The sequence below is a fragment of the Chengkuizengella axinellae genome (assembly GCF_030730905.1).
Taxonomy (GTDB): Bacteria; Bacillota; Bacilli; order Paenibacillales; family KCTC-33759; genus Chengkuizengella; species Chengkuizengella axinellae.
Genome location: NZ_JAVAMP010000002.1, coordinates 519,044 through 576,714, shown reverse-complemented (window position 1 = coordinate 576,714; position 57,671 = coordinate 519,044). Strand labels below are relative to the sequence as shown.

The 57,671-nt window shown below is 32.8% G+C and carries 52 protein-coding genes and 1 pseudogene (2 of these 53 running past the window's edge); 15 read left to right on the top strand and 38 right to left on the bottom strand.

Going from position 1 to position 57,671, the window contains the following annotated elements:
- From Q5Y73_RS08375 to Q5Y73_RS08335, 9 genes are all read right to left on the bottom strand, one after another.
- Positions 1–51, bottom strand: the 5' portion of a protein-coding gene (locus tag Q5Y73_RS08375; RefSeq protein ID WP_305991409.1) for an ABC transporter ATP-binding protein. 831 nt of this gene lie to the left of the window's left edge; 51 of the gene's 882 nt are visible here — the first part of the coding sequence; the start codon lies at positions 49–51; its stop codon lies beyond the left edge, outside the window.
- Complete coding sequence (locus Q5Y73_RS08370) at positions 38–436, bottom strand: GntR family transcriptional regulator (RefSeq protein ID WP_305991408.1); 399 nt, start codon at positions 434–436, stop codon at positions 38–40. The genes Q5Y73_RS08375 and Q5Y73_RS08370 overlap by 14 nt, the downstream gene beginning before the upstream one ends.
- 284 nt (positions 437–720) lie before the next feature.
- Positions 721–1,371 carry an MOSC domain-containing protein gene (locus Q5Y73_RS08365; RefSeq protein WP_305991407.1) on the bottom strand — a complete coding sequence of 217 codons (651 nt, stop codon included), beginning with the start codon at positions 1,369–1,371 and terminating at the stop codon, positions 721–723.
- A gap of 148 nt (positions 1,372–1,519) precedes the next feature.
- The gene (locus Q5Y73_RS08360; RefSeq protein ID WP_305991406.1) at positions 1,520–3,082 is read right to left on the bottom strand and encodes a glycosyl hydrolase family 18 protein; all 1,563 of its coding nucleotides are present in this window, start codon (positions 3,080–3,082) and stop codon (positions 1,520–1,522) included.
- Positions 3,083–3,355: 273 nt separating this feature from the next.
- Positions 3,356–6,670, bottom strand: coding sequence for a glycosyl hydrolase family 18 protein (locus tag Q5Y73_RS08355; RefSeq protein ID WP_305991405.1), 3,315 nt, complete (start codon positions 6,668–6,670; stop codon positions 3,356–3,358).
- A 218-nt stretch (positions 6,671–6,888) separates the two neighbouring features.
- The gene (locus tag Q5Y73_RS08350) at positions 6,889–7,779 is read right to left on the bottom strand and encodes a PhzF family phenazine biosynthesis protein (protein WP_305991404.1); all 891 of its coding nucleotides are present in this window, start codon (positions 7,777–7,779) and stop codon (positions 6,889–6,891) included.
- Between the two features lie 26 nt (positions 7,780–7,805).
- Positions 7,806–8,552 (bottom strand): SDR family NAD(P)-dependent oxidoreductase, encoded by a 747-nt coding sequence (locus tag Q5Y73_RS08345; RefSeq protein WP_305991403.1) that lies wholly within the window; start codon positions 8,550–8,552, stop codon positions 7,806–7,808.
- 34 nt (positions 8,553–8,586) lie between these two features.
- Positions 8,587–9,354, bottom strand: coding sequence for a nucleotidyltransferase domain-containing protein (locus tag Q5Y73_RS08340; RefSeq protein ID WP_305991402.1), 768 nt, complete (start codon positions 9,352–9,354; stop codon positions 8,587–8,589).
- A gap of 301 nt (positions 9,355–9,655) precedes the next feature.
- Positions 9,656–10,639, bottom strand: a complete 984-nt coding sequence (locus Q5Y73_RS08335) for an alpha/beta fold hydrolase (RefSeq protein WP_305991401.1) — start codon at positions 10,637–10,639, stop codon at positions 9,656–9,658.
- A gap of 190 nt (positions 10,640–10,829) precedes the next feature.
- On the opposite strand from Q5Y73_RS08335, the gene Q5Y73_RS08330 reads away from it, so the two are divergent.
- Positions 10,830–11,507, top strand: a complete 678-nt coding sequence (locus tag Q5Y73_RS08330) for a Type 1 glutamine amidotransferase-like domain-containing protein (RefSeq protein ID WP_305991400.1) — start codon at positions 10,830–10,832, stop codon at positions 11,505–11,507.
- Here Q5Y73_RS08330 and Q5Y73_RS08325 read toward each other — a convergent pair.
- The 3 genes from Q5Y73_RS08325 to Q5Y73_RS08315 all read right to left on the bottom strand — a co-directional run bounded on the left by Q5Y73_RS08325 (position 11,483) and on the right by Q5Y73_RS08315 (position 13,372).
- Complete coding sequence (locus tag Q5Y73_RS08325) at positions 11,483–12,160, bottom strand: carboxylesterase family protein (protein ID WP_305991399.1); 678 nt, start codon at positions 12,158–12,160, stop codon at positions 11,483–11,485. The genes Q5Y73_RS08330 and Q5Y73_RS08325 overlap by 25 nt on opposite strands.
- A gap of 72 nt (positions 12,161–12,232) precedes the next feature.
- Entirely contained in the window at positions 12,233–12,769 is a 537-nt protein-coding gene (locus Q5Y73_RS08320) for a DUF1572 family protein (RefSeq protein WP_305991398.1), read from the bottom strand.
- Between the two features lie 24 nt (positions 12,770–12,793).
- On the bottom strand, positions 12,794–13,372 hold the full coding sequence (locus Q5Y73_RS08315) for a TetR/AcrR family transcriptional regulator (RefSeq protein ID WP_305991397.1): 579 nt from the start codon (positions 13,370–13,372) through the stop codon (positions 12,794–12,796).
- Between the two features lie 187 nt (positions 13,373–13,559).
- Between Q5Y73_RS08315 and Q5Y73_RS08310 the strand changes: the two genes are divergently transcribed.
- The gene (locus Q5Y73_RS08310) at positions 13,560–14,792 is read left to right on the top strand and encodes an MFS transporter (protein ID WP_305991396.1); all 1,233 of its coding nucleotides are present in this window, start codon (positions 13,560–13,562) and stop codon (positions 14,790–14,792) included.
- 88 nt (positions 14,793–14,880) lie between these two features.
- Here Q5Y73_RS08310 and Q5Y73_RS08305 read toward each other — a convergent pair whose 3' ends face one another.
- Positions 14,881–15,603 carry an MBL fold metallo-hydrolase gene (locus Q5Y73_RS08305; protein WP_305991395.1) on the bottom strand — a complete coding sequence of 241 codons (723 nt, stop codon included), beginning with the start codon at positions 15,601–15,603 and terminating at the stop codon, positions 14,881–14,883.
- A 544-nt stretch (positions 15,604–16,147) separates the two neighbouring features.
- On the opposite strand from Q5Y73_RS08305, the gene Q5Y73_RS08300 reads away from it, so the two are divergent.
- On the top strand, positions 16,148–16,360 hold the full coding sequence (locus Q5Y73_RS08300; RefSeq protein WP_305991394.1) for a DUF4083 family protein: 213 nt from the start codon (positions 16,148–16,150) through the stop codon (positions 16,358–16,360).
- Between the two features lie 61 nt (positions 16,361–16,421).
- Here Q5Y73_RS08300 and Q5Y73_RS08295 read toward each other — a convergent pair whose 3' ends face one another.
- From Q5Y73_RS08295 to Q5Y73_RS08240, 12 genes are all read right to left on the bottom strand, one after another.
- The gene (locus Q5Y73_RS08295; RefSeq protein WP_305991393.1) at positions 16,422–17,912 is read right to left on the bottom strand and encodes a DUF6382 domain-containing protein; all 1,491 of its coding nucleotides are present in this window, start codon (positions 17,910–17,912) and stop codon (positions 16,422–16,424) included.
- A 20-nt stretch (positions 17,913–17,932) separates the two neighbouring features.
- Positions 17,933–18,445: an A24 family peptidase gene (locus tag Q5Y73_RS08290; protein WP_305991392.1), complete on the bottom strand. Its 513-nt coding sequence runs from the start codon at positions 18,443–18,445 to the stop codon at positions 17,933–17,935.
- Between the two features lie 6 nt (positions 18,446–18,451).
- Complete coding sequence (locus Q5Y73_RS08285; RefSeq protein ID WP_305991391.1) at positions 18,452–18,976, bottom strand: TadE/TadG family type IV pilus assembly protein; 525 nt, start codon at positions 18,974–18,976, stop codon at positions 18,452–18,454.
- Between the two features lie 77 nt (positions 18,977–19,053).
- Positions 19,054–21,237 carry a hypothetical protein gene (locus Q5Y73_RS08280; protein WP_305991390.1) on the bottom strand — a complete coding sequence of 728 codons (2,184 nt, stop codon included), beginning with the start codon at positions 21,235–21,237 and terminating at the stop codon, positions 19,054–19,056.
- Positions 21,230–22,222, bottom strand: coding sequence for a TadE family protein (locus Q5Y73_RS08275; RefSeq protein ID WP_305991389.1), 993 nt, complete (start codon positions 22,220–22,222; stop codon positions 21,230–21,232). The genes Q5Y73_RS08280 and Q5Y73_RS08275 overlap by 8 nt, the downstream gene beginning before the upstream one ends.
- Positions 22,223–22,227: 5 nt before the next feature.
- Complete coding sequence (locus Q5Y73_RS08270; protein ID WP_305991388.1) at positions 22,228–22,443, bottom strand: Flp1 family type IVb pilin; 216 nt, start codon at positions 22,441–22,443, stop codon at positions 22,228–22,230.
- 9 nt (positions 22,444–22,452) lie between these two features.
- The gene (locus Q5Y73_RS08265) at positions 22,453–23,256 is read right to left on the bottom strand and encodes a type II secretion system F family protein (protein ID WP_305991387.1); all 804 of its coding nucleotides are present in this window, start codon (positions 23,254–23,256) and stop codon (positions 22,453–22,455) included.
- Between the two features lie 2 nt (positions 23,257–23,258).
- The gene (locus Q5Y73_RS08260) at positions 23,259–23,999 is read right to left on the bottom strand and encodes a type II secretion system F family protein (protein WP_305991386.1); all 741 of its coding nucleotides are present in this window, start codon (positions 23,997–23,999) and stop codon (positions 23,259–23,261) included.
- A gap of 13 nt (positions 24,000–24,012) precedes the next feature.
- Positions 24,013–25,227, bottom strand: coding sequence for a TadA family conjugal transfer-associated ATPase (locus Q5Y73_RS08255; protein ID WP_305991385.1), 1,215 nt, complete (start codon positions 25,225–25,227; stop codon positions 24,013–24,015).
- Positions 25,228–25,255: 28 nt separating this feature from the next.
- Positions 25,256–26,350 carry an AAA family ATPase gene (locus tag Q5Y73_RS08250; protein WP_305991384.1) on the bottom strand — a complete coding sequence of 365 codons (1,095 nt, stop codon included), beginning with the start codon at positions 26,348–26,350 and terminating at the stop codon, positions 25,256–25,258.
- A 106-nt stretch (positions 26,351–26,456) separates the two neighbouring features.
- Positions 26,457–28,109 (bottom strand): serine/threonine-protein kinase, encoded by a 1,653-nt coding sequence (locus Q5Y73_RS08245; protein ID WP_305991383.1) that lies wholly within the window; start codon positions 28,107–28,109, stop codon positions 26,457–26,459.
- Positions 28,110–28,317: 208 nt separating this feature from the next.
- Positions 28,318–28,941, bottom strand: a complete 624-nt coding sequence (locus tag Q5Y73_RS08240; RefSeq protein ID WP_305991382.1) for a hypothetical protein — start codon at positions 28,939–28,941, stop codon at positions 28,318–28,320.
- A 324-nt stretch (positions 28,942–29,265) separates the two neighbouring features.
- Here Q5Y73_RS08240 and Q5Y73_RS08235 point away from each other — a divergent pair, with 324 nt between their 5' ends.
- Entirely contained in the window at positions 29,266–30,339 is a 1,074-nt protein-coding gene (locus tag Q5Y73_RS08235) for a hypothetical protein (protein ID WP_305991381.1), read from the top strand.
- A 2-nt stretch (positions 30,340–30,341) separates the two neighbouring features.
- Here Q5Y73_RS08235 and Q5Y73_RS08230 read toward each other — a convergent pair whose 3' ends face one another.
- From Q5Y73_RS08230 to Q5Y73_RS08205, 6 genes are all read right to left on the bottom strand, one after another.
- A complete protein-coding gene (locus Q5Y73_RS08230) occupies positions 30,342–30,560 on the bottom strand; it encodes a DUF2905 domain-containing protein (RefSeq protein ID WP_305991380.1) in 219 nt (72 codons plus the stop codon).
- A 77-nt stretch (positions 30,561–30,637) separates the two neighbouring features.
- Complete coding sequence (locus Q5Y73_RS08225; RefSeq protein ID WP_371320181.1) at positions 30,638–31,624, bottom strand: YpdA family putative bacillithiol disulfide reductase; 987 nt, start codon at positions 31,622–31,624, stop codon at positions 30,638–30,640.
- 115 nt (positions 31,625–31,739) lie between these two features.
- Entirely contained in the window at positions 31,740–32,504 is a 765-nt protein-coding gene (locus Q5Y73_RS08220; RefSeq protein WP_305991378.1) for an ABC transporter ATP-binding protein, read from the bottom strand.
- A gap of 27 nt (positions 32,505–32,531) precedes the next feature.
- A complete protein-coding gene (locus tag Q5Y73_RS08215; RefSeq protein WP_305991377.1) occupies positions 32,532–32,858 on the bottom strand; it encodes a cyclic-phosphate processing receiver domain-containing protein in 327 nt (108 codons plus the stop codon).
- Positions 32,855–33,697, bottom strand: coding sequence for a deoxyribonuclease IV (locus Q5Y73_RS08210; protein WP_305991376.1), 843 nt, complete (start codon positions 33,695–33,697; stop codon positions 32,855–32,857). The genes Q5Y73_RS08215 and Q5Y73_RS08210 overlap by 4 nt, the downstream gene beginning before the upstream one ends.
- A gap of 130 nt (positions 33,698–33,827) precedes the next feature.
- Entirely contained in the window at positions 33,828–34,187 is a 360-nt protein-coding gene (locus Q5Y73_RS08205; protein ID WP_305991375.1) for a hypothetical protein, read from the bottom strand.
- Between the two features lie 219 nt (positions 34,188–34,406).
- Between Q5Y73_RS08205 and Q5Y73_RS08200 the strand changes: the two genes are divergently transcribed.
- From Q5Y73_RS08200 to Q5Y73_RS08155, 11 genes and pseudogenes are all read left to right on the top strand, one after another.
- Positions 34,407–36,485, top strand: a complete 2,079-nt coding sequence (locus Q5Y73_RS08200; protein ID WP_305991374.1) for a right-handed parallel beta-helix repeat-containing protein — start codon at positions 34,407–34,409, stop codon at positions 36,483–36,485.
- Positions 36,486–36,718: 233 nt separating this feature from the next.
- Entirely contained in the window at positions 36,719–38,806 is a 2,088-nt protein-coding gene (locus tag Q5Y73_RS08195; protein ID WP_305991373.1) for a right-handed parallel beta-helix repeat-containing protein, read from the top strand.
- A gap of 257 nt (positions 38,807–39,063) precedes the next feature.
- Positions 39,064–39,792: a right-handed parallel beta-helix repeat-containing protein gene (locus tag Q5Y73_RS08190; RefSeq protein ID WP_305991372.1), complete on the top strand. Its 729-nt coding sequence runs from the start codon at positions 39,064–39,066 to the stop codon at positions 39,790–39,792.
- Positions 39,793–39,797: 5 nt separating this feature from the next.
- Positions 39,798–39,935 (top strand): annotated as a pseudogene (locus Q5Y73_RS24805) (hypothetical protein); the annotation flags it as partial.
- A 60-nt stretch (positions 39,936–39,995) separates the two neighbouring features.
- The gene (locus Q5Y73_RS08185) at positions 39,996–40,130 is read left to right on the top strand and encodes a hypothetical protein (RefSeq protein WP_305991371.1); all 135 of its coding nucleotides are present in this window, start codon (positions 39,996–39,998) and stop codon (positions 40,128–40,130) included.
- 68 nt (positions 40,131–40,198) lie between these two features.
- A complete protein-coding gene (locus Q5Y73_RS08180) occupies positions 40,199–40,960 on the top strand; it encodes a right-handed parallel beta-helix repeat-containing protein (protein ID WP_371320173.1) in 762 nt (253 codons plus the stop codon).
- A gap of 419 nt (positions 40,961–41,379) precedes the next feature.
- Entirely contained in the window at positions 41,380–43,461 is a 2,082-nt protein-coding gene (locus Q5Y73_RS08175) for a pectinesterase family protein (RefSeq protein ID WP_305991370.1), read from the top strand.
- Between the two features lie 130 nt (positions 43,462–43,591).
- The gene (locus Q5Y73_RS08170; RefSeq protein WP_305991369.1) at positions 43,592–44,758 is read left to right on the top strand and encodes a right-handed parallel beta-helix repeat-containing protein; all 1,167 of its coding nucleotides are present in this window, start codon (positions 43,592–43,594) and stop codon (positions 44,756–44,758) included.
- On the top strand, positions 44,697–45,665 hold the full coding sequence (locus Q5Y73_RS08165) for a right-handed parallel beta-helix repeat-containing protein (protein ID WP_305991368.1): 969 nt from the start codon (positions 44,697–44,699) through the stop codon (positions 45,663–45,665). Before Q5Y73_RS08170 ends, Q5Y73_RS08165 begins: the two co-directional genes overlap by 62 nt.
- Before the next feature lie 238 nt (positions 45,666–45,903).
- Complete coding sequence (locus Q5Y73_RS08160) at positions 45,904–47,973, top strand: right-handed parallel beta-helix repeat-containing protein (RefSeq protein ID WP_305991367.1); 2,070 nt, start codon at positions 45,904–45,906, stop codon at positions 47,971–47,973.
- A gap of 155 nt (positions 47,974–48,128) precedes the next feature.
- The gene (locus Q5Y73_RS08155) at positions 48,129–48,701 is read left to right on the top strand and encodes a thymidine kinase (protein WP_305991366.1); all 573 of its coding nucleotides are present in this window, start codon (positions 48,129–48,131) and stop codon (positions 48,699–48,701) included.
- Positions 48,702–48,900: 199 nt separating this feature from the next.
- Here the strand turns inward: Q5Y73_RS08155 and Q5Y73_RS08150 are convergent, their stop codons facing one another.
- From Q5Y73_RS08150 to iolB, 7 genes are all read right to left on the bottom strand, one after another.
- Positions 48,901–50,217: a ribonuclease H-like domain-containing protein gene (locus tag Q5Y73_RS08150; protein ID WP_305991365.1), complete on the bottom strand. Its 1,317-nt coding sequence runs from the start codon at positions 50,215–50,217 to the stop codon at positions 48,901–48,903.
- A gap of 47 nt (positions 50,218–50,264) precedes the next feature.
- The gene (locus Q5Y73_RS08145; protein ID WP_305991364.1) at positions 50,265–52,568 is read right to left on the bottom strand and encodes a DEAD/DEAH box helicase; all 2,304 of its coding nucleotides are present in this window, start codon (positions 52,566–52,568) and stop codon (positions 50,265–50,267) included.
- A 138-nt stretch (positions 52,569–52,706) separates the two neighbouring features.
- Positions 52,707–53,663 carry an endonuclease/exonuclease/phosphatase family protein gene (locus tag Q5Y73_RS08140; RefSeq protein ID WP_305991363.1) on the bottom strand — a complete coding sequence of 319 codons (957 nt, stop codon included), beginning with the start codon at positions 53,661–53,663 and terminating at the stop codon, positions 52,707–52,709.
- A gap of 219 nt (positions 53,664–53,882) precedes the next feature.
- Positions 53,883–54,899 (bottom strand): LacI family DNA-binding transcriptional regulator, encoded by a 1,017-nt coding sequence (locus Q5Y73_RS08135; RefSeq protein WP_305991362.1) that lies wholly within the window; start codon positions 54,897–54,899, stop codon positions 53,883–53,885.
- A 143-nt stretch (positions 54,900–55,042) separates the two neighbouring features.
- Positions 55,043–56,506 (bottom strand): CoA-acylating methylmalonate-semialdehyde dehydrogenase, encoded by a 1,464-nt coding sequence (locus Q5Y73_RS08130; protein WP_305991361.1) that lies wholly within the window; start codon positions 56,504–56,506, stop codon positions 55,043–55,045.
- A 53-nt stretch (positions 56,507–56,559) separates the two neighbouring features.
- Positions 56,560–57,567, bottom strand: coding sequence for a 5-dehydro-2-deoxygluconokinase (iolC, locus tag Q5Y73_RS08125; protein ID WP_305991360.1), 1,008 nt, complete (start codon positions 57,565–57,567; stop codon positions 56,560–56,562).
- 1 nt (position 57,568) lies between these two features.
- On the bottom strand, positions 57,569–57,671 hold the final stretch of the coding sequence (gene iolB, locus Q5Y73_RS08120; protein WP_305991359.1) for a 5-deoxy-glucuronate isomerase. It continues 728 nt past the right edge of the window; the window shows 103 of its 831 coding nt (coding positions 729–831); the start codon falls outside the window, past its right edge; the stop codon is at positions 57,569–57,571.

Sequence of the window (57,671 nt, the reverse complement as noted above, 5' to 3'; positions counted from 1 at the left end):
TAAAATCTTGTGATTTTGGATCGTTTTACTCACATTTTCAACCCTCAGCATCTGTTTCGCCCCCTAGCTCTTTGTACTGCTCATCAAGCCACTGCAATATTTGTTCTTTAGTGATGTTATAATATCTTGCTTCAATCAATATTTGCTTCAGTGCTGTCTGTAACTCCTCCGCCTTTTTAGAATCAAAATTAGAAACAGGTTGATCAGAAATGAAAGTCCCTTTCCCTCTAAGTGTCACAATGACCTCTTGCCGCTCCAGCTCCTGATATGCTTTACTTACTGTGTTAGGATTAACTAACAATGTAGATGATAATTCTCTAACTGAAGGCAGTTTTTCATTCACTTGAAGAATTCCTTTCACTTTAAGCTCTTTAATCTGCTTAATAATTTGTTCATAAATGGGAGTCTGACTTTTCTGATCAATATGTATTAACATATGAATCCCTCCCTGTATTGTATTAAGTGTACTACTTGATGTAGTACACTTAATACAATACAACATTATGTGAATGGAGTCAATTTAACTGAATAATTAAACTTAAACTTTGATATGTACAAGTAACATCTCATTTATTCTTGGAAAAAGGGATGAAATGATGGTATTAAAGCGGGGTACACTTAGATCTTAAGCAAAGCTGAAAACCAATAAAAAATAAGCCACATTAAAATCTGTGACTTAGTTTTTTCAACTTTGTTGACCCTTATTTTTAATCTTTTCAACTAATTACTTGTTTTTAAAATTTCATCATATCTTTTTTGAAAACTTTCTCTTAATGAAGCTTTTAATTCTTTCACCCCTATTACTTTTTTCAACAACTCAACATCTTTTTGATTTGTATAATGGAGTTTATTCACATCAGATATAGAAACCTCTTGAGGATGTCGTTCAATAAGCACTAAAGGCTGACCTGGTTCTATATATCCTTCTTTCAACACTCGAAAATAAAATCCCGTATAGCCACTCTCACTAACCATTTTTGCAAATTTGTCATGTTTCATATTCTTAGCAAGTACCCTACAAGGTTGTCTGGGCAAACTAACTTGCAATCTCGTTTCTCCAAGTTCAAAAATATCTCCAATACATACTTCTTCCTCAGATATTCCTTTAACAGTTAAATTTTCACCAAAAGAAGGGATGTCCACTTTACGATTCAATTCATTTTCCCAGTGCTTGTAATGATCATATGTATACACACATAATACTTGATCTGGACCACCATGATACTTCAAATCCGCTTGTTCATCCCCTTGAATAATGGTGGAGGATACATATACTTTTCCAGTGACAGGTGTTTTTTTTATCGCGGAATCCAAACCTTCTTCTATCGTTTCAGATTTCCCTATATTGATTGAAAAAACTTCATAGTTCATGAACATTTCCACTCCTTTATTTTTGATTCAAAAAAATATTAAATCTATCTTAACAAGGGAGGGAATGTTTTACAACGCATAGCTAAAAAAATATACATGTGACCTGGTTATTAGGCCATCATGTATATCTTTTTTCTAGTAGGACATATTATTTTTGTAACCCTTTTTCAATAGCTGTCCATAAACCGTCATTTGTCAATCCAACTTCCCAAACGGAAACTCCAGCTAAACCATATTGATCAACCAAATCTACTTTGTCAGTTATACTTTTACTGTCTTCATACCAAACAATATGTTCGTCACCATTAGTATCCGTGTATGTTAAATACGGAGAATTTGCAGCATCATCCCAATACATCTGTGTAGAGTTATTTGTGTTTATGATTTTCGAAAGCTCGCTCCATAAAATAGATTTGTTTTTTGATGAATTATTTAAATTCCAATCATAACCATATGAATTAATACCTATGAGGATTTTATCTGAATCTATTTCGGATACTGCATATTTCAATACATTTTCAACCCAATCCAACCCAGAAACTGGACCAGGCTCACCCCAAGGACCATTCTGATCATAGGTCATTAATTGTATATAATCTACAACTTCTCCTAACGCAGTGTAATCAAAGGCTCCACTCCAAGGAGCATTTGGATTGTCAGTAGTTTTTGCTGAGACAGAAACAATAACTTCATATCCTTTTGGTTGTAATTGATCAGCTAACTCTTGTACGAATAGTGTATAAGCTTCTCTATCTTCAGGATGCATATCTTCAAAATCCAAATTTATACCATCATAGTTATAATCTTTTAATAACTGTTCTATATTATTAATCGTCTTTTCACTTAATTGTTTATCATTAAGTATAAGACTAGCTAAATCTGCATCAAATACATGACCATTGTTTACAGTCGCATAAGTTTTTATATGATTATCATTTGCAAAATCAATAGCTTCACTCACATCTAAACCATCGATTTCTCCTGAGTTGGTAATGGAATAAGTTGTTGTAGCAATGGAGTCAATTGAATCTTCAAATTCTACTAACGAATCATATGATGACATGTCTTGTGCATTATATTTTGTATAAAACGCCAATACTTTATCATCTAAGGTAGATAATAATCCTTGATCTTCTAATACATTAAAAACAGAATAAGCAGAATCCACTAAAAATCCACGATTAGCGGACGTAGTATAATCATCATAGCTTTCAATGAAATCCCAGTCTAATGACGCAGCAACATAATCCTCTGCCCATTCACTTACTTCACCTTTAACATTTTGATTTTTTTCAATTTCTTCATCAGCCAGTACTTCATATCCAATAGTTAGCATTTTTGCAAACTGTTCATATGTAACAGTTTCATCGGGTGCAAACATATCTTCTCCAATCCCATTGATAATTCCATATTCAGCTGCAGTCTCAATATATTTATAAGACCATCTATTTACAGATACATCTGAAAAAGTAGGTGTCTCAAATATGTTTGATATGTCTAAATCAAAAATTAATGTTATAATTTTTGCTGCCTGCTCACGTGTCATTTCGTCTTCTAAATGAGGTAAACCATCCTCATATCCATTAAAGATTCTCTCATCTTTTAATTCTTCAAACTTTTGTTCAGTTGTCTTGGCCTCAACTGTAGTTGATGTTGTTATCATTGTAAATACCATGGCTGATGTAAGTAATACTGATATGCTTTTCTTCATGGTAAACGCTCCTTCTAGTTGTTGTATGCTATTTTAATAAGTGATAATTACGTTTGTTTAATCTACTTCTATTTTAATATAAGAAAATGAACATAATATTAAATAGTAATAAATAATATGAAATACACTCTCTCTAACCTCTAAAAAAAATACAATTAATATGATATCAACTATTATTTTATATTTCTACCAGTAAATGTTTCCACGCTGAAATATATCTTATTCTCTTTTACGAAACAACAAAATAGCCTTTCGGCTATTTTTTGTTTATATTTATTTAGTTTCTAGTCCATTTTCAATGGCTTTCCAAAAGTCTTCCACTCCATAGTCAATTTCCCATACGGATACACCTGCTAATTCATAGAGATTCACCAGACCTACTTTTTCACTTGTACTTCTGTCATCATCGTACCAAACTTCATGTGGATTTCCAGCTTCATCTGTATATAAATAATAAGGTGTTTTTGAATCTACATATTTATCTCTCCTTGCAATTATTCCACCCATTTCAAATCTACTAGTCACTTCTTTACGTGATATAGATTCATGATCTTCCATAGTACCATTTAAATCCCAATCAACACCATAACCAGGAATTCCAAGCAATATTTTTTCAGATGGAATTTGGGTAACTGCATAATTCAAAACATTTTGCAGCCAATCATAACCTGCTATTGGTCCAGGTTGTCCCCATACACCATGTTGATCATAGCTCATTAATTGAATATAATCTGCTGATTCTCCTAGCGCAGCGTAATCGAATGCTCCACTCCAAGCTGCTCCTGGATTATCCCATGTTTTTGCAGTAACTGATACAATAACCTCGAAACCCTGGGGTTGTAGCCGATCTGACAATTCCTTTACAAATTGTGAGTAGTTAGCTCTATCTTCCGCAAACATATTTTCAAAATCTAAGTTTACTCCTGTATAATTATAATTTTTTACGATTTCTTCTAAATTATTTATTATTTTTATTCTCAAATCTCTATTCCCTAAAACATGACTTGCAATTTCTGAATTAAATCCACTACCATGGACGTTGGAAACAGTCGCAAATGTGTTAATATTGTTTTGGCTTGAGAAATCCAAAGCCTCTGTTGGATAATGACCTCTTATATCTCCTGTGTAAGTTATTTCAAACATTGCAGTTGATATAGCATTCATATAACTGTGATAGTCCTTTAAAGCCTCTAAAGAAGTTTTATCTCCATCAAAGTAATAAGTGTAATAAGCTAATACAATTGGGGCAGTTTTTACTTCAAATAAAGACATTGCAACTTCATTTTCATATCTTACAATAACTGCATATTCACCTTCTGAATCATCTTCTGAAAGGACGAATCTAGATGTATAGTAACCAGCTTCATTTGTTACCACTTCAACTCTATTTATTTCTACATTATTTTGTTGTAATGAAATCGATACTACCGCTTCACTAATTGGTGCACGCCCTTCATTATCTGTTAATACTTTACCAGAAATGATAACAGGTTCTTCTTGTTGATATTTTGGTTGATTTGTAGAAACAGATAGGTCTATCGCAATAGGTTCTGGCATTTTCGGCTCTACCACTTCAAATGTTGAACTGTAGATTTTTAACTCATAACTTACCTCTACAGCATACTCTCCTATTGGTTCATTCTCTAAAAGCTCAAATGTAGCAGCATAGAGCCCTTCACTATCTGTTACTGCTTCTCCAGAAAATACTTGTTCATTATTTGTTTCTATTATAATGGAGACTAAAGCATCATTTATTGGTGTTTGTTGTTCATCCATTGCGAACACATTACCTGTAATTACAACAGTACCACCTTGTTCATACTCTTGTTGATTTGTTGTAACTGTTAAATCTTTTTCGACTTCTGGTTCAATCACTTCAAACGTAATTGAGACAACTTTTGACTCATAACTAGCTTCTACAATATATTCTCCTTCTGTAGCATCTGAAAGATCAAATGCGGAATCATAGCGCCCCTCACTATCTGTTAATGCTTCACTCGAAAATACTTGGTTATCATTTGTTTCTATCGTTATTAAAACTGCAACTTCATTAATAGGTGAAGGTTCTTCTTCATCTGTGAATAAATCTCCGATAATTGAGACCAAATCCCCCTGCTCATAAACTTGTTTTTCAGTAGAAACTGTTAAATCTACTCCAACAGGTTCTGGCATTTCCGGTTCAGGTAATTCAGGTATCTCATTATCTTCTCCTGATCTATCTACTTCAAAAGTAGACAATTCGCTCTCTGACTCATAACTTACTTCTACAATATATTCTCCTTCTGTAGCCTCTTCTAAAAGATCATAAGTGGAAGTAAAGATTCCAGACTCATCTGTTATCACTTCTTCTGCGAATATTTGTAGATCATTGATTTTTATTGTGATCAAAACTACAGCTTCCCTTAAAGGTACAGGACCTTCTTCCTTTGTTAACACACTACCCGATATGTCTACTCTTTCATTCTGTATATAATTTTGTTTATCTGTGGATACGGATAATTGTGTTCCTATTGGTTCTGGTATCTCGGGTATTTCTTGTGCTCCTACTTCAAACTGAGAATGATCTATACTATTCTCGTATCTTGCTACTACTACATATTCACCAAATGAAGCATCATCTGAAATCTCAAAATCAGATCTATAAAGTCCTGCTTCATCTGTTATAACTTCATCCGTAAATACTTGCTCATCACTTGTTTCTATCGTAATAAATACAACAGCTTCGCTAACAGGTTTAGATTCTTCTTCTCTTGTAAACACATTACCTAAAATAACTGCTGTTTCTCCATGCCCGTAGATTGATTTTTCCGCAGAAACTGTTAACTGAGTTTCTATAGGTTCCTGTCTTTCTTCATCATTTTCTTGTGAATTATCTGCTCCACTACTTGGAGGTCTATTAGTCTCACCGTCATGTGGTGGTTTTTGATTTCCAAAAGGTGTAATAACTTCTTCTTCAACAACTTCAGCTTCATTTTCTAAGCTTGTATCTGTATTTATGACTTCACTGATCTTTCTCTCAGTCTCATATGCTGAATCTACTAAAAAATATCGATCAGCAGCTGTTTTATAATTTTCTGTTTCTTTTACTAATCCCAATTTTAGTGCTGCTGAAACATATTTTTTTGCCCAATCACTGATATTATCATCATCATTAATCAAACTATCTTCTGGTATTTCTTTATTAGTTGCTAGAGAGTATCCTATCATTATCATTTTAATAAACTGTTCGTATGTAACTTGATCCGCAGGTGCAAACTTACGATCTCCTATTCCATCTACTATACCGTGCTGTACCGCTGTTTCAATATGTGCATACGACCATCTATCTTTTGCTACATCTGTAAATATTGGTTCTATTGAATTTTTTGAACTATCTAAATTGAATAGAAGGACGATTATTTTAGCTGCTTGTTCTCTTGTCATATCATCTTCTAAATGAGGCAACCCATCATCATATCCACTAAAAACCTTTTTTTCTTTTAATGATTCGAATTTTTCTTCCGTAGTAAGCGCAGATGCTACATTAAAATAAGGCAACAACATAAAAACCATGGATGCTGCAAGTAATATTGATAAGTATTTCTTCATGGTCTACCCCTTTAAATATATTTTATTATAGAAAATGATATAGTGAAATCTAAATCATGTTATATGTAAATTAATTTATTTTAAGATTTTATCATCCAAATTTATAATTTTCTACCAGTAAATCATTCCAAACTACAAAATGAATAGAAACATGAGTTCAATCATTTATATAAAAAAAAAGACCTCTACATAGGGGTCTTTCTACAACAAACAAAATGTTATAGCTTTACTTTAAATTCCTTTACATAAACAGCCGTTCCAAATATACCAACTTCAAAAGAATCTGATTTTTTTTCTACTTCCACTGAAACTCTTCCATCTCTATCAATTTCCTGTCCTTGTTCAACTAAAATAGAGATTTTGCTTGATTCTAGGTCTTGATTTATATATTTGGCAAAATAAGCTCCCATAACACCAGAGGCTGTACCGGTTACTGCATCTTCTGTAGTTCCAGAAAATGGGGAAGAAAAATGTCTTCCATGCATATCAGCCAACTCATCATAGGTTTCTAAACAAAACAGATGAATAGACACTTTTGGCATTTCAGTTAATACTTTTGGAAAAAGTTGATTGTTAGGTTTCATTTTTTCAAAAGATGTGAGTCTCTTAATAGGAACTATTAACGTCCATATACCTGTACTTCCATAAACGATAGGAAATTGGAGGTCAATATCATGTTTAGTCAACCCTATAGCTTCTGCAAGTTTGTTCACTTGAGATTTAAACGGTAAAAAATGAGCTGTAGTTTGTTTCATATAGATACTGATCTGATTATTATCTTCATAAACTCGAACAGGTAAAATTCCAACATTGGTTTCTATAGTTATAGCATCTTTTTTAATATTCCGATTTGCTCGAAGAGCATAGATACTAGCAATTGTTGCATGTCCACATAAATCCATTTCATGTCCTGGGGTAAAATATTTTAATCGTATGTCAGCTTCATCAGATTTCAAAACGAAAACAGTTTCGTTAAAGCCTACATTTTTTGCAATTCTCTGCATTTGATGTTCAGTTAAATGATCTGCATCTACAACAACACCTGCTGGATTTCCTTTATTAGGAATATCACTAAAAGCATCTATATGTAGAACATTAATCTCAGTCATGATGTCTTACCCTCCTGTATGTTTTGTTATCTCATATAACATCCATTGTTAATATCAAACACAGAACCAGAGTAGTTCCTTGCAGCATCTGATAAAAGAAAAGCTACTGTATTTGCAACATCTTGAGGCTGCAATCTATCATTTAACAGTTCCTTTTCTCTATATTCATTCACTCGCCATTCTGGTATATCTTCCATCATTCTTGTTTCTACTAAGCCAGGGGTCACCGCATTCACTCTAATATTAGGAGAAAAGTTAAGTGCACAGCTTTTTGTCAATCCAATTAGAGCAGCTTTTGATAATCCATATATCGCATCCGTACTACCCTCTTGACCAGCGACAGACGATATATTCACAATACATCCTTTGTCTTTTCGTTGCAACAGTAATTCACCAAAAAATTGAGAAAAATAAGTCGCACCTTTTATATTCACATTGATCACTTTGTCCATTTGATCAGGGGTATAATCCAGCAGATCTTTTCCTAAATAAATTCCAGCATTGTTAACTAACCCATCAATAGAAGAAAATTTCATATTTAAAAGTGAAAAAAATTGTTTAACATCCTTGTAATCCGAAACATCTACTGGAAAAACAAAAAGTGGATCGTCATAAAATCTATATTTTAATTTTTCAAGTTTTTTTAATTGTTTGTTATTAAGATCACATGCAATAACCTTTGCTCCTTGCTCCAAACATTTCGTTGTAATCGCTTCACCTAAACCACCTGCTGCACCCGTCACTATGACTGTTTTATTCGATAATTCGTTCATGCTCATCACCTTATGTAAGTTATTTAATCATCATTTACCAGACTTCTTGAAGAGTCTCTAAAAATATTTTATCTAATACATCGTCATTATTCCATACTACTTTAGAAACATTTTGAGTATATTTTTCATAATATTGAATGGATTGTTCGATAAATAGGTGAATTTCATTGATTCTAGGCTCTGTATCCAGTTCTTCCCCAGCTTTTTTACGATCAAGCAGGTAATGTATTTGAGTTTGCAATTCTCCTTTCGGAATAAGTGATTGTACAAGCGTTTCAAAATTGAGCGGTGGGATTGTTTGTTTTAACTCCATCCATTTACAAGCTAACAAAGGCCTTAGAACATAAAAATATTTCTTGATTTTCACTTCGTTCCCTTGAAGGTAATCTCTAAAATTGCCTTTTGCCATATTTAAATAATGATATAAACATGATTTTGGAGAAAAAGATAATGGACTTAAATCTCTGATTTTTTGTGCTGTAGTAAAAGGCTCTGAATACACAATATCGGACTGCAGCCACTCTAGTAAAGGAGGATTCGATTTTTTGAATAGCTTTAATGCTTTTCTTAAATCCCAACCATTTATATCTAATAAATCATTGATTGGCAGTTCAATTACGTCTCTTTCTTCTTTAATTGACAAGTACCATTCAGTGGGATGGATATAAATAAATCGTACATCATAGTCACTGTCCTGTGATGGAAATCCCCAGGCTCTACTTCCAGATTCACACGCATATAAAATTTTCACTAGATGTTCCTTTTCAATCTTTTTGAGTTCCTCTACAATTTTATTTCTCAACGTGACCGACTCCTTTTACATATAGCCCTTATATTATCGTTGATCATATTCTCTTTTTAAAAGGGAATACAGTTTAACATCTTCATATTTCCTTCCAATTTATAATTGTTCTCTTATCGTTCCTTCATAAGTCATTCAACCTTTTGCATAACTCTTTCTGAACCTATATTATCCACATTGCATCTTATGTATAAAAATTGCACTTGCCTTTTTGACGAGTGCTAATGTGCGAATCAGTATGTTGTTTTCTATTTAAATTTAATAAGAAATTCTACTCTGTTTAGTAAATGTTGTCAACCTTTTATTGAACCGCTGACCTACATACTTGTAAAAACTTCTCAGGCTCTTCAAAGTTTGGGGCATGAGCAGATTTTTCGAACCAAATTAGATCCTTTATTGGTGCATCCAATTGATGATAAAATTCCTCAACAAGTTCAAAAGAGGTTTGGTAGTCAAAACGCCCAACACAAAAGTATACCGGAACTTTTAACTCCTCTATCTGTTTAAACAAATTGGTCTCCATGAGTTCACCCCATAAGTTGTTCACTGAAAATCCCTCACCATTTTTCATAAATCGCAACCAATCTAGAAAAGAATATTCTCTAAAAGAAATTGATTTCAATACTAACTTAAGTGCTGATCCTTCATACATTGACCCTCCAAACTTATTTAACCATTTCCTTTGCACAAAAGTATCCTTTATATTTGCATATGGGGGATAACCTATTTTATTCAACTCCTTTACTGCCTGTTTGTTATTCGTTTCTTTCGCTTTATCGAGAGTAAAACCATACGATATTTCTTCATTTTTCTTCATATTCACAACTTGCCCAACACCTATATATGCATGTATTTTTTCTGGATACTTCTTTGCAATAAGAGATCCAATGACACTTCCCCATGAATGTCCTACTAAGTACAATTTTTCTTTACCCAAACGTTCAAGTAATATTTCTATAATCTCATGAGCATCTGAAACAAATTGGTTGATGTTCATGCTTTCTACTGGAATATCTCTAGAAAAAGATTTTCCAGCACCTCTTTGGTCCCAATTGATAACTACAAAGTCATCCTCTAGCTTACTCTGTAATTTTGGAGCAAAGCCGATTTGCGCTGTCCCAGGTCCTCCATGAAGAAAAAGTAGGATTGGATTGTTTTTGTTTTTTCCACGTGCAAGTATACATTGATCAACTCCACCAATTTTTATCATTTCAATAGAAGCTATACTATTCTGCAGAACATTTTTATTCGAATCTTTAAAGTTAGATGTCCTTGATTTAAACATAAATACCCTCCTAATAAAACTAATCCACTTCATTTACTATGTTTAGACGCAGTTGAAGTCCAACACCCTTCATTTTTACATTTTTATTGTCAAAAAATATTAATTTGTTATAATACTCCAATAACAAAAACTCATATCAATGTCTATCCAAGATGTTAATTCTGATGTTATAAAGAAAAGAGAGTGTTTTATGGACAAACATTTATTTTTATTTGGAGGAGGACCTCCATTCACTAAAAGAATGGCAAGGAAATTTGTACAAGAAACAACAAAAAAGGATGCCCCGATCTCTCTGTTAGTTGTTGAACGAGAGGGTTGGGAGCAATACATAACAAACTATACAGATAGTTTATTCCAATTAGGGGTAAAAGATATCCAAATCGCACCTCTTCCTTCTACCCCAATTAATAAGGTTTTAAAATGTATAGAAAACAGTTCTGGAATTGTCATTGGCGGTGGAGATACGAATTTATATGCAGATTACATCGTCGATACACCTATCGCTGATGTGATTAAGCAAAAATACGAGGATAGTATTCCTGTAGCTGGTTTTTCCGCTGGAGCATTAATCAGTCCAGAGGAATGTATTCTATCTGCTAAAGATAATGTTTTGAAAGAATTTCAGCATAGAAAAGGTTTAGGGTTAGTCTCAGACATTTTATTAGCCGTACATTTTACTCAATGGAAGGATCAAAACCATCTAAGAGAAGCAGTAAAGAAGTTTAATACTCATGTCAATTATGGCATAGACGAAAAAACGTGTGTATATTTACTAAATGGATCACTTGCAGACACAGAAGGGTACGGAGTTTATTCTATTATTAATGATCGTGTGGTAAAAGTTCATGCAAACTCTTCATTCAATTGATTTAATAACCAATCGTATATTTCTTCATTTTCATACGTTCTCGTCCATGAATCATGACCCAGGTGAGGGTATATTGTAAATTTCACCTTACCTCCAACATGGTGCAGCAACTTAACCATCTCTTCCGAGTGATGGATGGGAACTGCATCATCCTTGGCGCCATGAAACACCCAAACTGGTGTGTTTTTTAATTGAGGCATACCGCTTCGAAATTTTGCCAAAGGTAAAGACACACCACAAATTGGGATTAATGCCGCAAACAATGACGGGTATTTATCTGCTAAACACCAAGTTCCATATCCACCCATGCTGATACCTGTTAAATATATTCTAGAAACGTCTATATCATAGTTTTTAACTATGTCCTGGATCAACTGATACAAGATTTCCAACTCCCTATCCCATATCGAATCTTCTGGACATTGTGGTGAAACCGTAATAAAAGGGAAATCTTCTTTCTCACTTACAATTTTGGGAATTCCATGTTTCTTTACAATCTCAAGATTCTCTCCTCTTTCTCCAACGCCATGAAGAAAGAGAATAAGTGGCCAATTTTTATTAGAATTATCATATTCTCTAGGTAAAGACAACAAATAATTCAATGAAGATTTATGAGTTGAAGTTGTGGTGAATTTACATTTTAATAATTTCAAAAATAGACCTCCATTCATTTGTAGGCAATATTCACTATTTATCATGAATTCTTCAAGTAATTCCATTAAACCTTAATTTTTATTTCTATTCATCATTTGTTTATTAAATTCCTTTGATTGTCCTCTAGGTATGCTTAATGAGTTCCATGAATCTGAAAGTTGTTTTGATATGTATACAATCTGACCTATATGATAGGAGTAATGTGAAATTTGTCTTTGAATCGCCTGCAATACACTAAGAGATTGACTTCGTATCGTGATCGTTTTATTTAAATCACTTTCATTTAAGTCGCGAATCGCGTCAAAAACAAATGCCCAACCTTCGTTCCAGACCGATAATAATTCTTCCTTAGTATCTATCTTCCCTTCAAACTCCTGATCACGATCTCTCCCAGTACTCTCTCCATCTGATGCTAAAAAATTCTCCCACCTTGATTTCATATTCCCATTCAAATGTTTTACAATAATCGCAATACTGTTCGAATCTTCATTTTCCGAAAAATTGATTTGTTCTTCTTTTACTTGCGTAATTGATTTTTCACCCAATAATTTCATTCCTTCAAAATTGTGAAGAACGGTTTCTAAATAAAGTTTTCCAATGCTGCTCATATTTATCATCCTCCTAAATCATTACTATCTTAAATCTAATCCCGATAAAACTAACCGATGAAACATCTCATCTACATCAACAGCAGATACTTGTATATGTTCTTCCCCATTCATCCACCAATGAATAAGACTCATCAAGGTATTTACTACAAAATCTACCGCTATGTCTTGAGGAATTAAGGATGAATTAGAATAGTTAGATATTAATATTTCTTCTTGAACTAAATCTGAAATTACTCGTTTGATATGATGTAGAACAAACATTCCGCTTGGTGCAACCGTTGCCTTCCACAAATGTTTACTCTCTTGTACATGTTTTAAAAAACTTAAACTAAATTTAAATCGAAACACTTCCGTTTTTTTAGTTTCACTTTTATCGATTTGCTCTTTTAGTAATTCACTTAATATATTTACATTTTCAGCAAGCAGCTCTTCCTTATCCACAAAATGAGAATAAAAGGTTGATCGACCGATATTCGCTCGATCAATTAAATCTTGGACAGTGATCGCTTCGTAACCTTTCTCTACCATAAGATCTTGAAGCGCCTCGTGCAACAAGTTTCTCGTCCTTTGAACTCTTCTGTCTTTTTTTTGTTCTTTCACGAAGAATCCTCCCATTTTAATGATCATTTTAAATGAATCTATTTCTTTATGAACAATACAAGCTATATTGATTATTGTTATATCTCTTTATGTACATTATAGTCGATATTGAATACATTGTTCAATATCAAATAACACCCCAACATATATTTTTATGTTATAAAAAATGAACATTGGAGGTTAAAACGTGCATGACTTATTAAAAAATAAAGTCCTTATGATCCTTATTTTATCTGACATCATTCAACAAACTGCCATTTGGATTCGAAACATAGCCTTGCTGTTTTTTATTATGGAAAAAACAAACGATAGTCCTATCTACGTTTCTTTATTAACGGTTATAGAATATACACCAATCTTTCTATTCTCATTTATTGGTGGTACATTAGCAGATCGATGGAACCCAAAAAAAGCAATGATTTATGGTGATTTAGCCAGTGCAATTTCTTTACTCGTCATCATATTTTTTGTAACAGGCGGAAACTGGCAGGCTATATTTTTTGCCACACTTGTTTCTAGTGTTGTTAGTCAAATCTCACAGCCCTCTACATCCATCATGATAAAAAAACATATACCAGAGAAGTTGATCGCGCCAGCAATCGGAATTACACAAAGTCTAGTTGCTTTATTCCTTATTATCGGACCAGTCATCGGAACGTTAATCTATAGTTGGTTGGGCATTCAAGCTTCTCTAATTAGTATCATGATTGCATTTTTAATTTCTGCTTTTTCATTACTCTTCCTTCCCAACTTTAAAAAGGATGCAGCACATAAACAACATTCTAACTTAATAAATGAAATGCAGGATGGTTTCCACTATGTAATACACTCCAAAAACTTGGTTATTATTGCAATTACTTTTGGGATTATCGGCTTAAGTGCAGGCATTGTACATCCATTAGATGTTTTCATCATTATAGAAAGGTTAGGTTTAGAGAAGGAGAATTTGCAGTGGTTTTACATTCTTGCTGGCATAGGCATGTTATTGGGAAGCATCTCCGCTTCTATTCTGGCCAATAAAATGAATATAAAAATGGTAATTGTTGGAGCGCTTTGTTTTTTATCCGTAACACTTATAATCGAAGTTTTATCAGTATGGATTGCACTTACTAGTACTATGAGGTTTTTAACAGGTTTTCTTTTAGCATTATGGCAAACTACGCTAGGAATGCTTGTCATCAAAATGGTTGATGAAAAATTCATTGGTAGAGCAAATGGAATTTTGACACCACTATTTATAGGCGGTATGTTGATAGGTTCAGCGCTAGCAGGACCTTTAATGGTAGCAACATCATTAATCAATGCATTTCTTATAGCTGGATCGATAACGCTAATAAGTGCATTGATAAGCACAAAACTAACATTCAAAAGCTCTGAAAAGTTAACTAAAACTAAAAAAAATCATATGCATTTTCACTAGTCTTGACAAAAAAGTGCCACCATTGATTCTTCTTTAAATACAATGATGGCACTCCATAACTATTTATATATATTTAAGAATGAATATATTAATCACTAATTAATTCAATCTTATCTCCCGGTTTCAACACTTCTTTATTTTCAGCCTTAAACATTCTAATCGTGTCTTCATTATAAAAACCATCTTCCCCCGTGCTGATTGGAATTACTTTTTTTGCGTTTAATTTTTTTGCCACTTTTACTGCTTCCTCTGGTCCCATATTGTATACTCCATCAATTGGCAGCAAAGCATAGGTAAGGTTTAAGTCAGATAGCTCTTTCATCTCATCAATCATAGATGTGTCTCCAGCATGATATAAAAGAACATCCCCAATTTCTAATATGTAGCCAAAGGATTCCTCTTTCTCATGGAATTCATTATAGGCGGCTACAGCGTGAATTTTTATACCCTCCACTTCAATAGAATGTCCAGGGAATCCACTCTTAATTTCATTTTCCTTAAAATTATAATCGGGATCAATATATATTGTGCTTTTTTTAGTCTCTACTTTCTCTATATCAGAATGATCATAGTGAAAATGAGTAACTAGAATAATATCTGCTGGTTGATCATAATTATCTCCTGCCCAAGGATCAATATAAACAACCTTACCTTCAGCTGTTATTATTTTTACACTAGAATGTCCCAAATATTCAAGTGTTGCAAGAGTTTTACTTGAATTTACCGTTATGTTGCATCCCGTTAACATGGTGAGGATACTAGAGATCACCAATAATAATGACATCGATTTCATTAATTCAACAAACTTCACCATAAATCTCCTTTCACACAAAAGTAAACTTTTAAATTAATCACGTTCTCATGCTGTAATTCTCCCTTTTCTTCAAAGGGGAAATAACAGATAACAGCATATTTTCACCTGATAAGGTCATCTAACTTTCAGCGAGAGTTATAATAACTGCCACTGAAAGCAAGATTCTCTTTATTACTTTTAGTTATGTCAAGTTGATTTATTTAAGAGGGAAACTTTCAACAAAACAATTTGTAAATAAATAGAAAAAGAATGTTAATTTGTATATTTATTATATTTTTATAAAATATCTTAGATCTAGATTAACATATATTGACCAAATTTGTAACGCTTACAATATAAAAAGTTAAAAAAAATTCAAATTTATATTCATTATAAAAAAAATTGTATTTGAACTAAATCTTCATAATTATGAATTAAAAGTACTTGTTATACAACCAAACCAAACAAACTAGAATTAGTTTTTCCCACTATTTCAATCTTTCTATTAAAATTCTAAATATGTTATTGTACTCCTAGCGAACATGAAAAGGAGATTTGATTTATGATATTAACAGTTACAGCATCAGCAGATGTAGGTTTAATAACATTTTTACCTTTATTATTGTATTTACTAATCATTCTATTTGTCGTTTCTTTTGTTCTTTTTATTCGAAAATTACTTGTTAATTCATCTGCAAAAGTAGTACATAACGCTGAAATTAGTAAAAAGCTTGACAGAATCATTGAATTACTTGAAAAACAAAATAATAACTAACTAGCTTATAAAGTTTTTTTATAAGCTTTTATTTTATAGAGAATACTTGGTAAAATTATTTTTACACCACAAAATTACGCAATGATTGTTCATGACAAAATATAATGTCTATATTAATCAAACGGATACAATCTTGATGTTTTATTACATAGGGTTTATACGGGATTAACTTTTCATCATTTAAATAACTACCATTTTTTGAACCTAAATCTTTTACTTCGTACTCCTCCATATTGTTTCTCATAATTTCTATATGTGCTCTAGATACACCTACTTTATCGACCACATAATGAACAATCGAATCGTCACGTCCTATGATAAAAGAGTCATTTTTAACTTTCACTTTTATGTTTTCTTTTTCATTATTTTGAGATTTTTTCACCTCTAAATAAACCTCATTTTGTTGTGCCTCATTAAATTCAATGACATTACATGGACTTAAAATAACAGTTTGATCCATAGGCGTTAAAATTGTCGTATGCTCTGGCAACTCCTTAAAATAGATATCATCATTCGTATGATTAGTCTGCATTGAATCTATAGTTTTATTAAAAATATAGTTTTCATTTTCAAGAGTTGTGGAAGATTCTTTGCTTTCATCTATATTTCCCAAGTATGATTGATCGACTTGATGACGAACGTAAAATGGTAAAAGGTTAATAATAACTAAAAAAACAGTTACTCCTATCGCTGTAAATAACACAAAAGGAAGTAAAATAGAAAGATATATTCTCCAACTTATAGCAATGATTAAAGTTGAAATTGCCATTATTATTGCTCTATTCTTCCCTTCCAACAATTCTACGATCTTATGAATGAATTTACTTTTGTGCATTGATTGATCTAAGAATCCACCTGTATGTTGTGAAGAGTGCTCTTGATTAAATACTATATTTTCATTTGAGGACTCAATATTCATTTCATTTATATCTTCAAATTCAAAATTATTATCTTTTTCTATGTTAAAATCGAATATATATAAAACTTCTTCTCTAAGCCTATCCAATGAAACATTCCTTTCATTAAATAATATAAGCAGTTTTTGTAATTCATTTCCGCTCATCTCTTGAACATATTCCAATAAATTTAAAACTACTTGTTTTATTTGTTCAATTACAGACGTTTTATTTAACGTTCCCTTTATAGGTAGATATGTCAAATAAATTTCATTAACATTCCTTCCTACAAAAATAAAATCAGGATGAATAATATAATTTTGTTCATTTAACAACAATGATTTATGATTATGTATTATTGTAATAAATTGTAATATGATTTTATAAAATTGTTCAGATGAAATTTGGTTCATTCTTAACTCTTGAGATAACATTCTCTTATTCGAATAATCAAATAGAAGTTGAACATTCATATTATATTCATTTAATTTCATAGGTAACAATTGACTTGCTGCATTGTTTTCTATCATTTTCATTTGCAAATTAGAGAGCATATCTCTATTAAAATCAGACTTTGACAATGCAATGTAATATCCGTCTTGTTCTATATAATTGTACTTAAAATCTAAGATTGTACCATCAGTTATTCCCGTCATCACTTTCTAATTCACACCTTTCACAATAACAACTGATAACCTACAACAACAACTGCAGGTAAAACTGCAAGCATAAAAGGAAATCGAAAATATTGTTCTGATTTTATCGTTTTTAACATATTTACATTGCGAAGAATAACAAAACTAAATACCCCAAACCATATAGCTTTAAGTCGAAACCAATTCTCTTTTTTAAATATTAATACCCCTAAACCAATCAACCCAGAAAATAATATAGAATAGACAAGAATAAATATTGATATTTTCAAACCTACCAAAGCTCCAACAGCTCCAAAAAACTTCACATCTCCAGCAGCAACGGCTCCCAGAAAATATAATAAAAGCAAAAATAAGAGCATAGCTAAAAAACCTATAATCGAAAACCACATTCCACTAAAACCATCCACAAGAATATGAAATAACCATCCCACAACCATCATCGAAATTGTGATAGCATTAGGAATTTTATGTGTATTGAAGTCAGTATAAAAGGCAATGAAAACAAAAAACAATAAAATATAAAATTGGTTCAAATGAAATCAGCCTCCGATCCATACTCTTTCAAGTGATTTTTTTTGAATCTTAATTTCACGTTTCATAAATGGCAGTAGTAGTTTTAAAGTGTAACTAGCTTCTATGCCAAAAAATACGTTTTGTTTATTCTGTAAATTTGGTAAGGTTACTTTAACAATCTTAATCTGACTTTCATTTAACATGTCTTTATCAATAAATAAATGTAAGTAGGGTAAAAAAAGTACATTTAACACTTCATCTTTTACTGTATTGATATTGTCTTTTTGCAAAGCAGCTATAAACTCCATTCCTTCAGGGATCATATTTGTTATATCATCTTTTATATTTTGAACAGATGGTTCGTTTTGAAGTACATATATAGGATATACATGTGTTGCAGCCTGTTTGGTCGCTTCGTTCACAGCTTGATGCAGTGCCATTTCCGCTAATACAATTTGTAAAAAAGAAATGAAAGCCAATACAGCAGTTATAAATATAGGTAAAATAATACTGGCTTCCAGCACCAAACTACCTCTTTTATTTCTTAACATTAGTTCCTCACTTCCCAAAAATTACAATTCTCTAACTATTAACCATGTCCACTATAAATGCTCTATCATTTCTACTTCTAATAAGAAAGGGATATCGTTTTATTCATAATGACTTGATTTCCTCTCACCTCATGACGAAGTAACTCCATTACATTAGGAATAAACCATAATCTCATCGATGTTTCCACGGATGCTTCAATAGCTACAGGTTTCAGCACTAAGTTTTGACCTGTATTCAATTCTATCAAAGCTAACATTCGACTCATCATATTGGAATCATTGCTATGTAAAAATAGAAATACTCTTAAATAATCCTTATAATCCAAATGAATTACTTTTGATAGTTTATCTGATAGATTCACCTCTTCACCCGCTACTAATTTCTGCATGTCATTATAAGCTTCTTTCGATCCTTCAGCTATTGCCCACAAAAATGACAATAAAGGAGAACCCAATCGTACAATAGATTGTTCTGGATCACTTAAAGCTTCCATCGTCCTAATTGCTAAACGAAGTAAGAACATTTCTGAAAAAGCTGATGTCTGATTCAATTCACAGTTGTTAAAGCCATATAATATATATTCAACTTCTTGATTATGCAAGCTGTGACGCTGGGGATCAGATAACTCAGTTGATTTTTCTAATGTCCTATAATTAAATTTTGAAAGAGCGTATTCGTTAACAAAAGCTTCATCTCTAACACTTAACAAAGAGGCTGAGATATTATCTATTATGGACATTGCTTGCTTACCAACGTTATCAGCATCTGTTAAGTTCATTGGTTTATTTAACATTTTACTTTGACTTTTTTCATTAAAAAGATCATATTTATTTTTAAAATCTCCTAATTGTATATATAAAGGTTGTTCAGTTCCATTACAGGAGTGAGATAAACTAATCACTTGCTTTAATTGGTTCTCTGTTTTTTGACGTTGAGTTTCTTTTTGATCATGTAAATTTTTATTGATATTCATACGTTGACTCTCTATTCCATTCTGTTTGTTATAAAAATTAACCCCATGTTGAAACATCTGCTCATTTGCATCGACTAAATTTTGATGACGTTTTATATAATCTGTACCTGTTAAAAGCTCTACTGGGTCAAACTGTGATTTCATACCACTGAACAAACTAATGATTGTTCCAATTTCACTTTCCATTTTTCTAAAATAAGTTAAATCATAAATAACAATATATTCTTCTCCAAGGATATTATTTTTTTCTGTCTTCTCGGTAATTTTGTCATTCACATCCAGTGCTTTTTTCAAATAACTATTAATGGCATTCTGTACTGTTAGAAGCTGATTGTAATCATCCTCCATTTTTAAATCTGTAATGAGCACAGTTTCTGAATATTTAATGATTTTATCGATCAGACCCTCAAGGTCAGAGATGTTCTTTTTTAGTTCCTTAATCGATTGATTATATTTATTTATTCTCGATAGTAAATTTGTCTTCTCCTGAGCTGTTGCGCTTTGTTCCAGTTTCTCTTCAAGGTTGTCTATTTTATTCCTATAATTGTTAATATCTTGTTTCATCTCATTCAAATCTTGTCTAATCGTATCCATTTGTTTGATTCCAATTCCTTCTGCAAGCGTATTTATTTTTGTATATTGCTGATCATAATAATGATAATAACTTCTAACTGTTCCTGAAATACCTAACATCAACTGTATTTGTGACCACGTTAAATCCAAGTATTTTTCTCTTTCTTGAATTAATTTCTCTATGTCTTTTGAAAGCTTAGAAAAGCTGGAAGTGTTTTTTAAATCACCTGCTAATCCATTACTCTGAAATGGGTCTATAACACTTAATACAAATTCAATCGGAGCTCTATATTTCATTTCCTCTAAAATTTGTTGTTCAAATATATTTTCATTTGCTAGTGTATGGATACTAGATACTTGTACTGCATCCTCATTTAAAACAAGAGTACTTAAATTTGTAATGTAATCATTGTTGTTTTGCAGTAGATTTTGCACATATACATCTTGGAAAATTTGTTGTGCATTCTCTTCGCTAGTTATTGCGTATAAACCATAAGATTGCAAGCTAGAATCGTAACTAGACAAAGCAGATCTAATCGATGAGCGCATTAGTTTTTCAGCCTGTAAGTCTGCTAATTTTATTCTTGCAAAATCGATCAATACAGTATTAAACAAAAATACAACAGAAAATATGATCATAAAATAAATCGAAATAGAACCTTGAGTAGATTTCAATACATATCTAAATTCTCTCACCCCCGTTATGCTAATCATGAATAACTACTACAATTCCATTACGCTCTAACTCTTGAATAAAAGCACTTGACGGACCAACCTTACCAGTTTGATCATCTTTTCTAAAAAAATGCCAGACAACCCCCTTCACTGTTTCACCTTGATTTAAAAGCTCTATATCTTTTAACATCTGGGAACGAAGCTGACTTTCATTAAAAGTCAAAAAAGCTTGCTGCGCAATTCCGCTGTTGTCCATGGCATCTATCTTTCTTTTACCAAAGGTTGTCTCAAATTCTTCTTTTGCTCCATTTACTAGTTTACGCAAAAACACAGCTGCATCATCATGTCTTGCGAAGGAGGGTGGTGACTCAAAGTCAAAAAATTGATAGAAAGCATTTTTAACTTGTTCTTGACTCACTTTTCTTAGCTTCAGTTCCTGTATAAACGACCGCAATAAATCAATATTTCGAATAAATTCAACAGGTTCAGTTATGGAGGATTCTACCTTTTCATTAACATGATCATGGATTTGTACTGCATTTGGGATATGAATAATACGATTTAACTCCACTGATATTTTACGAGAAAGCAAGTCATTGCTATAAAACATAATGCCAAATAAAGAGTTGGGTAGCAGTTTAGCAGCATTTTTCATTTTAATGAAAATGAGGCTGTTTTCAGTTGTTTGATTTTGCAAAGGCAGTTCTAATGCAACTTCCTCGTCGCTTACTCCAAACGGGAAGATCTGTGAGACAGAATCTTGAAATGCTCTCCAATAAAGTTCATCATTCATTTCTAGATTCACTTTACCTGTAATGGTGTCTTTATGACTGTTATCCCAATTGAAAGAAGCTCTTTCAGCAGTTAATGAAGCATGTGAATATAAAATTGCTTTTTGATAAAAAAATAAGGACAAAAAAATCGTAGATATTGTAATCGTAAAAATGAGAGGAAAAATCATCGCTGATTCAAGTGTGAAACTTCCTTTTTGCTGTTTAAAAATAGAAATAATCTTCTTTTTCATCATTTTTATTTGCTTGTTGTTGGTTCTTTTATGGAGTCCATATTTAACTCCATTTCTTTTTGTGTTTCATCAAACAATGTATTTACCCATGATATAATCCATTTACGAAAAACAATAGCAATCGCAACTAAAACTCCAATGATTAATAAAATTTCCAAAGTACCAAGCCCTTCTTCGTCATTCCATAGCTTTTTAATTTGAATAACTAATCTATTCTTCATAATTTCCCCTCACTTCATCATTAATATTGCAGGAGATGCAACAACTAAAATTACGACCAAAAAAACAAGAATCATCGGAAAAATCAATTTACTAGATGCTTCCTCACCTAGAACTCTAGCTATGGTCCTTCTAGATACCCACAGCTGATGAGATAATGTTCTTAATGATAAACTTAACTGATCCCCTCCACGACGATAATTCATTAAAATCGTATTTGTAAAAATAGATACTTCATGCATACCTAATCTTTGATTTAATTCTTCTAAAGCTTGTTGAAATGAAACATTGTTTTTTAACTGCATACACACCTTCTGGAATTCTTCATAAAGTGGATGAGATTGTTTATCCTGCTCACTTTCTACTGATTTAATGATCGCTCTTTGAACCTGCTCCCCTGCATTCACTAACAGGGCTATTTTATTTAATATAATTGGCAATTCCATCAGTACTTCTCTTCTTCTCTTTTCCACTTTTAGATTTAATTCTCGAAGTAATAAAAAGGGTAGTAGGATCATTATAGAAACAACGAAGAAAATCCATTCTACGCTAAATCCATTCATAAGCAACAATCCTATAAGAAAAATAAATACACAAAATTCCGCAGAAATAACTTGAGCAATGAACATTTTTTTATAATAATTCACTTTTTCAGAGTCATACAAAAAATATAATTTAACATGCAGCTTATCCATTTTATTAGAATAGCGTTCCATTAGTTTTAATTGATCGATGATATATATAGAAAAAGGGTTTAATAAGTTTAGCTGAAACGGTTCACCAAAATCCTTAACGAATTCAAAATTCCCCTTCATCATCACACCTGTATATTCATTAACCATTGACTGATGACAAAACTTAGAATCAGCAAGGATAATGCTATGAACATAATAAACAAACCTTTTCCATGATATAGAGGGGACATATATTCTGGAGAACTGTATCGCAACACCGCAATGAATATAAAAGGAATTATATTTAATATCCTTGTTTCAAACTTTTTATTGGATATAAGCACTTGTATCTCTTGACTAATCTCGATTTTGTCACTAATCATATTTGTAGTTGTTCGGATCACTTCAACCAAATTCCCACCTGATCTTTTGCATATTTTAAATACTTCAACAAAACTAGTAATTTCTTCAATTCCTGCCCTCTGCCTAAAGTTTTGAAATACATTTTCAACACTAACTCCATTCTTAATTTGAGCGTTCATAATTTTAAATTCTTGAACAATATAAGTATTTTCATTTGAATATACTTTTCTTAAATCCTCTAAAGTATATTCAAGTGCTCTTTCCATGGATCTTCCAGATGATAAGGAAGAAGACAGACTTACAAGTGCTTGCTTAAACTGTAAAACCAATTCTTGTTTTCTTTTATCTCTTAACTTTCTTGCTCTAAATTTTGGTATAAAAAAAGTAAATATTGAAAGAAGAATACTTAAGTAAACATTCATAAAAAAAATATAACCTATTAGAAAAAATAAACATCCCCCACAAAGCAAAACCAAAATATATTGTTTTTTCGTTAAAGAATAACTATTATAATCAATCATTGTCTCACCACCGTTAATATCCCGCCATTTTAAATTTCTGTCGATTTTTCAAAGAGCTTCCTGTAGGGTGCAACTCCCCTTTTATACGTCCATCTTCTTTTTCACCGTGCTCAATGAAATGATACAGTTGGTTTAATTGGATGTCTCCACCTCTCACACCAGTCACCTCACAAATCTCCAAAATCTTTCTAGACCCATCTCTCATTCTAGATAAATGGATCATAATATCTAGGGCTGAACTAATCTGTTTCCTCACTACTTCAACGGGTAAATTAGTTCCGTTTAATACCATCGTCTCCAATCTGCTCAGCATATCCTTTGTTGAATTTGCATGTCCTGTTGATAATGATCCATCATGTCCAGTATTCATTGCTTGTAACATATCCAAAGCCTCTACTCCCCGAACTTCTCCAACAATAATACGATTGGGCCTCATTCTTAATGAGGAACGGATTAATTCACGTATGGAAATTTCACCTTTTCCTTCTGTATTGGCTGTCCTTGTTTCCAAACTAACTAAATTTGGTATGTTTCTAATTTGCAATTCAGCAGAATCTTCAATTGTAATGATCCTTTCGTCATTTGGAATGAAATCACTTAGTACATTTAAAAATGTTGTTTTACCAGACCCTGTACCACCTCCTATAAAAATGTTATATTTTGAAACCACTAGCTTTTTCAAAAATTCTGCCGCCTCCTGAGAAATAGTCTCTATCGAAATAAGGCGTTCGATTGATAAAGGTTCATCAGGAAATTTACGGATCGTCATTGTTGGGCCCTTTAATGCAACTGGAGGTAGAACTACATTTACACGAGAACCATCCTTCAAACGAGCATCCACGATAGGTGAGGATTCATTTACAGCTCTGTCTACTTGAGCAACAACTGCTTGTATAACATCTTCTAATTTTTCCTGACTTTCAAATCTCTCGTCATAAAGAGTTACTTTGCCACCCTTTTCTATGAAAATTTCATCAAAATTATTGATCATAATTTCCGTGATTGAAGGATCATCAACGATTGGCTGCAATATATCTAATCCACGGAAAGAGTGAAACACTCTCATTACATATTCATATTTTTGACTAGAAGTTAAATAAAACTGTTCAGAATGTTTAAAAACTTCTTCTTCAATGATTTGTTTTAATTGATCATCTGATGTATCTTCAGAAAAATTAAGCTGAATAACAACCTTCTGTTTTATTTTTTCTAGCAGCTGTAAGTCCAATAGTAAATCCCCCCAGACTTTTTTTCTTTTATTGAAGCCATTGTTTAAATATTTGTATTACATGCTGGTTATAAATTTCCTCAGTTAATATTTGATCGATATGCTGTGTAGATTTCCATTCCGGAATATAGGGTAAATTCCCATCAATCTTCACATCGTGCTTTTTTATATTGTTTGTTAAGTCATTGGTTTGTTTATTTAAAATACATTTTGTACTTGCAGAAAAAACTTCATTCAAAGAAACTCCATTTACTGTACCTGATTGTTGTGACCATTGCTTCATCTTCAAAATGCACTGTATATCATCTAATACTAGATTCAAAATGTAATCACTTTCTTGAAGTGCTCCTAAAATTCTTTCATGTAAAGACGTAGAACAATCAATCACTATATAATTGTATTTGTTTGTTTCTTTTATGAATTGAATCAACTTTTTCATATCATTCAACTGAATATCCATCATATCTTGCCAACACAAGGACGGTTGGATAAAATCGCAATGAAGTGAAGAATGAAATTGAGTATATTCTTCTAAATTGTTCTGTAAAACATTAGGGTTCGTTTTTAAATAATAAATCAGTTTTGAAAAAGTATTAGTCTCCTCTGTATTTGATAGAGTAAATTGTGGTGCATAAAACGTTTCTAGACTTATATAAACAACCTGTTGTTGAAAGGATGTTATTTGTTTTGTCAAATTCATAGCCAGAGTAGTTTTACCACTTCCACCAGCTGGTGAAAAAATCGAAACGACTTTTGTTTTCAATTCATTCTTTTTTTCTCTATTATTTGTTTTTTTCAACTCAAAACAACTTTTTTTTATGGATAATAACAATTCATCTATAGGTTGATATTTATAGTGGGTCGGATAATCTGAATCTAAATCCTCATTTGATTCAGATAGTATTTGGATATACATCTGGTAGGTTGAAACAATAGACAACCAAACTTCATCGATCAACAGCACATCTACTTCGTTGCATTGTATATATTCTCTTAAAAGAGGCTCTTCTGTAAAAAATAAAATCGAAAATTTTTCTCCAAACCCCGACGATATAAAAAATCTAGATAATGCTTCTACATACTCCAAATCACTTGAAGCAATAATTATTGAAATTTTATCCATCCAAAAATCCTTTCATGAAAAGTTACATTAAAATCTATCCAATGAAAAAAACCGCAGATATCGATATATAATCGATGATCTGCGGTACTTCCGCTTCTACAATATTTTAAATATGAAGATACTTTTTTAGTTTATCCAATGGGTTATTTTGTTTAATCATCATTTTTTTAGGTACAATTTGTTTGATGAATGGATACAATCCAGCTCTAAGTTTTTCACGCGATTCTCGTTCATCTTGAATCAACTTTCCCTTCCAAATATACTCTTGAACAAGTTCATATGGTAAATTTGGTAAATAGCAGCTAGGACTCCAAGGTAATATTTCGTCCCATTTCTTTCTTATTTTAGAATTTAGGCTGCGATTCACAATAAAATGAACGTTTTTTCCTGCTTGCTTCAACTCCATTGCAATATTTAAGTTCAGTTGTGAGGTAGCAGAACAGAACTTTGTTGGAATAGAATCAACAATAAAACATATTTCATCAGCACTTTTACACAACTGTTGAATGCTTTGGTGATCCCATCTGTTTGATATATCAATGATCGTTATAGGCTTTCTAACTTGAAACAACAAAGGAAAAATTTCTGACTCTGACCAACTCTCTTCCAGAAGAGTATAACTCGAAGTCGGTAATGGGTACCATACAGTATTTCCTGAATCCCACTCTATTTTGTTTCCATGTTTCAAATTAGAATTGCTAGAATTCAACTGGTTCATTAAAAATTCATAATCGTTGGGTTTGTTCTTGTCACCAAATAATAATGAGTATAGTTCTGGCACGTTAGTAGGGTATTCAACTAGTGCATTTTTTATTTTCATTTCATGAAATGCCCTAGCGAGTGCGACAGAAGTAAATGTTGCTCCTGCACCTCCATACATACTCCCTACTAAAATCACTTTATACTGAAAATGATGATTCCCTCCTGTATTTACATTAATCTCAGTTGATACTCGCTCTAAACCTTCAATTTTTCCCAAATCTTTTTTGACAAGCAAGGCATCCTGATATCTATTTTCTGGTTTAACTTGCAGCAATTTTTGTATCACTTGAATCATCGTGTTTGGAATATTCTTAAATTGGTGCAGTGGCTTGTTACTCGTGTAATAATGACCATTTGTTAAAAAATAATAAAGCATTGCGCCTAAGTGAAATAAATCAGTTCTATGATCGGTTTGTTTTCCTTCGAATTGCTCAGGTGCAGCAAACCCAACCGTTCCTAAATGAACAGTATCCTGTTGTTTGCTATGTTCAAATCTACGTGAAATCCCAAAATCTATGAGTCTCACATTGTCTTGGTTATCTATCATCACATTAGAAGGTTTTAAATCTCTATATATAATTGGAGCTTGTGGATGGTGATGTAAATAATAGAGGAGCTCACATATTTGAATAGCATATTTTATAACTTTTTCAAACGGAAGATTGTTACCCTCCTTTTCAAATATTTGTGCTAAATTTCCCCCTTGAATATAATCCATGACTATATAGGTGTTACCCTTATCATTCGGAGGAAAAAAATCAATAATATTGGGCAGATATGGATGATTCAACTGTATAAGCGTTTCTGCTTCCTGTTGAAAATTCACCACAGAATTTGTCTGTGACTTCGTTTGTTTGATTGCCCATCGTTTTCCTTTCAATTTTAAATCCTTTGCTAAATAAACAGCCCCCATTCCACCTTGTCCTATAATGGACTCAATTTGATATCGATTCCCCAAACAATCCTTTTGTTTTAAAAACGTATTATAATCTACCATCTTTACTCCTACAAAATAAATACCTTTATATTCCATTATAAGAAAATGATATTACAAAAATTAACTTTTTTCCATAGGACGTATGTGTCATTTATTTGTATTGTCTGATTACCCAGATTTCATCATAAAAAAACACAAAGGAGATGCTGTTTGCACCTCTTTTGCGTTTTTTATTTTATCTCTTGATTACTATTTTTAATCTATCTATTTACTCTGAATCGTATTGATGTCCAAAAATATGATAAGTAAAGCTTAATTCAGAAGGTCCTTGATTAAAGTTAGAAATCAATTTAACCCAAACACCATCTTGTGATGATTTATCCATATACTCATCATAATGCTCACCATTAATAGTATAATGAATAATTACATAATCAGCATCAAAGTCCTGGTGCAACCAGATTGCAGCTGTATTAGGTTCAGCTCGGCTCCATCCAACTGTTGTTCCTCCCCCATCTGTGTAATCTCCAGCAGAAAAACTTGCATAATTAGAAATGAGAGATTCATTACCATCTACATCAACAGCTGTCACATAATATACTTTATCCATATTTGCTAAGATGCCTTCAGGATCAATGAATTCAGTACCTGTTGCTGTACCTAAAACTTTATATACTCCTGGTACACCGTTTATATCTTCACGAGTATATACATTGAAGTAATCTACCTCATCTAAGTTATCGTGACTCCATTTTAAGCTAATTCTACTAGGATCAGATATTGTGGTAACAGTTAAATCTGTTGGACTGCTAGTTGTATCGGCAGCTGATGCAGCTGGAATAAGACTAAATACTAAAACTAGTGATAATAATAATGTGAAATATTTTTTCATCAATAACTCCTCCAAATATAAAATAGTATGGTTAAAACAATAAATTAATATATTGAAAGTTGGCCAACTAACAAACGAATGAATATGTGTTGCACACTATTTTTATACACTCATACTAATATACTAATTGTATAAACTTGTATAAAAATTGGTCTTTATTGTTATTTTATTCATTATATTGGTATAAAAGTATCCTGTAAAGTGTTTTTTAAAAGTTGTAATATTCAGTAAAATTATGAATCATTTTGTTTCAAAAAGTTCACATTAATTAAATTTTAAGCAAACTTAATAATGATATAATATGGAAAAAAGGAGGGATTAATAATGCTCCATGCATTAAAAATTAACAGATGGATGTGGTGTTTTCTATTTATTTCTATCGTTGTATTATGCAATGTTTTAATTTATCAACCCAATTTTATTCAGTCTGCACCTAATGGGATTGCATTTGCCACACTTTTTGACTTCATGATTACCATTCCTGTAATCACTTACTTTTTTGTAATTAGGAAGCAATACTCCCTTAAATATATCATCCCTGTAATTATAGCTAGTTATATTGTTGCTACTTTTGTTATACCGTCACAAATGTTAGAGGGCTATTCAATTGGAAAGTATATTGCTTTTATAGCAGGGGCTGTACTTCTAGCATTTGAAATCTATATGATTATTAAACTATTGATGAAAATGAAATCAATCATTCAAAACTATAAATCGCAAGCAAAAGAAGTTCCTTATATTCAGCATAAATTACAGAGTGTATTAAAAAACCATTTTAAGTCCACTCATTTTACAAATATAATCTCCAGTGAAATCTCAATTTGGTACTACAGCTTATTCACATGGAGAAAAAAACAAGCCTCATATAATAACGAAGGTGCACAATTCACATATCACTCAAAGACAAGCGCTATTTCCGTATACATTATGTTAATCCACGCCATTGTAATTGAGTCCATCGCTTTACATATATTGCTTCATTTATGGAACCCACTTATTGCATGGATAGCATTCTTTTTAAATGTATATACTGTTTTATTTCTAATAGCTCAAATTCAGGCCATACGTTCATGTCCTTTTATCATTACAAACCAGAAAATGTATCTACCTGTAGGTTTTTCTAAACAATTAGTGGCTGAGCTAAAAAATATTAAAAGCATCCATTATTATCATAGACCTGAGAAATTGTCAAAGAAAGAAGCAAAACATGTATATGACGCAGTATTAGTTGACTTTATAAAAGAAAAACCACTCCTAGAGATTGAATTTCATCAACCTATTCGTGCGAATTTAATGTATGGTTTGACACAAAAAGTAACAAGAGTTCATTTAACTCCTGATGATCCGCAGCAATTTTATAATACTTTATGTGCTAAAATAAACAATCATTTAAATTAAGATTACTTAAAAAAGCGAATCACATAATAAATTAAAGAAAGGACCACACTGAGCACAATACAAGTCGTAATTGGAAAATAAAACTTAAAGTTCTCTTTTTCAATTGCGATATCTCCTGGAAGTTTACCTAATTGTAAAAAACGTCCACCAAACTGCCACACTATACCTATTAATATTAAAATTGCTCCTGCTGCAATCAACATCTTTGCTACTGGGTTCATCTAGACACCTCCAATGATATTTTACCAAGAACTTCTTGCCATCATTGAGGCATGAAGTTCTCTAACTAACAAGGTTCTTAACTTACATTCAATTTCTTTACTATATCCTTTGCAATCCATTTCCCATGAAATCGACCATTTTCTATGAAAATGGAATTTGCATTATTTCCTGCTGCTAATACACCTGCGATATATAATGATTTCACATTTGTCTCCATCGTTTCCTCATGAAATGTTGGAGCCCCAGTTTCTTCATTGATTCCGACTCCCATAGATTGGATAAATGAATGGTCTGGATGATAACCTGTCATTGCAAAAACAAAATCATTGTCCATCTCTTGAGTGACTCCATTCTGTTCAATTACAATCGCATCATTTTTAATCTCTTTTAATTCAGCATTCCACATCATGTTAATCTTTTCTTTTTCAATTAAACTTTCAAATAAGGGTCTGACCCATTTTTTCACACTATCAGAAATGTGATCATTCCTATGAATCACTGTCACTTCCGCTCCACACCTTTGCAGCTCCATAGCAGTATCTACTGCAGAATTTTTCAAACCAACTACGGCTATCTTCAGCCCTACGTATGGATGTGCTTCTTTGAAATAATGACTTACTTTAGCTAATTCTTCACCTGGTATATTTAATAAATTTGGATTGTCGTAATATCCAGTTGCTACAATCACATGCTGTGCCTCATATTGAAGCTCATTTCCCAAACGATCCTTTGTAAATATTTTAAAATGATCTCCAAACTGAGTTACCTGTTCTACTTTTTCATACTGATGAATTCGCAACTCTTTTCTTTCAGCTATCATGCGATAATAGTTTAAACCTTCATGACGACTTGGTTTATCCTGTATCGTTGTAAAAGGAACGTCACCTATTTCTATTAATTGTGGTGTACTAAAAAATTGCATAAATGTAGGAAAATGATAAATCGAATTCACTATACAACCCTTATCTATTATAAGTGGATTAACGCCCTGCTTCTGAAGTTCACATGCAGCTGACAAACCACATGGTCCAGCACCTATAATAATAACTTGTTCCATATAAATCTCCTCCAACCTAGATTAACAGTCCGTAATAACCTCCTATTTAAAGAAAGGTCACGCACTGTTAATAACCGATTCTATTATTTCCTAAGTTCGTCCATCCTTGATCTATTAAAAACTAAACTACTTGAATCCATGGACGTTCGTTCACCCAGTCAATTTGAACTGGTATTTGAAACGTATTATGTATCGTTTCACTAGTTAATATCTCTTTTTTACTGCCAGAAGCTACAATCTTTCCATCATTTAACAACATGACGTTCGTAAATAACGGTACAATTTCTTCAACATGATGTGTTACATATATTAAACTAATTCCATTTGTTTTAAATCTTTCGAGTTCCAATAGCAACTTTTCTCTCTCATATAAATCCAATCCAGCACAAGGCTCATCCATGATGATAATTTCAGGATGAGTCATTAATGCTCTGGCAAGGAGCACTTTTTTCCTTTCACCTTGAGAAAGCAAACCAAGTGGTTGCTCTTTTACATAGGATAAATTCAATTGCTCCAACATCTCATTCGCTTGGTCTTGTGCTTCCTTGGGAATCTCTTGATAAAATCTTAAAAATCCATACAGACCTGTTGCAACCACTTCCCAGACTGGATCGCTAAAGTTTAACTTCTCTAAAAGAGATTGACTGATATAACCAATACTTTTGCGAACTTCTCTTACATCACAATTCCCATATCGATTGCCCAAAACTTCCACAGAGCCTTGACTAGGAAAAAGGTACCCATTCAACATCTCAAGGATAGTTGTTTTGCCTGAACCATTTTTTCCTAGGATAACCCAGTGTTCACCTTTATTCATTTCGATTAGAACATCAGAAAGGATTTCTCGAGATTCTCTCCTAAAATAAACATGATCTAGTTTTATCATCTGCTCACCCAATTTCAACAATAATTTCTATAAATACTGCTCCAGTAATTCATAAGGCATTGGACCATTATGCAAAACAACACCTTCTGGTTTATGTTCATACAATAGCTGATACATTTTCATTCTACCATTAGAATCAGAGGTATGCAGATATATTTCCTTGGCAAAGCATTTTTTTTCTACCATCATTTTGGTTAAATCAAACCCAGTGGGTTCTTGCCAACCTAAATCAAAATCGAGGGATAAAATGTTCACTTCACTTTCTTGCAATAAAAGAATACACTCTTCAATATTTTTTGCTAATACAAAACCTTTTGGGCAAGGTCGCAAATCATCCAAATACACATTAATCATTTTCTATCTCCCTTATGAATTAATCTATTTATATATTTCAACTCTTGTTCGTAAGAACGATGTTGTGATGTTGGTGTTTCTAGGATAATGGGAATCGCTTTCAACCAACCTGACTTTAAAAACAACTCAAAACGGTGTTCCCCTATCATTCCATAACCAATGTTTTCATGCCGATCTCGGTAAGATCCGCTGGAATATTTAGAGTCATTTAAATGAACTGCTTTGACATGTTTAAAAAAACCAAGTTTTTCTCCATGACGGTACAACTCTTCCCAATTTGTTTCATTCCATAAACCACTTGCATAGGCGTGACAGGTATCAAAGCAAAACCCAATTTTCTCTGGATATTGAGCAAGATTACGAATCTGAATTAACTCTTCAAAGGTCATCCCCATTTTAGTACCCATACCTGCTTGATTTTCCAGTAAAATTAACGTTTTACCATGCCACTTAGAAAGTACTCCATTTAAACATTGTAATATATTTTTGTATCCTTGTAACGGGTCTTTACCACTAAATTTTCCAAAATGCACAACTAATCCCAAAGAACCACATGAATTTGCGATTTCAAGATCATTTAATATGGATGCAGCCATCTGATTTCTTAATTGGTCTTCAACTGCCAAGTTAGTTGGATAAGGCGTATGTGCAATGGATAACATATCTTTAGCCTCACAAAATTCAGCACAAGCCTGTGCATCGAGCTGATCCACTTGTTTTAATTTCAAACTACGTGGGTTTTTAGGAAAATACTGAAATGCAGAAGCACCTATTTTTTGTGCTGTTTTTGCTGCGTTTAAAAAACCTTTCCTAATACTAATATGACATCCAAGATACATCAATAGAACATCCTTTTCCCCTTCTGTGCAAAGAAAGGTTCACTTTATTTTATCGTGAAATCAAGTAAAATCAAGCGGTGTCTATCCACATTGTTGTCTATTCTATGACAAGTTAATCAATTTAAGGTAGTTACTTCTTCTCTTTTTCTAAAAACGAGTCCAACAGCCCACTCATTTTTTTATGCAATGCATCCAATTTATTCCCTTCTTCTTCCGTATTTAGATTCTTTAACATTTCATTCATATTGTTCAACTTTTGTTCAAGTAAAGTACGATTTTGGTCGATTTTACTGTTGATTTTCTCATTGCCTTGAAATTGTTTCGCTTGATTTAATCTTTGATTCATCCCATCGTTTAAGCTTTTAAAAAAATCCTCCTGTAAATGCAGTTGCCCATTTCGCTTCCCTTTATCTCCTCTTACACGTCTCATTTGTTCATCTAACATTTTCTTTGCTTGATTGATTTGATTTTTACAAAAAAGATTATCCATTCTGATCACCAACCTATATCGATTTTTCTTTTAAGTTATGCATAGTATGTGTTTCTTGTCTGATGCATCTGCCCTATTTTTCATTTCTATATTAAAATCAAACGTTTGCCTAATGCACATTGCCTATCTTTTACAAAACGGTTCACCTGTCTAGGACTTTTATTTTCAGGTTTCATATGATGTATCAAATACTTCAAATTTAGAAAGGAAGAAATAGAGATGTCTGTTTTAAACGTGCCCTCTGAATTCCCGACAATTTCACTGGCATTAACAGCAGCTAATCCATACGACACAATCGAAGTAGCAGAGGGAAGATATCCCGAAGTGCTTACCATTGATAAAGATGGGATACGCATTATTGGTGCAGGAAAAGGAAAAACAGTGATAGATGGGCAAACTTTAGGAGCTGGAACTACAGGGATTATAATTGAAACAGAATTAGTTACGATCGAAAACTTAACGGTGCAATACTTCAAAGGATCTGGCATTTTTACTAGTAATGAAAACAATGTGATTCATCAAGTTCAGGTATTGAATAATGGTATACATGGAATTGATATGGAAGGTGACTCGACCATAGTAATTAAATGTGAAATCAATGAAAATGGACAAAATGGAATCAATCTAAGTCTTGTTCAAGGGGGTAGTGAAAATTATATTATTCATTGCAAAATGATCAATAATGGTAACGGGGTTTTTATAAATGATGAAGGGAACAACAATTTAATCTATTGCTGTTTAACTAAAGATAACACTCAGGATGGATTTCATATATCTGGGAACAACAATTTCATTATATCCAGCGTTGCTTTAAAAAATGGTGGGGATGGTTTTGGCGGTGACGGAAATACGAATCTATTTCTGTCTAACAAGTCGATCAACAACAAAGGGAATGGATTTTCAAACCGTACAGAAACGACTTTAATTGATAACATAAGCAAAAACAATGGAGCTACGGGCATTTTAACATTTACTAACAATGGAAGAATTATAAAAAATAAAGTCATAAATAATAAATTTAATGGAATTGAAGTAGAAGGTTCAGATAGTGTGGTTGATGGCAATATCGCAAAAAATAATAAACGAACTGGAATATCTTTAGGAGGAGAAAATAGTTCAGCTCGTGGTAATTGTTTAATGAATAATAATCCGGATATATTCAGTAATAACATCTCTAATACTTTTGCTGATAACAATTGTACTACTAGCATACCACCCGGGTTATGTGAAAGAAATGATACTGTTAACGTTCCTAGAGACTTTGACTCAATTAATGAAGCTGTGAATGATATGGGTACACTTTCTGGTTTTACAATCAACGTTGGAGTGGGGACATTTAATGAACAGGTTAATATCCCAAATGATAAAAACCGTTTAAAAATTGTAGGATCGGGAATGGGGAACACAGTAGTTGATGGTACCAATATAGTAGGCAATGGGATTACGATCGAAAGTGATCTCAATACAATCGAAAACCTGACAGTGCAACATTTCGGTTCTAACGGAGTAGCAGTAGAAGAATTTTGTAATACTTTTGAACAAGTAGAATCAAAAAAGAATAAAGAGAGTGGATTTGAGTTTTCGAACATTGCAAATGACCTTGGTAAAATTCTGTTTAATAAATGTATTTCAAATGAGAATCTAAATAGTGGATTTAATGGATTCGATTTAAATTATTTCCTTCGATGTATAGCAAATAAAAATGGCGGGGATGGTTTTCAACTGATTGATCAAAATCTTTTTTTATTTAACGAAGCAAAAAAGAATGCTCTTAATGGCTTTGAATTTGATGATTTAAATCGACTTGTCGGAAATTGTGCATATAACAATATGAATAACGGTTTCTTCATTGTTGATAATGAAAACTTATTATTTAATAACAGAGCCATTAAAAATATAATACATGGTATAGCTGACATTAATGCAGATGATGTCACCATTTGGGGGAATGTATGTAATGAAAATGCTGGAAACGGGATTCAATTAAATGAAGATGAGAGTGTAGTCCTTAACAATCAATGTCAATGGAACAAAGGAAAAGGAATTCAAATCAACGAACCAAATGCTGTTGAAGGTATCATAGATAATAACTGTATTGCAAATAACGGAGAAGCTGGAATTATTATCGAATCAACTACTGCTACTGAATTCGCTATCCGATCCAATTGTTTATCTGGTAACAATCCAGATATCCAGAATAATTCACCAGATGGAGAAGATATCGCTATAGATGAAAATAAATGTGATTCAAGTATCCCTGAGGGATCTTGTGGATTTAAGAAGTTTTTTAAGCGATAACTATCCCACTTCTAACCTTAATTTACCCTCCTAAACTCCTACTGATTTAGGAGTTGTTCTTTTGCCCTTCATCTTCATTTCAGAATGATGATGAATCACCAACTCAATACATTTTCCTTATTTCCTTATTCTCGTTTGCCCAAATTTAAAAAATTCAGTACAAACGTTTAGTCCTTTTATTCACTTAACACATAGGATATATCAATATTCAAAATCAGAAAGGATGGAACGATATGACTGTACGCAAAGTCCCTTCACCTGACTTCCCAACCATAAACGATGCACTAACAGAATCTGCTCCATACGACACAATCAGAGTAGATGAAGGTGTATTTCCAGAAATGATTGATATTAGCATAGAAGGTCTTCGTCTTATCGGTGCAGGAAAGGGAAAAACAATCATCGATGGGCAATCCTTAGGTGCAAATGATGGTATTACAATCAATGATGATTTAGTTACTATCGAAAACTTAACAGTACGTAACTTTAATGGTCGTGGTGTTTTTATAAATGTTAGTAGTAATATTATCCATAAAGTCCAACTTGTAAACAATCTAATTGGAATTAATTTAGATAGTGGAGATAACATCATATTAGAATGTGAAGTTAATGAAAGTATTGAAAATGGAATAGAGATAGTTGGCAACAATAACTATATCATGCATAGTACACTGAAAGGCAATCAACTTAATGGTGTATTTATATCTTCTAGTGGTGAATTTGATCAAAATTTAATTTACTGCTGCATAGCTAAGCAAAACACTCTAGATGGTTTTCATATAGGGGGAGTGGAATCTTATATTGTTTCAAGTACTGCCATTAAAAATGGCGGGAATGGTTTTAGTGAGAGTGGAATTATATTTGACAATGTATATGTATTTAATACATCCTTTGAAAATTGTGAAAATGGATTTGTCGTTGATAATGAGTCGTTATTATTTGAAAATGTTAGTAAAAATAATGGATTAAATGGCATATTAGCGCGAAATGGAGAGAACAGAATCATTCATAATCTTGTCATAAATAATAAAGACAATGGAATCCGAGTGGAAGATAGTGAGAATATCATTGATCGAAATACAATAAAAAATAATGGACTTGCTGGAATCAGTATAGCTGGAAATGAGACCGCCGTAAGATCCAATTGTATTCAAGGAAATAACCCAGATATCATGATGGAAGCATTAGTAATAGATTGTACCTTTGCAGATAATGATTGTAAAACGAGTATACCTCCAGGACTATGTGAGAGAAATGACGCGATCGATGTAAAAGAAGGGGATTCCATCCAACAAGCTGTAGAAGATGCACAGGAAGGTTATCAAATCAATATTGGAGCTGGATTTTTCAATCAACAAGTTGACATTCCTAATAGTAAGGATCGGCTCAGAATTGTAGGAGTAGACAGATGTAAAACCATCATTGATGGTACAAATATAGATGGCGACGGTATTTGTGTTAATAGTGTTTTAAGCTCAATAGAAAATTTAACTGTTCAAAATTTTGGATCCAGCGGAGTGGTTTTTGATGAACTAATGAATATTATTGATAGAGTTCTATCAAAAAACAATACTTTAGATGGATTTGTTGACAATGGGACGACAGATACAACTATTCTTTTTAATCAATGTCATGCAATTATGAACAAGGGAAATGGATTTAATAGCCCTAGTACAAATTTAAATTACTTCATTAAATGTATCGCTAATGATAATCGTGATCATGGGTTTATAGTAGATGATAATCATTTATTATTATTTAATGAAGTAAAAAATAATAGAATGAACGGTATGACAGTAGATAATGAGAATATTATGATCGGAAATTGTGCTTTAAATAATAAAAGAAATGGTATTTTTATAGATGAAGATAACTTATTGTTTAATAATAAAACCATTGAAAATTCAATGGATGGAATTAGATCAAATGATAATCAGAATGAGAATTTAATTTGGGGTAATGTATGTAATAAAAATAAAGGAAATGGAATTGAACTAAATGTAGACCTTCATAGAATTATCAACAATGTGATTCAATTAAATAAAACTAACGGAATACAATTGAATGAAATTTCTTCTGTTGATAGTATCATAGATCATAACTGTGTTGAAAATAATAAAGGAGCTGGAATCCTCATAGAAGGTGCAGCTGCTGATAATTTTGGTGTCCGTTCTAACTGTTTATCTGGCAACAATCCAGATATTCAAAATAATTCAGAGTCTACTGCTAATATTGCCATTGATGAGAACAAATGTGATTCAAGCATCCCTGATGGGCTATGTGAAGGATCATGTGGATCTAAGAATTTTTTTAAACGTTAACTTTAATCCTACTATGCTCAATATTCAAAATGGATTATACTCCATCAAATAGGAGTATTTTATTTGCTTGTATTTTTAAGTTTCATAGAACTATTCCTATATTCATTGCCCTCCTCCCCATGATCAATTCAATCGTTTTTTTCAATCATTCATTATTCATTGCCCAATTTATAAAATCCAGTGCATTTGTCTAGTCCTTTTGTTCACCTCCTAAATACAATAGATCAAAATCCACAATCAGAAAGGACAAATCCGATATGACCGTACGCAAAGTTCCTACAGTTGAATTTCCAACAATAAATAACGCACTATTAGTATCTCAGCCATACGATACAATCAGAGTTGGGGAGGGTAATTTCCCAGAAACTCTTGAAATTATTATAAAAGGATTACGTCTTATCGGTGCTGGGAAAGGTAAGACGATTATAAATGGGCAAGACCTTGGTGTTACTAATGGCATTACAATAAACAATGAATTGGTCACTATTGAGAACTTAACAGTACAAAATTTCAAGGGAGCAGGCATTTATGTAAATATGGATGAGAATATTATTCACAAAGTGATGGCGATCAATAATGAAATTGGAATTGATATAGCTGACGGTAATAGAAATATGGTATTCAAATGTGAGATAAATGAAAATGTTGGAGAAGGACTCATTTCTCGAAGTATTCTCAACAAAATTATGCATAGTAAAATGATCGGTAATCAAGCCAACGGTCTATTAGTAGAAAGTCAAATTCAAAATAATTTAATATATTGTTGTTTAGCACAAAAAAACAAACAGGATGGTTTTCATGTTCTGGGCAATGAATGTTATTTCATTTCCAATACTGCTAAACAAAATGGTTTTAACGGATTTAACGTGACTGACTCACTTGAAAATTTTTATATATTTAACAAAGCCATCGAAAATAATGGAAATGGATTTGTCGTAGATCTTGAAAGCACATTATTTGAAAATATCAGTAAAAAAATGGTTTAAATGGGATATTAGCGATAGATCAGGAGACAAGAATCATAAAAAATCAAGTATTCAATAATAAGGGCAAAGGCATTCAAGTAGAAGGCGATAACAATGTAATTGATAAAAACTTTGTAAAAAATAACAATCTTGCTGGAATTCATATTACTGGCAATAACATTGCAATTCGTTCCAACTGTATACTAGGAAATACTCCAGATATTTTGAAAGACGAATTGATAACGGGTGGTACTTTTGCAGACAACATTTGTGAAACGAGTATACCATCAGGGTTGTGTGAAAGAAATGATGCTATCGATGTACAGGAAGGAGATTTTATTTTATTCAACAGGCAATAGAAGATGCACAAAATGGCTATCAAATCAATGTAGGTCAAGGTTTCTTCAATGAACAAGTGACCATTCCAATGGATAAAGCTCGTCTCAGAATTGTCGGATCTGGTATATGTAAAACCATCATTGATGGTACAAATTTAGTTGGAGATGGAATTACAATGAATAGTTTCCTCAATTCAGTAGAAAATCTATCGGTTCAAAATTTTAGTTCCAGTGGAATAAATATAACAAACAGTACAAATACACTTGATAAAGTGGTGGTAAAAAACAACAATGAAGATGGAGTTATGATCTCAGATAGTGGGGAAACAACAAGCCTTTTAAATCAATGTGAAGCTATAAGAAACCGTAGAAATGGATTTAACGGTTCGGAAAGTGATTTAAATTATTTTATTAGAAACAAAGCAAGTCAAAATCAAAGTCATGGTTTTACCAGTGAAGATGTTAATGTATTTTTATTTAATGATGCAAAACAAAATGGTTTAAATGGACTATCATTCGTTGATGAAAACATATGTATCGAAAATTGTGCTTTAAATAATAAAAGCAACGGATTTATAGCTGAAGATGATGATAACTTATGGTTTTTGAATAAAGCGATTGGAAATTCATTAAATGGCATTGATACAGAATTTGATTGCAACATAATTTGGGGAAATGTTTGCAACAATAATAAGGGTGACGGTATCAAGTTAGTTAGTGAAGATAATAGAGTGATCAAAAATATTTGTCAAATGAATAGAGGGAATGGCATTCAATTAAATGAAGAAGTTGAATCCATTATCGATCATAACTGTATAGAAAACAATCTAGAAGCTGGTATTTTATTATAGTAAACCCTAGAGTTGAAGAAGCAGGAATCCGCTCTAATTGCTTATCTGACAATACACCAGACATTCAGAACAATTCACCAAATGGTACAGATATCGTCATCGATGAGAATAAATGCGATTCTAGTATCCCAGAAGATCTTTGTGAAGGATCATGTAAACAGAAAGGATTTTTCAAAAGGTAGCTCCTCCTACTCTATAATTAACATCACACTCCCCTTCTATGTATTGGATCGTTCGTTCAATCATTGCATATCTAACATACTTCAAGTTGACCAACAGATAGGTGTATTTTATGTATTCTCCACACTCTTTATTTTCATTAGCCTAAATTGAATAAATTCAGTACACCTGTCTAGTCCTTTCGTTCACATTTTACATAGGATATATCACATTCCAAAATTTGAAAGGATGAAAACAATATGACCGTACGAAACGTTCCAACTGCTGAATTCCCTACAATTCAAAATGCGTTAGATGTATCTCAGCCCTACGATACCATCAGAGTAGGAGAAGGAAACTTTCCAGAATCACTTAATATTAATGTAGAAGGACTTCGCCTAATTGGAGCAGGTAAAGGAAAAACAATGATTAGTGGGCAAAACTTAGGTGTTAGTGATGGCATCATAATCAATAATAAGTTAGTCACCATTGAAAATTTAACAGTACAACACTTCAATGGAACAGGCATTTTTATAAATTCTTCAAATGAAAACATTATCCATAATGTGCAAGGATTAAACAATAAAATAGGAATAGATATAGATGGTTTTAGAAATATAATATTTGGATGTGATATGAATGAAAATGCTGGGGAGGGAGTCGTTTCTAGAAGATCTACCAATTTTATTTTGCTTAGTAAAATGATCGGTAATAAATCTAATGGTTTATTATTAGAAGGTAGTATTAATTTCATTTACTGTTGTTTAGCTCAGCAAAACAGACAAAATGGATTTCAAATCGAGCGAAGTAGTTGTTATATCATCTCAAGTACTGCTATAAAAAATGGCAGTAATGGTTTTAGTAATTCCAGTGAATCGTTGGAAAATATATATACATTAAACAAATCTATTGAAAATCAAGAAAATGGGTTTTTAATAATGAATGGAATCATAGGAAATGAAGCATTATTATTTGATAATGTGACTAAAAACAATGTGTTAGATGGTATTTTAGTTGTTAATGCTGATGTTAACGCCAAAACAAGAATCATAAGAAATCATGTATTAAACAATAAAAGAAATGGAATTCGGATAGAAGGCAATGAAAATGTCATTGATCGAAACATCGTAAGGAATAATGAAAAAGTTGGAATCTGTATCTCAGGAAATGAGACTGCTGTTCGTTCCAATTGTATAAGAGGCAATACTCCAGATATTTTTGTTGAAGAACTAGTAACTGATTGCACTTTTGCAGATAACGATTGTCAAACAAGTATACCAGGTGGATTATGTGCCAGAAATGACGCCATTTTTGTACCGGGTGATTTTGACACGATCTCTGAGGCAATTGAGAATATAGATACTCTATCAGGTTTTCAAATCAATGTTAGTAAAGGTATATTTGATGAGCAAGTGAATATTCCAGTTACAAAAAGTCGACTCAGAATTGTTGGATCAGGTATGTGTAAAACGGTAATTGAAGGTGCAAATATATTAGATGATGGCATTACAATCAATAGTAGACTCAACTCCATTGAAAATTTAACGGTGCAAAATTTTGGGTCGGACGGAGTAAATATACTCGAGAGGTTTAATATTTTTGAAAAAGTTCAATCCAAAAATAATTTGGGAGATGGATTTAAAATCTCTGAAGATGAAAGTTTTTTCAATCAGTGTGAAGCTAAAAGAAACAAAAATAATGGTTTTAATGGTGAAGATGACCATACCTTGATTAGATGTAAAGCCAATCATAATATAAAAAATGGTTATACATTCTTATGTAACAATTTATTTTTATTTAATGAAGCAAATCATAATAACTTGAATGGTTTTACCTTCAATGATGAAAATAATTTCATCGGAAATTGTGCCTTATATAATAACGCCAGTGGTTTTGTCACAACATTGGATGACTGTTTATGGTATCTAAATAAAGCAATTGGAAATGCTCTAGATGGTATTGAAGCAATAGAGCTTACTCATATTATTTGGGGTAATATATGTAATAAAAATAAAAGGAACGGTATTAGTTTAACTGGTGCAGGTCATCGTGTAATCAAGAATAGTTGTCAGATGAATAAACAGAATGGTATACAAGCAAGTGTATCATTTGATCCAGAAATTGAAACTATCATTGACCATAATTGTATAGAAAACAACCTGGAAGCCGGCATAATCATAAAGGACCCTGCTGCTGATTTCTTTGGCATCCGATCCAACTGTTTAGTTGAAAACAATCCAGATATCCAAAACAATTCAGAGTCTACTGATAATATCGTTTTTGATGAAAATAAATGTAATTCAAGTGTCCCAGATGGGCTTTGTGAAAGATCAATTCATTAGATTATGGATTATCATTAGCCCTTAATTTTCCATCGCCCATTTTATAAAATTCAGTGCAAATGTCTAGTCCTTTTGTTCACATCTTACATAGAATATATCAAAATTCAAACTCAGAAAGGACGAAAATGCAATGACAGTACGAAACGTTCCAACAACTGAATTTCCTACCATAAATGATGCACTAGCAGAATCTCAGCCATATGATACCATAAGAGTGGGAGAAGGTACCTTTCCAGAATCTCTTAATATTGACATAAAAGGTCTTCGACTTATCGGAGAAGGGAAAGGAAAAACAATCCTTGATGGGCGAGACTTAGGTTTAACCGATGGCATAATAATTGATGAAAGTTTCGTTACAATCCAAAACTTAACTGTACAAAACTTCAATGATTCTGGCATTTGTGTAGAAGCTTCCAACAACATTATTCATAAAGTTGGAATTCTAAATAATCTAAACCATGGTATTGAACTTCAATCTACCGCTCCTAAAACCATAATTATTGAATGTGAAATCAATGAAAACGTTGGAAATGGGATAAACGTAGATAGTGATGACAATTATATTATCCAATGTAAAATGATCCATAATTTAAATGGGGTTTTTCTAGATGAAGAAAATAATATAATCTCCTGTTGTTTAGCTCAACAAAACAGACAAGATGGATTTATCATAGATGGAAATGTAAATTATATTATTTCAAATGCTGTTATAAATAATAGCGGTAATGGAATTAATGAAACTAATGAAGATTCTAATTTTTATGCTTTGAACAAGTCATTGGGAAATTCAGGGAATGGATTTATAATTGGTAATTTTACAACTGTGTTTGAAAATATTAGTAAAGACAATGGTTTAAACGGTATGATAGGAGGTGATGATGCTAGAATAATTAAAAATATCGTAACCGGCAATAAAGGTAATGGAATTCTTATGGAAGATCGGGACTCTGTGATTGATCGAAACATTGTAACAAACAACACTCTTGCTGGTATCAGTATAACTAGAGATAACATAGCCGTTCGTTCTAATTGTATCAAAGGAAACTCACCAGACATATTAGTAGAAGTAGGGATTACGGGTTGTACATTTGCAGATAACGATTGTGAAACAAGCATACCACCTTCATTATGTGAACGAAATGATGCCATAGACGTACAAGTTGGTGAATCCATTCAACAAGCAATAAATGATGCACAAGATGGTTTTCAAATCAATGTCAGCAAAGGCATATTTCATGAAAAAATCAATATTCCTAATAGTAAAGATCGCCTCAGAATTGTTGGAGCAGGTGTGTGAAACAATCATAGATGGTACCAATCTGACAGGGAACGGCATAACGATTGATAGTCAACGCAACTCGATCGAAAATCTGACAGTTCAACATTTTGATGCTAATGGCATACTTATAAATGATGAAGATAACACATTTGATAAAATTCAATCCAAAAATAATCAAGCAGATGGTTTTCAAATCAATGAATCATCTTTACAAACTCTGTTTAATCTATGTGAAGCAAAAATGAATGGTAATAATGGATTTCGTTTTCAGTCAGGTAACTTAAACTATCTCATAAAATGTAATGCCACTTATAATGGAGGAGATGGATTTATAACTGATGTAAGTGATGACAATTTATTTTTATGTAACACATCAAAGCAGAATGGAATGAATGGGTTTAATATACTAAGAGATCATAATTTGTGTATTGGAAATTGGACTTTTAATAATAAAGGAAACGGATTTCGTATACTTGATAATTGCTTCATGTTCAATAACAGAACCGTTGGAAACTCATTAAATGGATTTAGTTTGATTGAAAATGATAACATTGTTTGGGGAAACGTTTGTAACAAAAATAATCAAAATGGGATTGAATTAAATTTTTGTGAAAGTCGAGTCATTAAAAATGTTTGTCAACTAAATAATAACAATGGCATTAATATAAATGAGAATGATTCAATTAATAGCATCATAGATGACAACTGTGTAGAAAACAATACAAAAGCTGGTATCATTATAGAAAAACCTACTACTGATAACTTTGGCGTCCGCTCCAATTGTTTGACAGGCAATAATCCAGATATCCAAAATAATTCGGAGTCTACTGATAATATCGTCATTGATGAAAATAAATGTAACTCAAGCATTCCTGATGGACTATGTGAAAATCCCCGTAACCAACAGATATTCTTTAAAAGGTAACCTCCCCCACCCTACTCGATATGATTTAAATTCCACTCAAATACTCCTGCATATCTTAGGGTGTTTTTTAGCATCACATATCTTATATAAATCAAATCGACTAATTAAATAGGTGTATACATTCTCCTCATTCTTTTTTTTGCCTAAATTCAATAAATTCAGTACACCTGTCTAGTCCTTTCTCTCACATTTTACATAAGATATATCAAATTCCAAAATCTGAAAGGACGAAAGCGATATGACTGTACGAAAAGTCCCAACAACTGAATTCCCAACAATAAATGAAGCACTAGCAGTTTCTCAACCATACGATACCATCCGAGTGGGAGAAGGCACATTTGCAGAATCACTTTCCATTAATGTAGAAGGACTTCGACTGATCGGAGAAGGTAAAGGAAAAACAACCATTGATGGACGAGACTTAGGTTTAACTGATGGCATTATCATTGATGATAATTGCGTTACCATTCAAGACTTAACGGTACAGAACTTCAAAGGTTCTGGCATTTGTGTAGTTGGTTTTACCAATATAATTCATAAAGTTCAAATATTAAATAATGGGAGCCATGGCATTGAAATCAACACTAGTTTAAACATAGTTATTGAATGTGTAATCAATGACAATATTGAAAATGGGATTGTAGTTGAAAGAGATGATAATTATATAATCCAATGTAAAATAATTCATAATTTAAATGGGGTATTTTTAAATGATGATAATAATTTAATCTACTGTTGTATAGCTCAGAAAAACAGGCAAGATGGATTTAACGTAAGTAGTTGCAGAAATTATATTATTTCATGTGCTGCTATAAATAATAACGGAAATGGATTTAATGATAATAATGAAGATTCTAATTTTTATACTTTGAACAAAGCGTTAGGAAATTTAGAAAATGGGTTTGTTATTGGTAATTTTACAGTCTTGTTTGAAAATATAAGCAAAGAGAATGGTTTAAACGGTATGATAGGAGCTGATGATGCTAGAATTATAAAAAATCTAGTGATGGGAAATAAAGAAAATGGAATTAGAATCGAAGGTAAGGATTCTTTAATTGATCGTAACATTGTAACAAACAACACTGTTGCTGGAATTAGCATAGCGGGAAATAATATAGCCGTGCGCTCTAATTGTATAAAAGGAAACTCACCAGATTTATTCGTAGAAATAGAAATTGTAGGTTGTACTTTTGCAGACAACACTTGTGAAACAAGTATGCCTTTTGGATTATGTGAAAGGAATGACGCCATCGATGTACAAGAAGGTGAATCCATTCAACAAGCAATAAGTGATGCACAAGATGGTTTTCAAATCAATGTTAGCAAGGGTATATTTCATGAACAGATCATGATTCCTATCAATAAAGATCGTCTCAGAATTGTTGGATCAGATGCATGTGAGACAATTTTAGATGGTAAAAATATAGCAGGGAATGGCATGACTATTGAAAGTGAACGCAATTCGATTGAAAATATAACAGTTCAACATTTTGGATCGAGCGGAGTGCTTATAAATAATGAAGAGAACACATTTGATAAAGTTCAATCAAAAAATAATCAAGCAGATGGATTTCAAATCAATAATAATCAAAACCTGTTCAATTTATGTGAAGCAAAAATGAATGGAAACAATGGATTTCATCTTCAGGTAGATAGTGAATTAAATTATTTTTTAAAATGTAATACGAATCATAATGGAGGGAATGGATTTTTAGAAGATGAAATTAGTAATGAACACTTATTTTTTTGTAACACATCAAAGCAAAATGGAATGGACGGTTTTAGATTGTTAAGTGATCCTAATTTGTGTATTGGGAATTGGGCTTCCAATAATAAAGGAAATGGATTTTTTATAAATGAAGACTCCTTAATATTAAATAATAAAACAATAGACAATTCATTAAATGGATTGTTCATTGAAGAAGATGAAACATTAATTTGGGGAAATGTTTGTAACAAAAATAAGGCTGACGGTATTCAAATAAATGAACTTGAGAACAGAATCATTAAAAATATTTGTCAATTGAACAATGGTAATGGAATTCAAATAAATGACACCTTTTTTATTGAGAGCATCATAGACCACAACTGTATAGAAAACAATCTTAAATCAGGGATCATCATAGTAGATCCTACTGCGGATAACTTTGGAATCAGATCAAACTGTCTATCTGGAAACAGTCCTGATATTCAAAATAATTCAGAATCTACTGATAATATCGTTTTTGATGAAAATAAATGTAACTCAAGTATCCCAGGTGGGCTTTGTGAAGGAGATTGTCGAAAGAAGAAGTATTTTAAACGTTAAACTTCTAGTGAACACTTCTTTTAGAGGGACTACTTGTTCACTACAACTAAAATACCATTTCATATTTTCCATTATATCGTATTAACGTAATTGGGTTCCCTATTCCCTCTCTTTGGTATATGATATTGTAGGATGAACTTGAGAGGAGAAATCAAATGGCACAACTTTTTTTCAGATACGGTTCAATGAATAGTGGAAAATCAATTGATATTTTAAAAGTAGCTCACAATTACGAGGAACATGGCAAAGAAGTATTAATCTTCACTTCGGGTATTGATGACAGAGATGAAGTCGGTTATATTTCTTCAAGAATTGGCTTTAAAAGAAAAGCCATTCCTATATACAACGACACAAACTTAATTGATATAGTAAAAGAAAAATCAAACATTGCATGCATTCTAGTTGATGAAGTGCAATTTCTAAAAAAAGATCAAGTATTACAATTTGCTAAAATAGTGGATGAATTTAATATCCCTGTCATTGGATATGGGTTAAAGAATGATTTCCGTAATGAATTATTTGAAGGCAGCCAATACATGTTACTTTATGCTGATAAAATAGAAGAAATTAAAACGATCTGTTCTTTTTGCAGTCGAAAAGCAACGATGGTATTACGCTTTGAAGATGGAAAACCTGTATATTCTGGAGAACAAATTCAAATTGGCGGCAATGAATCCTATCATTCCGTTTGTCGAAAATGTTATGAAGGCAAAAAGAGTGAACTATAATTATTTACCAAACATAAGCACTCCATTCTAATGAAGGAGTGTTATTTCATGTAAAAAAACGGTATCCTATAGGAGATTCAACTTTTAATAGTGCTGTTTTTATTGATAATTCGAGTATTTCTGGATGTGAACAATGTTAAAACGATCTCACTCCTCATAATAGAGAAATGTTTCTAGGAAAATTAGATTAGATGTATGTTTATATATTGATTTGAATTTGTTTAGGATGGGAAACATCATCCATTTTTTCCCTTTTTTCCTGTTTATTCATCCACTTCCTTTCCAATCTAGTTTTCCTTTTTTGTATCTCCTTTATTGTTTCTACATACTTATTGTCCCTTCTTGAAAAAGAAATTCTTTGATACACTCTTTGCTCCGCTTCTTTAGTATAGTAAATCGCCTTTTCAAAATCCTTTTTCCGATGTTCATAATATTTTGCTAATTCAATATATGGTTCCGTATTTATCATACGTTGATGACCTTGAAGTTCAATAAATTCCCTCCATAGAAACACAGACGTTTCAACTTCCTTCTTTTTCTTAAAAATCATCGCTAGAGGAATAAAATAGTTCGGATCTTCTTCTGTCGCTCTTTTAATAAGCAATTCATAAACTTGTTGAAACTGATCTGTTAATTCCATTTTATTAAACCAAAGACACAAACGATATAACTCATCTAGTTCTATACTTTTATATAATTCTGTATCTTCAAATAAAGTTGTAAAATAAATACTCAACACCGCTAATGTTACGATATCTATTTCGTTATGACGAAATACATCCGCCATGATGTTCGGATCTTTCTCTGATAAATATTTAAAATAAAGCGTTGGCGCCATTGAACCTGGCACATCATCAACACGATGTATTCCTAATCTTTGATGTTCCACATAACTCAACTTACAAGTAGTTAATGTATTTCTCCACAAGCTTCTAGCAGGATATAAAAGATCCAAATGTTCCAAATGTTCTCCCTCATAAGTCTTTCGATGGAGCACGAATCTATTTTTTAGTAATGGCAAGTCAAACGTTTTACCGTTATAAGAAACTAGATGAGTAAATTGTTGGAACTTCTCATTCATATAAGTCAACATTGCCAATTCTTCACTCGGATTTCGAATAAATAATTGCTCTACAACGAATTCTTCTTTTGTATAATATCCAATACCTAACATAAACGGTACGTTACCAGTGCCTATACCCAATCCTGTTGTTTCAGTATCAAAAAACAACATCTTATCGTGTTGAATATTAGATTCTGATGCTTGCAAATGACACAGGACTTCTGCTTTGTCAACCAGTTGAGACAATGGATAGAAACCCACCTTTTTGTGAAATGGGATCTTTATGAGTCGCTTGATAAAGGATCCGTATGAAGTCGTTTCAGTAACAGCTCCTACTCCCCCCCATTCTTCTACTTCACTTGGTTGAGAAGAGGTCACTTGATCCTTTTCATTAATATCAGATGATGCATGAGTTTTTTTCAATCGATTTAATCTGTTTTTTAACTTACTCAAGTTACCCCTCCTCATTAAAATACATTTTTTACAATAAATAAATTTGATTAGTGAACCGAGTCTGTATTGTTTTCAATCATCAAAGTACTTAGTAGTTCTAAGGCTAACTCTTTCCCAGCTAGCCCCACCTCTTCAATTGGTCCAACACAAGCAGGACATCCACTTAAACAAGTACAACCTTGTATTAATTCCTTTGCTTGTTGTATCAACTCATGATGAACATCGTATAAACGTTCACTCAATCCCACTCCACCAGGGTAACGATCATAAAAGAATATCGTAGGGAGTTTCGTATGGATAGCTTTCACCTGTGGCACGACTCGAATATCCATCGGATCACACATTAAATATAACGGTGCTATATGTACTAATACGTTTGAAAGTCCTAATAACGCGAATTGAAGATCATTTTTACTGCGGTTTTCCAGAATGTCTTCGGCGAAGGAGAACCAATAAGCACTTGTATGCAGCTCTTCTTCTGGTAAATGAATCGGACCTGAACCAATATTTTCATGCGTTCTGTATTTGATTTTTTTAAAAAATGTTGCTTTAGCATTGACAGTTACTTCCCCATATTGAAGATCATGAGTTTTTGTTTCAGCTTGTTTATCCACCTGAAGTACTTTTAATTGAACGGCAAGGTTTGCGTCTGTAAAATAATCCACATCCACTTTTCGCACAAAGGCTTTCTTCTCTTCAAAGTCTAATTTTTCTACTTGGAACTGTATCCCTTCATGAATATAAATGGCTTCTTCGTGAATTAGTGTCGGTGCGCTGAAACGATCTACTTCCCCAATCACTCTGCTGCCTTCTGTCATATCTATAATGATAAAGTTTTCCTGTGCAGCAGAGCGCAAAGAAATATTATGAGCAGGGAAAGACTGCTCCATCCAATACCAACGATCCTCCACCTGATGTAATACTTTCTCCTCAGTTAAAAACTCTAATACTTCAAGTAGCGTCTCCCCACCAAAGGTTTCCCCTTTTTCAAAAGGCAATTCGTAAGCCGCACATTTTATATGGTCAATAAGAATTAATAAGTTGTCTGCTTCAATCCTTGCTTCCTCTGGTGTAGCTTCAAAGAAAAACTTTGGATTTTGAATAATGTATTGGTCCAATGGATTGCTGCTAGCAACCATAAAGGTGAGAGAGCTTTCTTGTCTTCTACCTGCCCGGCCTGATTGCTGCCATGTACTGGCTATGCTGCCTGGATATCCGTTCATCACACAGGCTTGCAGTTGCCCAATATCAATCCCTAGTTCTAGAGCATTCGTTGAAACAACACCTCGAATTTCTCCATTTCTTAGTCCCCGTTCAATTTCCCTTCGTTGCTTTGGCAAGTATCCTCCACGATACCCTCGAATGGACTTAGCGCCAAACTCATTTTTAGTTTGATCTTGCAAATATGTCAGTAATATTTCAACACGAACTCTGCTCCGTGCAAAAACAATGGTTTGAATACCATTTTTTAATAATAGACTTGCTAATTTTTGCGACTCTAACACACTGCTTCTACGGATACCTAATTGTTGATTCACCACTGGTGGGTTATAAAAAACAACATGCTTTTCTCCAGCTGGCGCTCCATTTTTATCTATTAAGGATACCTTTTGTTCCAATAATCGTTCAGCATGTTCTTTTGGGTTCGCTATCGTTGCTGAAGTACAAATAAACTGTGGATTTGAACCATAAAAATTGCAAATTCGTTTTAACCGTCGCAAAACGTTGGCAACATGGCTGCCAAATACTCCTCGATATGTATGTAATTCATCTATAACTATAAACTGCAAATTTTCAAAAAGCTTCACCCATTTCGTATGGTGTGGGAGAATAGCAGAATGCAGCATATCTGGATTGGTCACTACGATATGTCCAGCGTTTCTTATGGCTTGCCTCGCCGTAGGCGCAGTGTCCCCATCATAAGTATAAGCTTTTATGTCCATCTCTAATTGATTTACAATCTCGTTCACTTCTGCCACTTGATCCTGTGCTAATGCTTTTGTTGGAAACATATATAAAGCTCTAGCACTGTCATCCTCCAACAAACGCTGCAACACAGGCAAGTTGTAACATAACGTTTTTCCCGATGCAGTTGGTGTTACCGTCACCACATGATTTCCTTTTACAATCTCCCCAAAAGACTCTGCTTGATGCGTATAGAGACTTGCAATGCCTCTATCCAAAAAAACCTGCTTCAATTTATTATGAATTTGCCCGGGAAACTCTGCATATTTAGCTTCTCTAGCTGGAATCGTATGCCAATGTGTAATTTGTGGTTTGAACTGAGGCATTTCCTTCAACTCTGCAATCAAATCATGAAGAGAATCAAATTTACCTGTTAATCTATTCATTTATATAAAGCTCCTTGTTTTATCCGTATTAATAATTCATTTTCATTTTTCATAACAAATATTATACTTCCTATTTTACAGAATATATGTTCTAGGAGCAACGTTAATTTATTCAAGTTAAGCCATTGTATTTTTCCATTAAGGACAATCTCTCAATGAAGATACAACTCCAGCATGATCCGAAGGCCATAGTCCAGATGGTGTACGATTGACTTGTTGATCTCCCAAGATGTTAGCAATCAGTACCTTAAAATTTCCTTTAAATAGAATCAAATCAATCCTTTCATTTAAACTTGAAATAGTGTTTAATAAATTTCTTGCTTGAAAGGCAGTAAATCCCTTTCCACTTCCTGCAATATTCCATACATCCCTAAATCCAGCAGATATGAATAAGTCATAAGTTGGTTTTAAGGGTCCATCTGCATCAGAGTTAAAATCGCCTAACAATATAAGTGGAAGTGAAGTTTTAACAGGACCATCTAATAACTCTTTCGCTTGATTTAACCGTACTTCCATTGAATTTCCTTCTAAGTGCGTGTTTATTAATCTAAATGTTTGCCCTTCAAAAATAATATCTACTGAAGACCAGCCCCTTAGAATGGTAAAAGGGGCTCCACCAACCAAAACTGATAAATTCTTAGAATAATTGTGTTCTTGTATGTTGCAAAAACAAAAACCTGCATTCCTTTTGGCAAGTATAACATCACGATCTTGGATTCCAATCAAGTCTCCTGTACTACTTGGTAACTCACTACTAAAGTTATGATTCATCGCCACTACACTATAATCTAAACCCAATCTATTTAATTCTTTTATTAAAATAGTTAAAAAATTAGTTTCAATCCTCTTAACAATACTTCTAACTGTCCAAATAGCTACCTCTTGTAGTCCTATTAATTGTGGATTTGCAACTTTAATTTGCTGTGCAATAGATGTTGCCCTTTCCTGAAAATCCGTCTGTTCAAATTGATTAAACACTTCTGTAGTAACCTTCGGAACCTCTTGAGGTGTAGTATTAATAAGTGGAGTTAGATCAGCACCAAAATAAATATTCCATGTCAAAAATGTGAGGGGTAACTTTTTATAAATTCCCATAATGCAATCTCCTATTTTTATTGAGTTAAGATATGATATTCGTGTTAGAAATGAATTGTTTGGAGACTTGCCTACTATAAAAAGTACATTTTGAAGAACATAAACGATAAATTCTCACAATAAAGTGTCTCAATAAAATTCTTCTCAAAACAACAGCAGTACCTTTGAATCAGGTACTGCTGTTGTTTTAACGCATCTTCACAATATTATTTTACTTTACTATACTAGGTTTTTAGTATTATCTGAAGTCGTATTTCTAACCTCTAAACTAGGCATAAGCACAACACGCTGCTTTGATTGCTTTTCTTGTTTAATTTCCTTTACCAATAACTCTACTACTTGTTTCCCCATATCTTGAATAGGTTGGGCAATTGTCGTTAAAGGAGGATCGCAAAGAGAGGCTAAAATGGTATTATCAAACCCGATAATGGATAAATCACTTGGAATTTCAACTCCAATTTCCCTAGCAGCTTGGATCACTCCCATAGCTAATAAATCATTACAGGCAAAGATGGCAGTTGCTGGATTATTTTCAGCTAAAATCGTGGCAGCTACTTCTCTTCCACCCTCTATAGTAAAATCGCTCACATGTATCTGCTCTTCATCATATTCCATACCATGATCTTCTAAAGCTTGTCGATAACCTCTAATACGTTCCTTACTGCTCATTACTTTTAAGTCTTCAGCAATAATAGAAATTTTTTGATGTCCTAAGCTGATCAGATGTGAGGTTGCTTCATAACCTCCCATATAATCATCCACAAGCACTGTATCAACAGGAAGTGAAGGAAGATCCCTGGCGATTAAAGCAATCGGCAATTTTTTCTTTAATAGATTTTGTAAAACATCTGTGTTCCTAGTACCAGTCGCTATAATAATGCCGTCTACTCTTTTTTGTTCCAATAAGGAGATGTACTTGGATTCTTTATCTATATTGTTATCGGTACTGCACATCATTACACTAAAGCCTAATTCATTGCCCATATCTTCCACACTGCGAGCAATTTCCGCAAAAAACGGATTGGCTATATCTGGGATTAATAATCCAATCGTATGTGTCCTCTTTCCAGTCAGTGCTGAAGCCACGATACTAGGTTGATAATCAAGTTCCTTCATGACCTTCATTACTTTTTGTTTTGTTTTATCTCCGATTCTACCCGTATTATTGATCACTTTTGAAACAGTTGCAATTGATACACCTGCTTCACGAGCGATATCATATATCGTAGGTTTCATTGAGCTACTCCTTCTAAATATACGTTCGTTGATTTTAAATCATTATAACCTAAATGAATAAAAAATGTTATATTTATTGAAAGAACCGCTCTTAGCGGTTCTTTGTGTATCCTATAAATTATTTTGAATCAATAAAATATTTATTAAGTCCAACGAGCTGTCATCATTTTTCTTCTTGTATAAAACTCTACTCCATCCGTACCATTGGCATGTAAATCACCATAAAAAGAGTTTTTCCATCCTGAGAATGGGAAGAATGCCATCGGAGCAGGTACGCCCAAATTGATTCCTAACATACCAGACTCTATGTTTTCTCTAAAATAACGAACATTGCTTCCGTCCTGTGTAAATAAACACGCACCATTACCAAAATCAGATCTGTTGGATACCTCTACTGCTTCCTCTAAATTCTTTACTCTAACTATGGACAATACAGGAGCAAAAATTTCATCCTTCCAAATTTTCATCTCAGATGTGACATGATCAAAAATCGTAGGTCCGATATAATATCCTTTTTCGTTTACAAATTCATCCTTACGACCGTCTCGAATTAATTTTGCACCCTCATTAACTCCAATTTCAATATAATTCGCAGTTCTCTCTTTATGTTCAGCTCGAATGACTGGTCCTAAAAAGACATCTTCATCTAATCCGTTACCCATCTTTATCTCGTCTGCTTTTTCTTTGATCTTTTCTATTAAAGGTTCTACAACATCATCTACTGCCACTACTACGGAACAGGCCATACATCTCTCCCCTGCTGAGCCATATGCTGCTGTCACAATTTGATTCACTGCTTCGTCTAATTTGGCATCGGGCATAACGATACTATGGTTTTTAGCACCTGCCAATGCTTGAACACGTTTCCCGTTGGCTGCTCCAGTTTTGTAAATATACTCAGCAACAGGTTGTGAACCTACAAATGAAATCGCTGGTACATCAGGGTGTTCTAATAATCCATTTACCACATCGTGTGCACCATGAACGATGTTGAACACACCATCTGGTAAACCTGCTTCTTTGAAAAGTTCTGCTAAACGATTGGCTAATAATGGAGTTCTTTCAGATGGTTTTAAAACAAATGTATTACCGCAAGCAATAGCTAATGGGAACATCCAACAAGGAACCATCATTGGAAAGTTAAAAGGTGTAATTCCACCAATCACACCGACAGGATAACGGTACATTCCTGACTCCAGGTTTGTTGCAATATCTGGTAATTGTTTACCCATCATTAACGAAGGAGCACCTGCTGCAAACTCTACACATTCTATTCCACGTTGTACTTCTCCGTAAGCTTCTTTATAACTTTTTCCATTTTCTTGTGTAATTAACTTCGCAAGCTCATCCCAATGATCTACTAATAACTGCTGATATTTAAATAATATACGTGCTCTTCTAGGAACAGCGGTTTTACTCCATGTTTTAAAAGCTTCTTTAGCAACTGCCACCGCATTCGAAACATCTTCTTTTGTAGATAGAGGTACCTCTGCGATTTTTTCTTCTGTTGCTGGATTTGGTACTGCTAATGTATCGGCAGCTGTTGAATCTACCCATTGTCCACCAATGAAATTATTTAGCGTTTCCATTTGTGTTTTATTTGTCATGACCCATTCTCCTCCATATTTTAGTTCACATTTAAAAATTAATTCACTTCACTTTATGTGCTGGCACTCGTTCCTTTATGTGTTTCTATCACACTATGAACCTGCTCATACGTAGGCATTGCATCTGAACAACTATGACTTGATATCACTATAGATGCAGCTGCACTTCCAAACTCCATTGCTGTATCTACTTTCCAACCTTTCATTAATCCATATATAAACCCTGCTGCATATGAATCCCCTGCTCCAAATGTTTTTACTATTTTTGCTGGGAATATGGAACCAGTATATGATTTACCGTCCTTAGCATATGCAATAGAACCCTCTGCTCCATGTTTAATGACTACAATTTTGGCATTGTAATCAAACCACTTTTTGGCCGTAATCCAGTCATCACTCTTATCATAGAGTTCCATTTTCTCCATCATATCGAATTCTTCTCGAGTTCCTATGATGACATCACATTTTTCAGCTGCGAGGTTGTAATACGTTGCTGTTTCTTGTTCAGACTCCCAAGTATACGGTCTATAATCAATATCGAAAAATACAACAACACCATGTTTTCTAGCATATTGCAAAGCTAGGAATACTGCTTCTCTAGACGGGCTTTTTGCTAGTGCTGTTCCAGAGATTAAAATCGCTTTGGATTGTTTGATATATTCCTCTGACACATCATTTGGCTCTAATTTCAAGTCTGCTACGTTGTCTCGATACATAAGAATGCTGCAATCAGTTGGACTTTTGATTTCTGTAAAAGCTAACCCTGTTACTGTTCCCGATTTATCTGTAATCACATTGGATGTATCAATATTGTTATTTTTCAAATATTGCTCTATGAATCGGCCCATTTGGTCGTCTGCAATTCGTCCGATAAAACCAGATTTCATATCTAGTCTAGACATTCCAATCGTTATATTCGCTGGAGAACCGCCAACATATTTCGTAAATGTCATCGTTTCTTCCATCGGTCTATGAATCTCGTTTGCATTTAGGTCTACACATAATCTACCTACACCTATAAAGTCTAGTTTTTTATTTTGATCAAAATTTAATAGATTCATCTCATTTCACCTGACTTCCATAAGCTTTCATTCTTTGCATCAACCATTCGTGATTTGGATCATTTTTAAATGCCCAAGTTCGAACAGGACCTGCCATTACATTT

What these genes read in the sequence shown, in the direction of transcription:
- Q5Y73_RS08195 (WP_305991373.1), top strand. Translation starts at nt 36,719, where the DNA reads ATGACTGTACGCAAAGTCCCTTCACCTGACTTCCCAACCATAAACGAT.
- Q5Y73_RS08230 (WP_305991380.1), bottom strand. Translation starts at nt 30,560, where the DNA reads ATGAACCCAGTAGCAAAGATGTTGATTGCAGCAGGAGCAATTTTAATA.
- Q5Y73_RS08270 (WP_305991388.1), bottom strand. Translation starts at nt 22,443, where the DNA reads ATGAAGAATAGATTAGTTATTCAAATTAAAAAGCTATGGAATGACGAA.
- Q5Y73_RS08145 (WP_305991364.1), bottom strand. Translation starts at nt 52,568, where the DNA reads ATGAATAGATTAACAGGTAAATTTGATTCTCTTCATGATTTGATTGCA.
- Q5Y73_RS08140 (WP_305991363.1), bottom strand. Translation starts at nt 53,663, where the DNA reads ATGGGAATTTATAAAAAGTTACCCCTCACATTTTTGACATGGAATATT.
- Q5Y73_RS08295 (WP_305991393.1), bottom strand. Translation starts at nt 17,912, where the DNA reads ATGACGGGAATAACTGATGGTACAATCTTAGATTTTAAGTACAATTAT.
- Q5Y73_RS08135 (WP_305991362.1), bottom strand. Translation starts at nt 54,899, where the DNA reads ATGAAACCTACGATATATGATATCGCTCGTGAAGCAGGTGTATCAATT.
- Q5Y73_RS08345 (WP_305991403.1), bottom strand. Translation starts at nt 8,552, where the DNA reads ATGAACGAATTATCGAATAAAACAGTCATAGTGACGGGTGCAGCAGGT.
- Q5Y73_RS08285 (WP_305991391.1), bottom strand. Translation starts at nt 18,976, where the DNA reads ATGTTAAGAAATAAAAGAGGTAGTTTGGTGCTGGAAGCCAGTATTATT.
- Q5Y73_RS08240 (WP_305991382.1), bottom strand. Translation starts at nt 28,941, where the DNA reads ATGAAAAAATATTTCACATTATTATTATCACTAGTTTTAGTATTTAGT.
- Q5Y73_RS08165 (WP_305991368.1), top strand. Translation starts at nt 44,697, where the DNA reads ATGAAAAAATCAATATTCCTAATAGTAAAGATCGCCTCAGAATTGTTG.
- Q5Y73_RS08220 (WP_305991378.1), bottom strand. Translation starts at nt 32,504, where the DNA reads ATGATAAAACTAGATCATGTTTATTTTAGGAGAGAATCTCGAGAAATC.
- Q5Y73_RS08180 (WP_371320173.1), top strand. Translation starts at nt 40,199, where the DNA reads ATGGATAAAGCTCGTCTCAGAATTGTCGGATCTGGTATATGTAAAACC.
- Q5Y73_RS08170 (WP_305991369.1), top strand. Translation starts at nt 43,592, where the DNA reads ATGACAGTACGAAACGTTCCAACAACTGAATTTCCTACCATAAATGAT.
- Q5Y73_RS08235 (WP_305991381.1), top strand. Translation starts at nt 29,266, where the DNA reads ATGCTCCATGCATTAAAAATTAACAGATGGATGTGGTGTTTTCTATTT.
- Q5Y73_RS08355 (WP_305991405.1), bottom strand. Translation starts at nt 6,670, where the DNA reads ATGAAGAAATACTTATCAATATTACTTGCAGCATCCATGGTTTTTATG.
- Q5Y73_RS08330 (WP_305991400.1), top strand. Translation starts at nt 10,830, where the DNA reads ATGGACAAACATTTATTTTTATTTGGAGGAGGACCTCCATTCACTAAA.
- Q5Y73_RS08335 (WP_305991401.1), bottom strand. Translation starts at nt 10,639, where the DNA reads ATGTTTAAATCAAGGACATCTAACTTTAAAGATTCGAATAAAAATGTT.
- Q5Y73_RS08350 (WP_305991404.1), bottom strand. Translation starts at nt 7,779, where the DNA reads ATGACTGAGATTAATGTTCTACATATAGATGCTTTTAGTGATATTCCT.
- Q5Y73_RS08320 (WP_305991398.1), bottom strand. Translation starts at nt 12,769, where the DNA reads ATGAGCAGCATTGGAAAACTTTATTTAGAAACCGTTCTTCACAATTTT.
- Q5Y73_RS08370 (WP_305991408.1), bottom strand. Translation starts at nt 436, where the DNA reads ATGTTAATACATATTGATCAGAAAAGTCAGACTCCCATTTATGAACAA.
- Q5Y73_RS08160 (WP_305991367.1), top strand. Translation starts at nt 45,904, where the DNA reads ATGACTGTACGAAAAGTCCCAACAACTGAATTCCCAACAATAAATGAA.
- Q5Y73_RS08365 (WP_305991407.1), bottom strand. Translation starts at nt 1,371, where the DNA reads ATGAACTATGAAGTTTTTTCAATCAATATAGGGAAATCTGAAACGATA.
- Q5Y73_RS08175 (WP_305991370.1), top strand. Translation starts at nt 41,380, where the DNA reads ATGACCGTACGAAACGTTCCAACTGCTGAATTCCCTACAATTCAAAAT.
- Q5Y73_RS08280 (WP_305991390.1), bottom strand. Translation starts at nt 21,237, where the DNA reads ATGATTAGCATAACGGGGGTGAGAGAATTTAGATATGTATTGAAATCT.
- Q5Y73_RS08210 (WP_305991376.1), bottom strand. Translation starts at nt 33,697, where the DNA reads ATGTATCTTGGATGTCATATTAGTATTAGGAAAGGTTTTTTAAACGCA.
- Q5Y73_RS08245 (WP_305991383.1), bottom strand. Translation starts at nt 28,109, where the DNA reads ATGGTAGATTATAATACGTTTTTAAAACAAAAGGATTGTTTGGGGAAT.
- iolC (WP_305991360.1), bottom strand. Translation starts at nt 57,567, where the DNA reads ATGAATCTATTAAATTTTGATCAAAATAAAAAACTAGACTTTATAGGT.
- Q5Y73_RS08190 (WP_305991372.1), top strand. Translation starts at nt 39,064, where the DNA reads ATGACCGTACGCAAAGTTCCTACAGTTGAATTTCCAACAATAAATAAC.
- Q5Y73_RS08215 (WP_305991377.1), bottom strand. Translation starts at nt 32,858, where the DNA reads ATGATTAATGTGTATTTGGATGATTTGCGACCTTGCCCAAAAGGTTTT.
- Q5Y73_RS08260 (WP_305991386.1), bottom strand. Translation starts at nt 23,999, where the DNA reads ATGATTGATTATAATAGTTATTCTTTAACGAAAAAACAATATATTTTG.
- Q5Y73_RS08205 (WP_305991375.1), bottom strand. Translation starts at nt 34,187, where the DNA reads ATGGATAATCTTTTTTGTAAAAATCAAATCAATCAAGCAAAGAAAATG.
- Q5Y73_RS08265 (WP_305991387.1), bottom strand. Translation starts at nt 23,256, where the DNA reads ATGAAGGGGAATTTTGAATTCGTTAAGGATTTTGGTGAACCGTTTCAG.
- Q5Y73_RS08130 (WP_305991361.1), bottom strand. Translation starts at nt 56,506, where the DNA reads ATGACAAATAAAACACAAATGGAAACGCTAAATAATTTCATTGGTGGA.
- Q5Y73_RS08360 (WP_305991406.1), bottom strand. Translation starts at nt 3,082, where the DNA reads ATGAAGAAAAGCATATCAGTATTACTTACATCAGCCATGGTATTTACA.
- Q5Y73_RS08300 (WP_305991394.1), top strand. Translation starts at nt 16,148, where the DNA reads ATGATATTAACAGTTACAGCATCAGCAGATGTAGGTTTAATAACATTT.
- Q5Y73_RS08275 (WP_305991389.1), bottom strand. Translation starts at nt 22,222, where the DNA reads ATGAAAAAGAAGATTATTTCTATTTTTAAACAGCAAAAAGGAAGTTTC.
- Q5Y73_RS08200 (WP_305991374.1), top strand. Translation starts at nt 34,407, where the DNA reads ATGTCTGTTTTAAACGTGCCCTCTGAATTCCCGACAATTTCACTGGCA.
- Q5Y73_RS08250 (WP_305991384.1), bottom strand. Translation starts at nt 26,350, where the DNA reads ATGGATAAAATTTCAATAATTATTGCTTCAAGTGATTTGGAGTATGTA.
- Q5Y73_RS08155 (WP_305991366.1), top strand. Translation starts at nt 48,129, where the DNA reads ATGGCACAACTTTTTTTCAGATACGGTTCAATGAATAGTGGAAAATCA.